Origin of the sequence: Exiguobacterium sp. s138 (assembly GCF_018618775.1) — a bacterium.
Classification (GTDB): domain Bacteria; phylum Bacillota; class Bacilli; order Exiguobacteriales; family Exiguobacteriaceae; genus Exiguobacterium_A; species Exiguobacterium_A artemiae.
The window spans coordinates 316187-373857 of sequence record NZ_JACSMW010000001.1 but is presented as its reverse complement, the minus strand read 5'-3'; the positions used below and the strand labels follow the sequence as shown (position 1 = coordinate 373857).

The following is a 57671-nucleotide window of genomic DNA, read 5'->3' as shown; positions in this document are numbered from 1 at the left end:
GTCGAGCATCAGTTTCCCGCGACGGATTTCCACACGGTTGACATCAAGCGGTTCGACAGACTGTTTTCCGAGCGACAACATCAAGTCCGTCAATAAAATCACTGGACACTGGTATTCTTCCGCGATGTTGAACGCTTCGGCTGCATCATAAAAAGCTTCTTCGACCGTCGACGGCGCGAGGACGACTTTCGGGATCTCACCATGTGTGCTGTAAATCATCGCCATCAAGTCGGACTGTTCCTGTTTCGTCGGCAGTCCGGTCGATGGTCCGCCGCGTTGCGTATCGATGATGACAAGCGGCGTTTCCGTCATCCCGGACAAGCCGATCGCCTCTGCCATGAGAGACAATCCCGGTCCGGCTGACGCGGTCAGGGACCGGACGCCGGCATAGTTGGCACCGATGGCCATTGTCACCGCGGCAAGTTCATCTTCCGTCTGAACGACGGTTCCGCCGAACTGCGGTAATTTTTTAATTAAGTACTCCATGATTTCCGACGACGGCGTAATCGGATAGGCGGCCATCAGACGGGCTCCGCCTGCCACTGCACCAAGCGCAATCGCATCGTTGCCGATCATGAACATCCGTTGCTGTCCGTCTGCCGGATCGAGGATAAAGCGTTCCGCTGTTCCGGCCATCGCCTCAAATGCCGCGGCGCCTTCACGGATTGCCGATAAGTTCTTTTCGACCATCTCCGATCCTTTTCGACCAAAAATTTGTTCCACGACCGCCTGGAACCGTTCCGGTGCAATCCCGAGAATGGCGCTCGATGCTCCGATGGCGACCATGTTCTTCATCAGCGATGTGCCAAGTCCGGACGCAATTTCCGTAAAGGGAATCGGATACAAAGCAGCACGTGTCTGATCCGGATTCGTCGGATTGAACTTCGCGTCGGCGATGATGATGGCGCCTTGACGCAACTCATGGAAGTTGACATCGATGGTTTCCTGATCAAAGGCGACCAGAATATCAAGATCATCGGCGACGGTCCGGACTTCGTGTGTCGCGACACGGATTTTGTTGTTCGTATGTCCTCCCTTGATGCGTGAAGAAAAATGACGGTATCCATATAAGTAATAACCAAGACGGTTCAAGGCAATGGCAAAGATCTCACCCGTCGACTCGATCCCTTCCCCCTGCTGACCGCCTACTTTCCATGACAATTGATTGTACATCGACGTTCGCTCCTTTTATCCCCTGAAATGATTGAAGCTGTCTGCTTCACTATCCTCCCCCATGATACCGATTTCCCGATACTTGTACAATGCTCCTCTGGCGAATCCATTGATTTTTTCCAGCTGTCCGACATAAAAAAAGACCATCTACTCCAACGAGTAAATGGTCTGCTTTAACGTAGGACCTATGTCCAATGATGCATCATCGTGGTTCAATGATTAATTTGATTGCCGTCCGTTCCTCGCCATCAATCATGATGTCGGTAAATGCCGGAATACAGATCAAATCCATGCCTGCCGGTGCGACAAACCCTCTTGCGATTGCCACCGCTTTAACGGATTGATTGAGAGCACCTGCTCCGATTGCCTGAATCTCGACAGAACCTTTCTCTCGAAGTACACCTGCGAGCGCTCCTGCGACCGCATTCGGATTCGATTTAGCTGATACTTTCAGGACGTCCATGCATGTACCTCCCAATCAAAAATCAAAGCTCAATCAAAGAAAATCGATTGATCCGTCAAATGGATGCGTTCAATCTTCGTTGCTTTTTTTGATACATCATCAATATGAATCAAGACTCCATTTAATTGTTCCCGTCCTTCAGCAACTTCAAACCGGGTTGGGAGCTGTGTTTTAAATTTTCGTAACACATCTTCTTTACGCATACCGAGGACACCGTCGAGCGGTCCTGTCATGCCGACGTCGGTAATGTAAGCCGTTCCGCCTTCAAGAATCCGTTCGTCCGCTGTCTGGACGTGGGTATGCGTTCCGACGACTGCTTGGACACGTCCTGCCAAGTGGTAACCCATCGCGATTTTTTCACTCGTCGCTTCTGCGTGGACGTCAACGAAAATCGCATCGACTTCCCCTTCGACTTCCGCAATCAGCTCATCGACTGTCCGGAACGGATCGCCGAGCGGCGGCAGGAAGACGGTCCCTTGCACGTTGATGACGGCAATTTTTTTGTTGCCGACTTTTAACACCATCATGCCGCGGCCGGGTGTTCCTTCCGGATAGTTCGCCGGGCGGACGATCCGGTCCGCATCGTCGATCCAATCAAAGATATCCCGGTTGTCAAACGTATGATTCCCCATCGTCACGCCGTGGAATCCGAGTTCAAGCAATTGATGGTAGATGGATTTCGTGATTCCCCGGCCATGTGCGGCATTCTCGCCGTTGACGAGCATGACCGTCGGATTGTATTTCGACTTAATGCGTGCCGTGAATTGCTGTAAGATATGACGGCCTGGTGCCCCGACGACATCTCCGATAAATAAGATCTTCATGAAACATTCCTCCAGTAATTAAAAAAAGTGGCGGTCGCCCGCCACTTTGCTTATTTTGCGTATTCGACTGCTCGTGTTTCCCGAATGACCGTAACTTTGATATGACCCGGATAATCGAGTTCTTCTTCGATTTTTTTCCGGATATCGCTTGCCATCTTATGGGCAAGGACATCGTCGACGACATCAGGACGAACGATGATCCGGACTTCGCGACCTGCTTGAATCGCAAATGACTTCTCAACACCGTCGAATGATTCCGAGATTTCTTCCAGACGTTCAAGACGCCGGATATAACTTTCGAGTGTTTCTTGACGTGCACCCGGACGAGCGGCTGATAAAGCATCCGCTGCCGCAACCAGGACGGAAATGACAGATGTCGCTTCCGTATCCCCGTGGTGGGAAGCAATCGCATTGATGACGGTTGGATGTTCTTTGTACTTCGTACCAAGTTCCACTCCGATTTCAACGTGACTTCCTTCCACTTCGTGGTCAATCGCTTTCCCGATATCGTGCAGGAGACCGGCGCGTTTCGCAAGTGTTACATCTTCACCGAGCTCCGCTGCCATCATACCGGCAAGATGAGCGACTTCGAGTGAGTGGAACAATACGTTTTGACCGTAACTTGTCCGATACTTCAAGCGGCCGAGAATTTTGACGAGATCCGGATGAATCCCGTGAATACCGACATCATATGTCGCTTCTTCACCGATTTCACGAATCCGTTCGTCGACTTCCCGACGTGATTTGTCGACCATCTCTTCAATTCGTGCCGGGTGAATCCGACCGTCTTGAACGAGTTTTTCAAGGGCCATCTTCGCCACTTCGCGGCGAATCGGATCAAATCCGGACAAGATAACCGCTTCCGGTGTGTCATCGATGATTAAATCGATCCCCGTTAACGTTTCGAGTGTCCGGATGTTCCGGCCTTCACGACCGATGATTCGGCCTTTCATCTCGTCATTCGGCAAGTTGACGACCGAAACCGTCGTCTCTGCGATATGTTCCGCGGCGAACCGTTGAATCGCAAGTGAAAGGATGTTGCGTGCTTTTTTGTCTGCTTCTTCTTTTGCTTTTTGTTCGATTTCTTTTTGAAGAATGGCTGCATCGTGCATGGCAGCTTGTTTCGTCTCATCCATGATGATAGCTCTGGCTTCGTCTTGCGAAAGATTCGCAACACGTACGAGCTCTTGGCGTCCCTGTTCATACAGGTCCTCTACTTTGCGTTCTAACTCTTCAGCTTGATGCTTCCGTTTCGCGATCTCTGCATCACGCGTATTGATTTGTTCTTCCTTGCGGTCGATGGAATCAACACGGCGATCGAGTGTCTCTTCTTTTTGGAGCAATCGTCCTTCTTGTTTCGTTAACTCTTGACGACGTTCACGAAGCTCTTTTTCGACTTCATTCCGAAGTTTAAAGGCTTCATCTTTCGCTTCGAGCAATGCTTCTTTTTTCGTTGCTTCCGCTGATACTTGTGCACGTTCCACGATTTTCGTCGCTTCTGTTTCCGCGCCTTGAATCTTCGCTTCTGCAATCGATTTCCGCAAGAAGTAGCCTACGATGAATGCGATCAGTATTGCGAGGAGAAGTATGACAATCCAAGTTGTTGTACCCATGGGTTCACCTCCCCTTTACAAGGTGTTTCTTAGTTCATTTCGGTTATTCATCGAAGCTGTCTAAAAAACGTACATCTATATTGTAAGGATAGCACTCGTTCATTGTCAACGAACGGGCGGGAAAGAATTCCTATGTTTTCCTCTTTTCAACAAAAAAAGAGCAGAATCTGAATCGATTCCACTCTCTTTCGACTTATTCTGCAAACAGATCTTCGTCTTGACCTTCTTCAAAGTCAACCGGATCTTTCCGGTCGACGAGACCGTGATGTTCACGAATCAATCGTTCGACCTCATCCGCAACATCCGGATGTTCGATCATGTATTGTTTCGCATTTTCACGTCCTTGACCAAGACGCTCTGAATTGTATGAATACCAAGCACCACTTTTTTGGACGATATCGAGATCTGTTCCAAGATCAATCAGCTCGCCGAATTTAGAGATTCCTTGTCCGTACATGATGTCGACTTCCGCTTGTTTGAATGGCGGAGCGATCTTGTTTTTAACGACTTTCAGTTTCGTCCGGTTTCCGACGATGTCTGTTCCGTTTTTCAGTGCTTCTGCACGACGGACTTCAAGACGGACCGATGAATAGAATTTCAAGGCACGTCCACCTGGAGTCGTTTCCGGGTTACCGAACATGACACCGATTTTTTCACGAATCTGGTTGATGAAGATGACGATTGTTTTGGATTTGTTTGTCGCACCGGACAATTTACGCAACGCCTGACTCATCAAACGAGCCTGGAGACCCATGTGCGAGTCACCCATTTCGCCTTCGATCTCGGCTTTCGGGACAAGTGCCGCTACTGAGTCGACGACGAGGATATCAACAGCACCAGAACGGACTAATGCCTCTGCGATTTCAAGCGCCTGCTCCCCTGTATCCGGTTGTGATAACAGTAATTCATCGATGTTGACACCGAGTTTGCTGGCATAAGCCGGATCAAGTGCGTGCTCGGCATCGATGAATGCCGCCTGTCCGCCTTGTTTTTGGACTTCAGCAATCGCATGAAGCGAAACTGTCGTTTTACCGGAAGATTCCGGCCCATAGACTTCGATTACCCGTCCACGTGGATATCCACCTGCACCGAGTGCTATATCTAATGTGATAGATCCAGAAGAGATTACGGATACTCTCTGATCTGCACTTTCACCTAGTTTCATGATTGAACCTTTACCAAATTGTTTCTCAATCTGACGTAATGCCATTTCAAGTGCTGCTTTACGATCACTCACGTAGCAGGCCTCCTTTTATTTATCTTACTGAGATTATTGTACTTCTTTTGAGACCGAATAACAAGCATTTTACGAACATTTATTCGCATAGTTGAAAGAAATCATTTTTTGTTCATTTCGTCCGCCAGGCTGATATTTTGAAGGAGCATGAAGTAAGCATCCTTGACGGAACGCAATCTAATCATACCACGGTCGAAGGCCGGATACGTCAGCTCAAGTACTTCCGTACCGCCTGAATGTGCTAACGCACAGTAGACCGTTCCGACCGCTTGACCACTGTTACTCGTGGGACCAGCTTCACCAGTCAGGGCGATGGCAAGATCCGTCTGATAGAGTTTGCGTGCTCCTTCCGCCATGGCAACGGCAACGTCCCCGCTGACGGCAGTCTGTTCGTCAAGCAATGTCTGCGGTACTCCGAGGACGTTCACTTTTGCTGCATCCGCGTAAACGACAGCGCTGCCTCGGAAGACGTCACTCGCGCCTTGAATGTCGGTCAGACCGCTTGCAAAGGCTCCTCCGGTCAACGACTCCGCTGCTGACAACGTCAAACCGGCTTCCCGGCACCGGTCGAGGACGACTTCGGGTAAACTCGTTTCGCCATAACCGTAAAAATGGCTGCCGACTTCGGCAAGGACTTGTTGTTCCAGCGCATCGAGCATGTCGAGGGCGACTTGTTCGTCAAGCGCCTTCGCCGTCAGACGAAGACGGACTTCCGCCAATTCGGCGTACGGGGCGACGGAAGGATTGCGGGCTGTCCGGATGAGATCCGCCAACCGGTCGTTTAATGCCGACTCTCCGATGCCGAAGAAACGTAATGTTCTGGATTTAATCGTTTCCTTGCCTAACAAGTGATCGAAGTGGTCGGCAATGATTCGCTTCATTTCCCGGGGGACACCCGGCAACAGGATGTATTGATGATCCGGCGTCTGAACGGACATACCCGGTGCAAGTCCGGCCTGATTCGTCAGCACATCGGCTTGATCGATGACAAGGGCCTGTTTTCTTTCATTCTCCGTCATTGTACGTCCCCGTGTTTTTAAAAATGCCTCAATCCGGTCGTAAGCCGGCTGATCCACATGAAGCGTCCGGCCGAGCAGTTCCGCTACGACCTCTTTCGTCAAGTCATCTTCCGTCGGTCCAAGTCCTCCGGTAATGACAATCAGTTCCGCCCGCTCCTGAGCCCGCGTAACAACTTCGACCATCCGTTCCCGGTTATCTCCGACGACCGTATGATAATGCACGTCAATACCACATGTCGCAAGCCACTCTGATAAATACTGGGCATTCGTGTTGGCAATTTCCCCTAACAACAATTCACTTCCGACAGCAATGATTTCTGCTTTCATTTTACATCCCCGCTTTCTTGACTATACGAAAAGACTGTTCGGGTTGACGAACAGTCTTGTTTGATCCAATTTACATGGATTTCGTAATTAACTTAATATTTTTTGAGAAATACTCGACTCCTGAATAAATTGTTAAGACCAACGCCAACCACATCGTGATTTCCGCAAAAGGAATGTTCAGTAAGGCAAATCCGATGTCATGCAGTAAAAAGGCGATGATTGATGTCAACTGGACCCAGGTCTTTGCTTTGCCGGAATTTCCGGCGGCCAGGACAATCCCCTCATCTGAAGCGACGAGACGGAGACCTGTCACGGCGAATTCACGGCATAAGATGATGACGACGACCCAAGCGGCGACGAATTCAAGTTCGACTAAATAGACGAGTGCTGCAGCGACAAGCATCTTGTCGGCGAGTGGATCCATGAATTTACCGAAGTTCGTGACCAGTTTGTTTTTCCGGGCAATATACCCGTCGAGCCAATCGGTGATGGCGGCGACGGAAAAGATCATCGCGGCGACGAAGTGGGAAACCGGCAGTTCTGCTCCTAAGACATCCCACTGTCCCCAGTCTGGATTGATGGCTAAGACGGCAACGAACACGGGAATTAGTAACACGCGTAAGACCGTCAATTGATTGGGCAAGTTCATTCTCGTATCCCTCCTTTTCGGGTTATGTATGCCAGCAGGGCTGACATGAAGAAGACACGCCTTATGGCGTGGCCACTTTCTTCAGATAAATATTTTGAACGAGGAGGGAGCGGTTAAGCTTAAGCTCCTGATTGTTGACGAGAATCCGGTCGATTCCTTTGATGGAACCGATCCGAATCCGAATCACGTCCGTTTTGGCATTTTTGACGACGATAGGATTTGGGTCTGACGCATTGATATGGTCAGGCGCGAGTGCTTGTCCTTCTAAAGACGTGTCCCGTACACCCACAAACGGTGACGGCGAAGCATCTTTTTTAATCCGGATCGATACACTCATTGTACCATCTGCCGGTACTTCATAGGTGATGTCTTGACCGACTGTCGTTTTGACAGCCAACGGTTTCTTCGTTTCTTTTTTAACAGGTTCTTCTTTTTTCGCCGGTTCTTCTTTCGGCTCTTCCGCTGCCGGTGCATCGGCTTCCTCACTTGGTGCGTCACCTTCGTCAATCGTGACCTCACTTTGTTTCGGCGTCGCCGTTTTTGTCCCGTCACCGTCCTGGAATGCCTGGAATCCGTAATACAAGGCAACCCCGATTGCAAAAATCAAGGCAATGATGATGATATTCGGAATCCAGCGTTTGGCGACACTTTTCTTCGGTGCCGTTGATTTGGAATACGTGGCCCGGCGAGACAGCTCAACAACAGGTTGTGCTTCCGGTTCCGGGAGGTCACGTTTGTAGGTCGCAAATACTTCGTCGACATCAAGACCAAGTGCTTCTGCATACGTCTTAATGAAGGCACGGGCGTAAAATGCGCCCGGTAATTGTTTGTAATCGCCTTCTTCAATGGCGAGAATATAACGTTTTTGAATTTTTGTCGTGCTTTGAATTTGTTCGAGCGAGATGCCTAACGTTTCCCGCTGCTCCTTTAAGTAGGTTCCGAGCTCAGTCATCGGTAACACACCTTCCATTTTCAATACTTATTCGAAATTGAACCAGTCGTTCCCGCCATGGGCACGAGGTGGTTCGGTGACAATGATTTCTTCTGTCGAGTTGCGTAATTCAATGATGTAATCAAAATCATCCCACGTGTATTCGCTCGATTTAACAAAAGCATCTGGGTGTTCGACGATTTTCGTAGCCGGAAGTCGCATGACTTCACGTAAAATCTGCCAATGCCGTTCGTCGAAATGGCGCTGTGAGACGAGCGCATCGATGATATAAACATAATCGCCTGTCCGTTCATCATCGAACAATGAAGTCCGGACGGTTTGTTTGATTAACGTCGATGAAAGAAATAACCATTTTTTATTGGCACTTACACTCGCCGCTACGATGGATTCGGTTTTCCCGACACGCGGCATGCCGCGAACACCAATCAACAGGTGTCCGTCTTGTTTACAGAGTTCAGCCATGAAATCGACGAGAATCCCTAAATCCTCGCGGACAAAACGAAACGTCTTGATCTCACCGCTGCTGTGGTCGATATAACGACCGTGTCGGATGGCGATCCGGTCACGAAGCTTCGGTTTACGAAGCTTAATCACATCGATAGTCGTCATCGTCTTTAAGATGGCGGCAAGCCGCGGGATTTGATCCGGTTGCTTCGTTTGAAGCAACATTCCCCGACGCTGGTGATCGACACCGTTAATCGTGACAATCGAAATATGTAGCATCCCCATGAGTGACGCGATGTCCCCTAATATCCCGGGACGGTTGACGTTCAGTTCGTACTCCAGATACCACTGTTCGAATTCACTCACGCGCCCAGCCTCCTCTTCAAATCGATTATCCATCCCTCATGTTAAATGATTTTTTGAAAAATGAAAAGCATTCCCCTAAGCAAATTTCACCGGACTACATCCAGCCGCCGTCAATTTTAAGAACGGCACCGTTCATATATGCTGCGTCCTGCCCCATTAAATAGGTGATGGCGGATGCGACTTCCTCGACTCGTCCGAAACGGCCGGCCGGAATTTCAGCCAATGCCAAGTCCCGGTCTTCCGCCGAAAAGACGGCATTCATCGGGGTCTCGATCCAGCCCGGAGTCACCGCATTCACGCGTCCGTTCATCGCACCAAGCTCTTTGCTGAACGACTTGACGAACCCGAGCTGTGCCGCCTTGCAGGTCGAATAGACGACTTCACCGGCCGCACCAAATTCACCTAACACACTGCTGACGACAACGATCGAAAGCGATGCTGAAAAAGCTTTTCGGCTCGTTAAGGTCTGGGCAATCCGGATCAGGGATTCGACATGCAACGTCATCATCGATTCCACCGAGGAACGGGATTGATCGACGAGCAGCCCGCTGAAGCTGGTCCCGGCGATATGAACAAATCCTTCCACGGACGGTAATCTCTCACAGAATGCCGTCAAGTTCTCCCGGTCAGACAGATTGCCTGTGACGATCTCCGTCGTCACAGGCAACTGTCGTATCATCTGTTCGAGCTCATGCTGTTTCCGGTGGGTGTGAAGGATCAAATCGTGTCCTTCAGCCGCCAATCGTAAGACCGTTGCCCAGCCGATTGCTCCGCTGGCTCCCGTAATTAAAATCCGCATCGGTCAAGCGTACGGTTTAACGATTGAAATCGCACGATTTTCAAGCGCAAACAATTCATCGAACCGGGCTTCGATTTCTTCTTTGGTGATCGAGGCAATCAATGTCGGTAACGTAAACAGATTCGTCCCGGCAAGAGCGTGGCGTGAGAATTGATTGGCGATGAATTCCGGCGAGTTCAGCGACCGCAGGAATTTTCCTTGCATCATGTTGCGTTTGCGGACGACTTCCGTTTCCTCGAACTCGGGCCGGACCGCTAATAATTTTTCGTAGGCCGCGATAAAGCGGTCCGGATCTTCCGTTTCCATTCCGAACGTCGCGAACGCAAATTCTTCCTCACTCGAGTAATCGAAGCTGAACGTATCGTCAATCAAGCCGTCTTCATACAGTTCGAGATACGTGGAGGACGTTTGGTCGAACAACAGATGCAACAGCAGTTCACTTGTCAGTTCGCGGCGCAGCTGTTCCTGTCCGCCGAGGGAACTGTCTTTATAACCGATCAGGACTTTTGGTGTCTTGACGTCGAGTTCGAGTTCAACCCGTTTTTTTGCGACTTCTTGCGGTTCCGTACCGTAATCACGTTCGATGGCCGGACGATCCGTATAATCTTTTTTCGCTTGGTTCGCTTTGATCAAGGCCAGCGTCTCGGCCGGATCGATATTCCCGACGACGAACAGGACCATATTCGATGGATGATAGAACGTCCGGTAACACGTATACAGGTCGTCCGCCGTAATTTGATCAATCGATTCCGGAGTACCGGCAATATCGATCCGGACCGGATGTTTCGCGTACATCGATTCAATCAAACCGAAGAATAAACGCCATCCCGGATTATCCTGATACATCTGGATTTCCTGTGTGATGATGCCTTTTTCTTTTTCGACACTCTCTTCCGTGAAATACGGATCCTGGACGAAGTCAATCAGCGTCTCAAGATTTTGTTCAATCAACGAAGTCGCCGAGAACAAATAAGCGGTCCGAGAGAACGATGTGAACGCATTTGCCGAGGCACCGAGGCGCCCGAACTCCTGGAAGACATCCCCTTGCTCCGACTCAAACATCTTGTGCTCAAGGAAATGGGCGATACCGTCCGGGACATTGACCCATTGGCCATCCTTTTTAAAACGGTTATCGATTGATCCGTAACGCGTCGTAAAAGTCGCATATGTTTTTTCATACCCTTTTTTCTGAAGCAAATACACCGCAAGCCCGTTATCGAGCTGTTCAAAAAATACGGTTTCGTCTGTATCGTGATACGTCAACTGTTCCATTATTCTTCACCTCGCAATAGATAAACTGCCTCGAGTTCAATAGTTGCTGCCAAGCGGACGACGTCCTCACGCGTTGCCGTCTCAATGATGTGAATCTCATCCTCAAGCGTCAATCCGCGCATCTTCGATCCATTTAACCAGCCGATCAATTGTCCCGGCTGATCAAGGATTTGCCGGCGGGCATTGATGAGCATCGCTTTCGTCTGCGTCAGTTCCTCATCCGTGAACTGTCCGGCTTTAAGATCCCTTAATTGTTCGCCGATAATCGTCTCGGCACGTTCCGCCTGCTTCGTTTCGACCCCGGCATAAACGTAAAGCGCACTGTTCAGGGCCGCATAACGTGATGCTGCATAGTAGGCGAGACTCTCTTTCTCACGGACATTCATGAACAGTTTCGAATGCGGGAATCCGCCGAACAGACCGTTGACGATTTGCAGCCGAATCGAATCGACGGACGTCGGATCGACACTGACCCGGTAACCTAAATGCAATTTCCCTTGTTTGATCGGTTGCGTCTCGGACGAACGTTTGACGCCCGCGACCTGTTTTTGGGCCGGAATATAGTGACTGGCTTTTTCATCATGGGAAGGTAAGAACGACAAGGCATCTTCCATCTCATCTTGCGTGACATGACCGACGACAAAGACATCGATCCGGTCCTGTTCGACCATCGAACGATATGTATCACGTAAGGAAACCGGTGTGATTTGTTCGAGTGCTTCGAGTGTACCGAGTGAGGATAACGATACCGCTTCTCCCGGTGCCATCAGTTCGAGCAACCGTTGCTGGGCAAAACGCATTTTGTCATCGTATAACGAACTGATCCGCAACGCATGCAACCGTTTTTCTTGTTTGACGAATTGTTCCCGGAATCCGCCCTCTGTCAAATCCGGATAAAAAATCATCTGTTCCAGTAAATCGAGCGCTTCCTCGAGCAACGTCTCATGACGTACTAAATCCCCGCGGACGACATCCAACTGGAACGAGATGACGTGTTCTTCCCCGAATTTCGAGGCATCGGCGTACAGACCTGCATCATATAAGGTTTCAAGCGGTTCACGCAACGCTTTCATCGACGGATAGGCCGCTGTCGACTTCTCCATGATATACGGTAACAGAGCACGGCTCGTCAGCGTTTTTTCTTCGAGTGGTGCTGAAAACGTCACGAGGACCGTCGTCGTCTTGAATTTATCGGTCGGAACGAGATGAAAAGTCGTTCCTTGTTTGTTCCACGTTTGAAATGACTGACTCATGCTTCTTCATCCTTTCGTTTAAACACATGGGCACTGCGTAAATATTCGATATCCGCTTTTTCATTGACCGCATTTTCGTAACGGGCCGCCGTAAAGAAGAAATCACTTAGACGGTTGATGAATGGTAACAAATGATGTGCCTGTTCGACATCAATCATCGCCCGTTCGACACGCCGGCAGACCGTCCGCGCCACGTGCAGGCAGGCTGCGGCTTCCGTGCCACCCGGTAAGATGAATTTATCGAGCGGCGGAGACAGTTCCGTCAGACTGTCAATCCAACTTTCCAAATCTTCCGTCGCCGTTAGGCTCAGACGGGATGCTTTCGGTTCAACATACATCAAGTCACTCCCGCAATCGAACAAAACGTGCTGAATGACCGTCAATTGTTCCTTAACCTCGATGGATGTCGCTTTTGTGCGGGCCAGTCCGACAAAACTGTTCAGTTCGTCAAGCTCCCCCATCAGCGTAATCCGGACATCATTTTTTTTGACGCGTCCCCCGACGAGCGACGTGTCTCCCTCATCACCTGATTTAGTATAGATTTTCAATCGACTCACTCCTATAGCGAAAGGAAGCGAATCATAAAGTTCGCTTCCTTTGTTTTTTTGGTAATTGAATTCGGAAAACGGATCCTTTGCCCAGCTCACTTTCGACCTGAACTTCCCCATCATGCGACCGAACGACGTTTGCGACAATCGCAAGACCGATTCCGGTTCCCGTCTTGCCGCGTGTCCGGGCCTTGTCCGCCTTGTAAAAACGGTCAAAGACGAACGGGACATCTTCTTCCGGAATACCGTCCCCTGAATCAATTACAGATAAAGATATAGTTTCCCTATCTTCCGTGATTTCAATCTTGATTTTCCCATCTTCTGTATACCGCAACGCATTTCCAAGCAGGTTCGTCATCACCTGATCCATTTGGTCTGGATCAGCTTCAAACTGAACGTCGGGACCGGTTACTTCAAACGAAACCCGCTTTTCAAGCCCCATCTGCTTAAACTTCTTGACCATCCGTTTAGCGAACGGAACGGCATCGATCGGTTCAATCCGCTTTTCCTGATACCCGGCTTCCATCCGTGCCAGATCCAGTAAATCGTTGACAAGACGGGATAGGCGTTGCGACTCGTCATAAATGATTGACGCAAACTCTTTTGTCGCCTCGTCACTTTCCGTCATGCCGTCGACGATCGCTTCCGAATAACCTTGCAGCATGACGAGCGGCGTCCGCAGTTCATGACTAACGTTTGCGACGAAGTCAGCCCGCATCTTCTCCAGTTGCTGGGCTTCCGTCATATCGCGCAGGACAGCAACGGCTCCGATTTGTTCTTCCTGCTCAAGTAGCGGACTGACGATGATGATGTAAAAGCGGCCTTCCCGTTCAAAGGAAACCGTCATTTCTTTTTCTTTACGCATGACCGTCTGGAATAATTCAATCAACTCGTCCGGAACTGGACCACCCGCAAGGAACGCTTCCGCCGGCGGATTGGTCGCCAGTAACTCCCCTGATTCCGAGAAGGTCAAGACACCGTCCGCCATACATCTTAGGATGGACGACAGCAAATGACGTTCCTTATCAAGATCCGTGACATACTGATTGAGTTGACTGCTCATTTCGTTAAATGCCAGCGCCAAATCACCAATTTCATCGCGCGAACGCTGGGTCAGGCTTTGATCAAACTTTCCTTCCCCCGCTTCGACGACCGCCTGGCGAATCGTCCGGAGCGGTGCCGTAATACGGGTCGACAGGAAGAATGCAAAAACGGTCGTTCCGATGATCGCGAGCAACACACACAGCTGAATGATTTGTCGTGCCCCTTCATTCGCCTGTTCGATGTTCGTCAATTGTTCAATCAAATACATCGTCCCGCTACCGCTTTCCGTAATGAACGGAGCACGGTAAGCAAGTGCCGCTTTCCCGTTAAACGTTTCATAGTTCCCAATCGCCGTTTCCCCTTCTTCGCCGTCAACGGCTTTCCAGTTTTGACGTTCGAGCTCCTTGATGATCCGCTTGGCTTTTGCTTCCGAGATATTCGTCTCGACCGTATTGTCCTTCGACGTCGCAATCAAGGTCGCGCCGTAAATATCGGTAATCTCGATCGCGGTCGCCGATCCTTCTTCCAGTCCGCTGTGGGCTTGAAAGACGGTTTCGACCTGCTGACCGAGTTTCGCAAGATGACCGCGTTCCTGTTCGATATGAAACGAATTGAAAAATTCGAGTAATAAAATCGTCAAGGCAATCAAGACGACGGAAACGAGCAATAAAATCGTCCCCCACAATTTAATGACGACGCTCTGTAACCATTTCATCGTCAGGCGGGATTATTCTCGAACTTGTATCCGACACCCCAAACCGTCGTGATCATTTGGGCAGCATTCGGAGACAGACGGTTCAGTTTTTCACGCAGTCGCTTGACATGCGTATCGACCGTCCGTAAATCGCCGAAAAATTCATAGTTCCAGACTTCTTTTAATAACTGTTCCCGCGAAAAGACTTTATCTGTCTGCTTGGCAAGGAAATACAGCAATTCATACTCTTTTGGTGTCAGATTGACTTCCTGCGATTCAACCGTGACGCGGTGGGCATCATTGTCGATCGTCAAGTGCGGGAAGACGATGACATCTTTTGTTTTCGCATCCGTGTGCAGGAATTTCGTAGCACTTGCCCGTCGCAGAATGGCTTTGACGCGGAGCACGACTTCCCGCGGACTGAACGGTTTGACGATATAATCGTCCGCGCCCATTTCAAAACCGTGGACCCGGTTCGTCTCTTCCCCTTTTGCCGTCAGCATGACGATCGGTGTCGCTTTCGTTTTACGTAGTTCTTCACAGACCTGCATGCCATCAAGCTTCGGCATCATCAAATCAAGTAGAATCACATCATATTCTGTTTCAAGTGCCATCTCGAGAGCCGTCTCTCCGTTGTCGGCTTCTTCAATCGTAAAGTTCTCACGTTCGAGATACATTTTTAATAAACGCCGAATCCGTTCTTCATCATCGACGACTAAAATACGCGCTTCTTCTGACATCAGTTGATTCCTCCCATGAACTAATCTGTCTGACTCTATCCTACTACTCTTCTAGTATACTATGAAACAAAAGAAATAGCGTCTCTGACCGCGGAAATCGGTCGCGTCTGCTGAAAAAAGGATGGACAACGGAATTCATCTTCCGTCGTCCATCCTTAAATGATTATTCTACTATTCGGTTTCGTTGCTTACGCGTAAGAGTGAAGTCCGGCAACGACCAAGTTGACGAAGACGAGGTTGAACATGATGACGGCAAATCCGCCGACACATAACCACGCTGATTTTTTACCGATCCAGCCGCGCTGAATCCGCATGTGGAGATAGAAAACGTAAAACAGCATCGTGATCAAAGCCCATACTTCTTTCGGGTCCCAACCCCAGTAACGGCTCCAGGCCATCTGTGCCCAGATCATCGCGAAGATCAATCCACCGAGAATGAAGACCGGCAACCCGATTGCAATCGCACGGTAGCTGATTTCATCCGCCGTCTCAAGATCAATTTTACGGGCAATCGGTTTGAGGCTTTCAGCCAACCGTTTCCGGAGAATGACGAAGCGGAGCAGAATGTACAGCACCAATCCACCGATCAACGACCATAAGACCGTATTGACTTTGTTGGCATTAAGGAAGTTCGGTAATTCAATGACAGCACCTGAGCCGGAAATGATTTTTCCGTTTTCAGGACCGGTCAGAACCGGCATCGTATACTCATGTTGCATCGTCGCTCCGTTTTTCGCGACGTATTCAATCGTCGAGTTCGTTCCGAGTCCGTTGAACAACAATCCGACCAGGATATAACCGACGACACAGACGAGTGAGAACATGACGACTTCAAGCCACGTCCGTGTTTTCGATTCTTTGTTGAAGTCGGTCGCATGGATCAGGTACAACAGTCCGGTCGCAAAGCTGACCGCAAGGATTCCTTCTCCGAGCGCTGCCGTCGTCACGTGGATTTTCAACCAGACACTTTGAAGTGCCGGAATCAACGGTTGGACTTCGTCCGGGAACATCGACGCATAGGCGATGACAAGCAAGGCAACCGGCATCGCCACAAGTCCGAGGACGTTGTTGCGGTAAATACCATAAACGATCAGGAAGCCAAGTACCATCATCATTCCAAAGAATGTCGTGTACTCATATAAATTCGACACCGGTACGTGCCCGGCACCAGCCCAGCGTGTGAAGAAGTAGCCGAGTTGCGCTGCAAATCCGACGATGGCGAGTGAAAAGGCAATTTTCCCTGAACGGCTTGGTCCCTTTTTACCGCTTGTTGCGACGGCAAAGAACCCGGTACTGATCAGATATAAGATAAAAGACGTCAGCAGTAAATTACCGCTTAAACTAAGCAGGTTCATTTCATTTCCCCCTCTTCCCGCAACTTCTGGCGGTCTTCCAGTTGCGGAAGTCCCACTTCAGTCAAGGCGAGATTGACTTCTTTTTGAAGTCCAAGTGCATTTTTATTCGTAAATCCGGCAATGTTAATCTGCCCGTTCCGTTCTTTTAACCAAAGTCTGCGGTGCGGCCAGTACATACCTAGTAACAGCCCGACCATGAAGATCATACCGCCGGCAAACAGGAATGGAAGCGTCAAATCTTTTTTGATCCGGACGCCGGAAATGTTCGACAGTTCTGTACCGGCGAAGCCCATCTTGTATTGGTTCTCATCGCCGCCGACATTCAGTTTAATCCCGATCAGACTGCGCTCACCTTTCGGATGTTCCGGTGATTTGATCGTAAAGACAAATGCCGGATTGACCGGACGCGACGAGTTCGTCGTCGGTTTTCCGTCTTTAACGACAAAGTCCGGCAGGAAGTCTTTTAGTTCGACATCATACCCGTTCTTTAATTTGTAAGTTTCCTGCGGGTTACGCAAGTCGACTTTAATCGTATCGACGACTTTGCCTGTTTTTTGATTCTCGATATTAAAGGACATCGTCTTGAACTCCGGATCCGCTGCATATTGTTCCTGGAAAACTTGATAGTTTCCGAACTCGAACGGCTGGTTGACGGCGGTCTCACCGGATTTAACTTTTTCAAGTTTCGGTTTGAAGTCTTCCGTCATTCCGGTTTTTTTATACAACGTCATCTGGGTATCATAGTTTTTCGGAACACTTCCGCCGGCGCGTTTCAACGCTTCTCTGAATTTCTCAGGCTCTTTTGCCGGATCGTAAAACTCAATGTTAAACGAGTTGTTTTCGAGATAATACTTGTTGTCCGTCGCTTCGACCGGCAGCGTTTCGCCTTCACGAATCCACATCAGCTCGTCTTCGTGCATCCCGGGAACAATCCGTAGCATCGCTCCACCAAAGAACAAGACAAGCCCGATATGATTGATGTATGGACCCCAGCGGCCGAAACGTTGTTTCTCCGCAAGCAGTGCGCCGTCTTGTCGGCGGATCTTATACCCTTTTTTCTTCAGCAACGGTTCAATGGCATCAATCTGTTTAACCGTCCCAGTCGCTTCAGCGCCAAATCGCTGACCGCCCATAAAACGGTCGGACTGGATGACCGGTTGTTTCTTCAGCGCGCGATACAGCGGGAAGAAACGGTCGATCGATACGATGATGATGGATAACAGTAATAATGTGATTAAGCCGATATACCACCAGGATTCAAATAAATTATGGAAACCGAGGGCATAATAAATTTCACCGGCCGTTCCATATTCCTTCCCGTAAAACTCTTCCGGCGGAACTGCTTGCGGAATGTACATTTCCTGCGGGAAGATGGTTCCGACGCCGCTTGCGATGATGATTAAGCCGATCAGCCATAAGCCGACTTTGACGGATGAAAAGAACGTCCATGTCCGGTCGATCCACGATTGATTTTTTCGTTTTGAACGAAGCTCGGCTTCCTCATAACGCATATCCAGTTGCTTATACTCCTGCTGCATCATAAATTCCCCCTCGATGCGTTACTCGTTTGCTTTTTTAATCATTTCTTCTAACTTCGCCTGGTCAATCTCACCTTCATACTTTTCAACGACCTTACCTTCTTTGTTGATGATGAATGTCACCGGCAGGTTGTAGATTCCGTATGCTTTCTCAACGGCACTGTTCGTGTCCATCAAGACCGGATAATCGGTTCCCCCGATTTCCTTGATGAAACTCGATACGCGGACCGGCGTCTCACCGACGTTGACGGCTGCAAAATTAACACCTTCTTTTTGCATCATCTTGTAGTTGTCGTTGATCAACGGCATTTCTTTTTTACACGGTTCACAGAATGTACCCCAAAAATTGAGTAAAAGTCCTTTGCCTTTGTACTCGTCCATCGTATGTTGTTTTTCTCCATACAAATCAACAAGTGCAAATTCCGGCGCATCATCTCCAGCCAGGACTCGACCGTCCTTATCGCGTGTCGCCTGATCGACAAACTGCATGATGACGACCGCACCGGCGAATAATACCATCGTCATGATCATTAACCGCCAAAATGAACGTTTTTTCTTCTTTTGCTTCGCGGCTGCTAGCCGCTCATCCGGGTTCTGATTCGTTTTTTTCATGTTGCACCGCCTCCAACCATATTGTACTTGAAATCGCTTAATTGTTGACAGAATGTGAAATACGTTAATCGTTTTGTCACAAACAAAGAAAACTCAACCCGCAGGCTGAGCTTCTCGCTTTACAAATTAACGTTTTTTTGTGTTCTTACGTCTTTTCGTAGGGGCAGCTACCGGATCCGCCAGCTCACGCAATTGATTGACTTCTTTTTTCGAAAGTTCACGCCAGTCGCCTGATGTTAATCCAGCAAGCGTCAGGAAACCAAACTGTTCCCGCTTCAACTTGATGACCTCTGCGCCGAGTGTTTCGACCATTTGTCGGACTTGGCGGTTATGGCCTTCATAGATGACCATTTCTAAAATTGCCGTATTCTTTTTCTTATCGATATCACGCATCTCGACGCGTGCTTTACCGGTTTTGAATCCGTCCGGTAAGACAACACCTTTTTCGAGACCTTTGACATGATAGTAATCCGGCACGCCTTTGATTTTGACGATATAACGTTTCGGTACTTTGTATTTCGGGTGAAGCAAGAGATTCGAAAACTCACCGTCGTTCGTCAGGAGCAGCAAACCGCTTGTGTTGTAATCGAGACGGCCGACCGGGAATACACGGTGACCCGGTGGGACGAGATCAACGACCGTTTTACGGCCTTTATCATCTTCCACCGTCGAAACGACACCTGTTGGTTTATACAGCATGTAGTAGACGTGTTCTTCCCGTTCGAGTTTGACGCCGTCGACTTCAACTTCCGCACGTCCGCCGACTTTCGTCCCAAGTTCCGTGATGACTTTCCCGTTGACTTTGACGCGTCCTTCTGTGATCAGTTCTTCTGCCTTGCGTCGCGATGCGACACCGGCTTGGGCAATAATTTTTTGTAGACGTTCCATTAATTTATTCTCTCCTCTAATGACGGTTCATTCCGGAAAAACAAATCCCCATCCGCTTCGAGTGTTTCTTCAAACTCGAGCGGCGGCAACTCTTCGATACTGTTCAGTCCGAAGTGATCCAAAAAATGATCCGTCGTTTTATACAATTTAGCACGCCCGACGCCTTTCGCGCGTCCGGCTTCATCAATTAATCCTTTTGCACTTAACGTGTGGATGACACGCTCCGTCTTGACACCGCGAATGACTTCGATGTCCGCCCGGGTAACCGGCTGTTTATAGGCGATGATGACGAGTGTTTCCATCGCTGCGCGTGACAGGCTGTCTTCTGCCAGCGATCCAGCATATGCCTGCACATACGGCGACATCTCTTTGCGGGTGACCATTTTGAACACACCACCGGATTCGACGATTTGCAACACCCGTTCCTCCGCTTCAAATGTCGTCTGGAGTGCATGTAACTGTTCCCGGGCCGCTGCCTCACTGATTTCAAGAACTTGACTCAGACCACGCGGATCGATTCCATCGTCTCCGACGACGAATAATAAACTTTCAATGATTCGCTCATACGCCAATCTGATTCTCCTCCTTCACTAAGGCGCGCAACAGGATATCGTCGCTCATTTGCTCACAGGCGACGACACGTTGTTTGACAAGTTCAAGTACAGCCAGGAAACTAACGACCAATTCTTCGACGGTCGGTTGTTCCGTGAAGAAACCAAAAAATGTCGTCCCTTCATTGGCAAAAACATATTCCGAAACATGAATCATCTGTTGTTCAAGCGTCCGTTCTTCCCGTTTAACGGTTTTCGAACGCCGTACTTTCCAGGCGACGCGTTGACGCATTTTCTCATAGGCACGCAACAAGTCGCTAAAAGACAAGTTCCCGCTGAAATCTTGATTGTCCGGATCGAGATACGTCATCAAGTCTTCCGGCTGTTTTGAAAACAGTTCCAGCCGTGCTTCTTCCTTTTCTTTTAAAACAAGCGCCGCTTCTTTGTATGCTTTATATTCAATCAGTTGCTGAATCAACCCTTCACGTGTCGGATCCTCTTCAAAATCCGGAACGTCTTCGAAATCCGCCTGTTCGACAGGTAACAGTTGTTTACTTTTTAATTGCAGGAGCGTCGCTGCCATGACCAGATATTCACTCGCCACATCAAGTTCGAGATGTTGCATGGCCCGGATATAGGACACATACTGATCCGTCACGATCGAAACGGAAATGTCATACAAATCAATCTCCAGCTTACCAATCAAATGCAACAACAAATCCAACGGGCCTTCAAACGCATCCATCTTTACACTGTATGATTCCATGATTCTCCCTGCCCATCAACGTTTTTTGCGCCTTAGTATACCACACATCACCTGATTTCGACTATGCTATATTAAAAGGAAAGGAGATCAATCCATGCATCCGATTGAACAATTTGCATTTGAATTCAATGTCCAACAAGACTATTTCGAATGCCACGAAGTACTCGAAGAACTGTGGCAGGCCGGTCAACGACAAGATGAATCCCTCGTCGCATTGATTCAGCTCGCCGTTGCCCGCTACCATCATCGCCGGGGAAATGTATCCGGGGCGATGCGGATCTATCCGAAAGCTTTCCGAAAACTCGAACGCCATGCCGGATCACTCGCCGGTCAAGGAATCGATATCCCACGCCTGCTCGCTTTACAACCATTGTTCATGCAACCCGACTATACGCATATTCCGTTGCCGCTCGCAGATGGTCTCGAACAACGGGTCAACAGTCTCCCGATTGAACCGGTGCAGGATTTATCGTTCTTGCGGCATAAACATCTGTTGCGCGACCGTCAGGATGTAATCACGGCACGACAGACGGCTCTTGCGGCACGCCAAAAAAAATGAAAAACCGGTCCGTAACTTACATGGACCGGTTTTTATTGATTTTTCCACTTTTCAACAAGTCGACTCGTTTCGTCCGTTGCACCCGTAATTTCCATCCGCAGCATTTTTTCGGCTGCATCCAGTAAGATATACGACATCCGTTCTCCGCGGAACGATGGCGACAAGGCGATATGTTTCAATTCAGCGTGGCCATCCACTAATTGAAATCCGATAATGCCGATAAAATCTTCATCCTGCTTATAGAGATACAACTGTTGATTTTCATCTTGTTCATAGGTTTGAACCGTTTCAAGCAAATACTTCGGATCCTTCACTTCACACGAAAAAGCGATTAACCCCATCGCGGTCCGTTCATTCAACTTTTTATATTTTACTAGCATCTGATTCTACACCTTCCTAGTTTCAACAACTCTCAGGAACATGATCAACTGAGACTTGTTTATTCTACACCTTCTCGTCTCGAATTGCTTCATTTTTCGTGAAATCAAGTAAAAAGACGGCTTGATCCATTTGAAATCCCACCGTCTTTCCCTTACTTCGCAAACGCGACCCCCCTGTCACGAAACAGGGAGGTGGGCTCTGACATTATGCGCTTTTACCGACTGTCTGATTACTTCGATCCTTCGAGGACGCGGATGAATTCCCGCATGTAATCTGGCAAATCGGGCGGACGGCGGCTCGAGATAATATGTCCGTCGACGACGACGGGTTCATCATGCCACGTTGCGCCGGCATTCGTCATATCGTCCTTGATTCCCGGTGTGCTTGTGACGTTGATGCCTTTTAAGACACCGGCTGAAATCAAGACCCATCCGGCATGACAGATTTGACCAATCGGCTGTTTCGTTTCGTTAAAATGACGGACCATCGTGAGGACCGAGTCAAACCGGCGCAGTAAATCCGGTGACCAGCCGCCCGGAACAAGAATCGCATCGTAATCGGCCGGATTGATTTCGTCAAACGTTTTATCCGACACAATCGGAACACCGTATTTTCCGATGTATTTTTCACCGGCTTTCTCGCCGACAATGTCGACCGTCGCCCCTTCTTCGCGTAACCGGTGGACCGGGTACCACAGTTCTAAATCCTCAAAGTCGTTACTGACGAGTTGAATAATCTTTTTTCCTGCTAACCGCATCATAAATCGCTCCTTCATTTTTCAGTTCTTGTTGTCAATTCCCGTATTGGGCGAAAAAAAAACTTCCCTTCTTTAATCAAAGAAGGGAAGAAATCACTTACGCTTCAACGCGAATTTCTTTAATGCCAGCGCCTTGTTTCATTTTTGTCGCATGTTCAAGACCTGATGTCACTTGTCCGAAGACTGTGTGAACGCCGTCGAGATGCGGTTGCGGCTCGTGAACGACGAAGAATTGGCTTGACCCTGTGTTACGACCTGCGTGCGCCATTGAAAGCGAACCGGCTTTATGCTTGTGCGGGTAAGATGTTGATGTTTCACACGGAATTGTTTTACCTGATCCGCCTGTACCATTTCCGATCGGGCATCCGCCTTGTGAGACGAAACCAGGAATGACACGGTGGAAGTTTAATCCATCGTAGAAGTTCGAGTTCGCAAGGTTCTCGAAGTTTTCTGTTGTGATCGGTGCATCGTCGTTAAACAATTCGAACTCAATTTTATTACCGTCTTCCAGTAAGATATATCCTGTTTTTTGCATGTGTATACCAACCTTTCGCGCTTTTCAGCTGTGGTGTTCGCCGCGGCATCCGCGGCTCCGTTACCTAGTGTATCAAATCTTCGTAAAAAACGCAGGTTTTTTACTCACTTCACTGCGGATTCGAGAATTTCAATCACGACACTTTCACCCGCACTGACCGCTGCCTGAATCCCGTTCGGTAACGGGAAGACCGGATCGGTATGCCCGAAGTCCGCATTAAGCACAATCGGGAAGTCATAACCGCGGGTCGCCCGCAACAGAATGTCCTTCAGCGGGAATTCCGGAGCAAACTCGACTTTACTGTGAAAACGTCCGACGACGATCCCAGAAATCTTGTCATACGCTCCGAGATGACGGAGTTGCGTAAAGTACCGGTCAATCGTCTCCGGCGTTTCACTTTCGTCGTCTTCAAGCATCAGAACCGCCCCGTCAAGCGACGGCATGTACGGTGTCCCGGCAAGCAGCAGCAGTGTCCCGAGATTGCCGGCAACGATTGGTCCCGTCCCTTCACCTGTACGGGCAACGACATAGCCGTCATTCGCGACGTGTGTTCGTCTCCGGTCATCATTGACGTCCCAACGCAGACCTTCATCCGTCCATTCATCCGACGCTTCGATTGGACCGATCGGATCCGTCTGCATCAACGTTCTTTCAAACCATTCTTTTGTATAGTCATCGAGACCATGCAGTTGGCCAAATTGCGGTAAAATCGCCGGTCCGACAAATGTCGTCAAACCGGTTTTCGTCTGGATGCCGGACAACAGAGCCGTAATATCGCTGTATCCCATAAAAATTTTCGGATTAGCTCGAATCAAATCGTAATCGAGTTCATCAAGCAGTTGATGCGAGTTGAAGCCGCCGATGGTCGCAAAAATCGCTTTGACATCCGGATTTTTGAATGCCATATGCAGGTCTTGAAGCCGTTCCCCGATCGTACCCGCCGTATGACTGTGAACCGCTGTCGCATTCGGCATTAAAAGGACCTTAAAACCCATCCGTTCCAGTGTTTCAATCCCCCGTTGCAGACGACGCGGTACATAAGCTGCGACCGCAGAAGCCGGCGAAACAATCGCAATCGTATCGCCGACTTTTAATTGAGCTGGTTTCATCTGTGTTCCCCCCTTACATTCTTCATTTCACTATAACAAAAAACAACCGACTGGGAAAGAAACCCAGACGGTTGTAAGAAAAAACCTTATTGAATGACAGCGTGGACAAGCGGACGTGCTTCCGGTTTTGTCTCGCTGATGTGATACGCGTGATCCATTTTCTCGATGGCTTGATCGAGTGTTTCTTTGTTCGAACGGAGTATCGCGATGACATCACCGACTTCGACTTTATCGCCGACTTTTTTGAACAGGGTAACACTTGCTGCGTGATCGATGACATCGGTCTTCGTTGCACGACCGGCACCGAGGATCATGGCTGCGACACCGACTTCATCCGCGATGATTTCCGAAACGTATCCTGCTTTCGATGCGACGAAATCTTTTTCGAATTTCGTTTCGAGTGCTTTTGTCATATCGTCGACGAGTGACGCATCGCCGCCTTGTGCCGCGATGAATTTCTTGAATACGTCAAGTGCTGCTCCGTTCGCGAGACGTGTCTCGAGATCCGCGTACGCTTCGTCAAACGTCGGGTAGAACTCCCCGAGGACTGCCATGTGTGACGCAATCGTCAAGGCGATGACTTTCAAGTCACGGACATCTTTTCCTTGCAGGACTTCAATCGCTTCCTTGACTTCGTTCGCATTTCCGATTTCATTTCCGAGCGGCTGATCCATGTCCGTAATGACGGCAATCGTCTTCCGGTTCACACTTTTACCGATCGACACCATTTCTGTCGCGAGTGCTTTCGCGTCTTCAAATGATTTCATGAACGCGCCTGAACCTGTTTTCACGTCGAGGACGATACTGTCAGCACCGGCTGCGATTTTTTTCGACATGATTGAGCTTGCAATCAACGGAATCGAGTTGACCGTTGCTGTCACATCACGTAATGCGTAGAGTTTTTTGTCGGCAGGTGTCAGGTTGCCTGTCTGACCGATGATGGCCATCTTGATGTCGTTGACTTGAGAAACGAATGCTTCTTCCGACAATTCCACATCAAATCCAGGGAACGCTTCGAGCTTGTCGATCGTTCCGCCTGTGTGACCAAGACCGCGTCCGCTCATTTTCGCGACAGGAATTCCGATTGACGCGACGAGTGGTGCAACGATAAGACTGATTTTATCGCCGACGCCGCCTGTTGAGTGTTTGTCGACTTTTTTACCGTGGATACGGGACAAGTCGATGACGTCACCCGACTCGACCATCGCCATCGTTAAATCCGCGATTTCACGGTCTGACATGCCTTGATAGAAAATCGCCATCGACATTGCTGACATCTGATAATCTGGAATATCGCCGTTCGTGAAGCCTTCAACCATTGCTTTAATATCAGCAGTCTGTAATTCGCCGCCGTCTCGTTTTGTTGCAATCAAATCTACCATACGCATAATAAGTTCCTCCTCATGGGGTCGTTCGTATTTTTCATCAGTTTTTGATGCTTACATTTTTTTAATCGAACCACGGACAAGTGACAGGAAGTGGGCGCGGACGCGTTCCGTCGTCTCGATGACTTCATCGTGATGAAGCGGTTGATCGAGAATTCCGGCTGCCATGTTCGAGACGCACGAAATTCCGAGCACGCGCATATCTGAGTGACGGGCCACGATGACTTCAGGGACTGTCGACATCCCGACGACGTCTCCGCCGAGTAAACGGGCAAGTTTCACTTCTGCCGGTGTTTCGTATGTCGGACCTGTATTGCCGAAGTAGACGCCTTGACGGACGTTGATGCCGAGTTCGTCAGCCGTTTCCTGTGCAAGACGCAGCAATTCCGCGTCATACGGTTTTGACATATCCGGGAAACGCGGACCCATCTCATCGACATTTTTGCCGATCAGCGGGTTTGTCCCGAAGAAGTTGATGTGATCCGTGATCAACATCAGATCCCCCGGCTCAAATGCTTCGTTACAAGCACCGGCTGCGTTTGTGACGATCAGTGTTTCGACACCGATTGCTTTCATGACTCGGACCGGGAATGTCACCATCTCCATCGAGTAGCCTTCATAGAAGTGGAAACGTCCTTGCATCGCAACAACCTGTTTGCCTTCCAGCGTACCGAAGACGAGTTGTCCGGCATGGCCTTCCACTGTCGAGACCGGGAAGTTCGGGATATCACTGTATGGAATCGCAATCGGATTTTCGATGTCGTCAGCGAGGACACCGAGTCCAGAACCGAGAATCAAACCGATTTCTGGTTTCGCCTGCATTTTGCTTTCTAAATACGTACGTGTTTCATTCCAGTTGACTGTCATCTGAATCGCTCCCTTAAAATTAAAGTTCTGACAAGAAACTCTTTCCGTGTGCCGGCATCTTCACGTTGAAGTTATCGGCAACCGTCGCTCCGAGATCGGCAAACGTTGAACGGATACCGAGATCTTTCGCAGCTCCGCTTTTCGAATAGACCAACAGCGGGACGTATTCACGCGTATGATCAGTTCCAGGATGGACCGGATCATTTCCGTGGTCTGCCGTGATGATCAACAGATCATCCTCTTGCAGGCGTTCAAAGACTTCCAGCAAGCGGGCATCGAATTCTTCCAGCGCCTGACCGTATCCTTGAGGATCACGACGGTGACCGAACAACGCATCGAAATCGACGAGGTTCAGGAAGCAGAGTCCTGTAAAGTCACGATCGAGTTGCTTCACGAGTTGATCCATACCGTCCATGTTTGATTTTGTCCGAATCGCGTCTGTCACACCCTCACCATCGAAGATATCCGCAATTTTACCGAGCGAGATGACATCGAGTCCGGCTGTTTCCAGTTCGTTCATGACAGTCCGGTCAAACGGTTTCAGCGCATAGTCGTGACGGTTCGACGTCCGGACCCATGCTCCTTGCTCGCCGAGGAACGGACGGGCGATGATCCGGCCGAGCATGTAAGGGTCGTCGCGGGTAATATCACGTGCATATTCACAAATCCGGTACAGTTCTTCGAGCGGCACGACTTCTTCGTGTGCAGCGATTTGCAGAACCGAGTCAGCAGATGTATAGACGATCAATGCGCCGGTATCGACGTGTTCCTGTCCGAGTTCATCGAGGATTTCTGTTCCGGATGCCGGTTTGTTCCCGATGATTTTCCGTCCCGAGAATGTTTCCAGGCGACCAATCAAATCTTCCGGGAATTTCTCAAACACGCGGAACGGCGTATCAATCCGCAAACCCATGATTTCCCAGTGGCCTGTCATCGTATCTTTACCGGCCGAGACTTCTTCCATCTTCCCGAAAGAAGCAATCGGTGCAGCATCTGCAGATACACCTTGAACCGGTTCGATATGCGACAAACCAAGCTGAGCGAGATGCGGCATATTCAGACCATTCCGCTGTTCTGCGATATGTCCCAGTGTATGCGCACCAAGATCACCGAATTGTTCTGCATCCGGTGCTTCTCCGATTCCTACAGAATCCATGACGACTAAAAATACACGTTTGAATGATTGAGCCATATTAAAATTCCTCCTATATGCTTATTGCTTATTACTAAAATAAATCCCGTTTGAATTTTCCCGTAAACGGACTAGACAAAACACCCTATTTGTCTGAAGTCAGACCTTTTGATGTTAAAACCATCACGCACGTGGATGATGGTTCTTATAGACATCATGTAGTCTGGCTTTATTGACATGGGTATACATTTGCGTCGTCGATAAATCGGCATGTCCCAACATTTCCTGAACGACACGTAAATCGGCTCCGTTCTCGAGAAGGTGGGTCGCAAACGAATGACGCAAGACGTGGGGCGTGATGTCTTTTTCAATTCCCGCTTCTTTCGCCCGGCGTTTGATCATCTTCCAGAAACCCTGACGCGATAACCGATCGCCGCGACTGTTGAGGAACACATAATCCGTTTGCCGTCCTCCGAGACTGTTCCGGGCCAGCTCAAGATAAACCGAGACGCTGTCGATCGCCGTCTGACTGATCGGAATAATCCGGGTTTTGTTACCCTTTCCAAGACAGGACAAGTAACCGAGTTCAAGTTGCAAATCACTCAGCGTCAGTTGTAACAATTCACTGACACGCATACCGGTTCCGTACAGCAATTCAAGCATCGCTGCATCACGCCGGACGAGCGGGTCATTTCCGACGACTGAGTCAAGCAGTCGGACGATATCGGTTTGACTCCAAACCACCGGCAGTTTTTTATCCGGCTTCGGTAAATCAAGATGACGCGACGGGTCGTGACGGACGATTTGACGTTCCACCAAAAACTGATGAAACGATCGAATCGAGCTCGTCGACCGCCGAACCGTCGACCGTGATTTTTGCGCCTGTAACAAGGATTCAATATGAAGGACGATCTGGTGGCGGGTGACTTCTTCCGCTGACGAAATCCCCTGCTGTTCAAGCGTCGTCAAATACTGGTTTAAATCATTTCGATAAGCAGCTGCCGTGTTCGCTGACATCTGCCGTTCAATTACTAAATAGTCGATAAATGTCTCCAGTTGTTGCCTCACTGAACTCATCCTCTATCATTAAGAAATCGCTTACTTTCCCATCATATCAAAGGTGTAAACCGTTGTGAAGAGGTCTGACCTATATTTTTCAAAAAGAAAAACCGCCCTCTTTTAGATGAGGACAGTCAGACGGTTTGTGTTTGTGATTGCTCCAGTGCTTCACGTGCATGCCGCTCCTGGCATACCCGGCATACACCATGGAACGTCAAACGGTGATCCTTGATTTTAAATTGGAAACGCGTGACGATTTCTTTTTCGACTTCTTCTAACATATCATCCAAAATTTCCTCGACGGATCCGCATTCGATACAGACGAGATGATGATGCGAGTGACTCGCACCTTCCTGCCGTAAATCAAATCGGGATACGCCGTCTCCGAAGTTGACTTTATCAACGACTTCAAGCTCCGTTAATAATTCAAGTGTCCGGTAGACCGTTGCAAGTCCGATGTCTGAGTTTTTTTCTTTGACCAATAAAAAGACATTTTCCGCACTTAAATGGTCCGACTCATGTTCCAGTAAGATCCGTACGGTCGCTTCACGTTGGGGAGTCAGCTTATATCCTTTACCGCTCAGCTGTTTTTTAATGCGTTCAACACGACTTTCCATCATAGCGCCCCCTTTGGTCGAAACTGATGGTTTTATCATAGCCGATAATCTGTGGTTTTTCAAATTAAAATGATTATCAACTGAAAATCATTAGCTTTAGAATGATTTTAATGTACGAATGTGCCAATGCTGAATCGCCATGATCGTTTTCGCATCGACAATCGTCCCATTCGCTACAAGTTCAAGCGCCCGTTCAAGTGTCAACGTCTGGTTTTCCAGAAACTCATCTGCATCCAGCTGACGCTCTCCCGCAGTCAAACCGCCTGCTTCATAAATATGTACGCGTTCGCTGCAAAAACCAGGAGCTCCGTAAAAATCAAACACGTGGTTCAGCTCAGTTGCCGTGTATCCCGTTTCTTCTTTCAGTTCACGCCCTGCGCACTCTTCCGGATTTTCCCCTTTTTCCAACTTTCCGGCCGGGATTTCAATTGACAATTGCTCGAACGCTTTCCGGTATTGCTCAACGACCAACAAATCTCCTTTTTCATCAAACGCGATGATGGCGACTGCACCGTTGTGATAGACCAGTTCGCGAATCGACGTATTACCGTTCGGCAGACTGACGACATGTTTCTCAACGTTAAATACTTTTCCTTCATAAATAACTTCGCGCTCTAGTGTTTTTTCTTCCATCCTGAACACCTCTTCTAATCGGATTTCTTCTCTTTCACAGTATGCCTGTTTTTTGATTCTTGATGCAAGTCTGTTTCTTTTCCATTGCAATGCCCATTCCGTACAAATCCACCCGGGAACATCGTGGATCAAATATGCTAAACTGATACACAGTAGCACCAGTCGAAAGAAATGAGGGATTGATATGACATTAGGTTTAGGTACGATGACGATTTTAAAACGCGGTCAAGAGGAAGCAGCCGAAATTCTCCGGACAGCGCTCGACGAAGGAATCGTTCACTTCGATACGGCGGATGTCTATGCCAACGGCGCAGTCGAGTCATTGATTGGACAGACATTTTCACCGGAAGACCGCAGCCGGATCTTTTTAGCTTCAAAAGGCGGCAACCGGATGAATGACACCGGGACAGGCTGGACGTGGGACCCGAGTTACGACTACCTGAAAAAAGCATGTTTTGAGAGTCTGAACCGTCTCGAAACACCGTATCTCGATCTCTATTATGTCCATGGCGGAACGATGGAAGACGATCTGGATGCCTCGATTCGTGCCATGAAAGACTTGCGGGAAGAAGGACGCATTAAAGAATATGGAATTTCGTCCCTCCGTCCGAACGTCATCAATTATTGGCTTGACCACAGTGACTTCAGTTATTTGATGACACCGTATTCGCTGCTCGACCGCCGGATCGAGGAGTTATTGCCGCGGCTGCAAGAACGTAACATCAAACTCGTCGCCCGCGGACCGCTCGCGAAAGGTCTTCTGACGACGGAAAGCATGTCACGTCTTCAATCGGTTGACCGGTTTGAACAATATGACAAGGAGCAGCTGGAACACGTCCTGTCGACGTTACAGGATTATCCGCTCCCTGCAATGGCTCTGCAGGCCGTTGATCAACAAGCCGATATCGTGTTGCCCGGCGCATCGAGCGTGTCGCAACTGCAGGCGAATCTGCAGGCGATGCGGGAACCGTTGACTGCTGAACAGATCGCACATGTTTTGTCGCTTCTGCCGGTTCATACGTACACAGAACACCGGTGAGGTTTGAATATTTTATCGGAAGGGAAACTTCTTCTTTGTAACGTTATTACAGAGGAGGAGTTTTTATCATGTCAAAAATTTTAATCGTATCTACAAGTGCTGACGATATGAACGGTCACAAAACCGGTTTATGGTTCGAGGAGTTTGCTGCTCCATACAACCTGTTTAAGGAAGCCGGTCATGATGTCACGGTCGTTTCGGTCAAAGGAGGCGACGTACCGATTGATAAAGCTTCAATGGTTAAAGAAATCCTGCCTAAATTCCAGGAAGCACGCCGTGCCCTGCACGATACGACGCCACTCGCAGACGTCGATCCTGCTTCATTTGACGCTGTTTACTTCCCGGGCGGCCACGGAGCAGTCGTCGACTTCCCGAACAACCCGCTCGTTGCCGGTGCCATCGAAGCGATGGTCCGAAAAGACGGCGTCGTCGCGTCAGTCTGCCACGGACCTGCTGCCTTTGCGCATGTCACGATTGACGGTAAACCGTTCGTATCAGGTCGTCAAATCAACGGCTTCACGGACGAAGAAGAAAAATCAACAGGACTCGAAGACAAAGTTCCGTTCTTGCTTGAAACTACATTACGCGGTGAAGGGGCAACCTTCCTGACTTCAGATGCCGGAAAAGAATTCGCTGTCATCGATGGTAATGTTGTCACAGGTCAAAACCCTGCTTCAAGTGAAGCCGTCGCTAAGCTTGTCATTGCTAAGCTCGCAATCGTCTAACTTAATCCTGCAAGCAACAAACCCCTTTTCGGTACAGATACCGAAAAGGGGTTTTTGTTGTTTTCACTTTACGGTAAAATCCGTTCATACGCTGCGATTTCACGACTCAGTTCTTCAAGCTTCTGTTTTTGTGTTTCGTACTGTGGCGAAAGCTTGAGATGCTCCTGCTCTAAACTCGTTTGTTCCGCCGGAGTGAAGGCACGGGGAACAATCCGTTCCCGACGGTACCACCGTTTCGGAATAATCGTCGGTTGCGGACCCGATTTCAAAAGCTGATCGACTTGATCGTAGGCTGAACGAACTTCTTCAAACTGATCTTTGACAGACGGATGTTCCTGACGCAATTGTTCGAGACGTGTCGCGACGAACGGTTGCGACTTCAACACCAGCTGTTGTTTAATCGATTGTTTCAGAATCTGTTTGACTTGTGACCGTTGCACATCTGATTCAGCTTCGTCTGCTACGATTTCAAGGTTCAACTCTCCCGCTTCATCTAAAATCTGTTCCATTTCCTCAAACGACAACCAGACCAACTGTTGCGTGACAAACCGGTCAATTACTCCGGATTCTTCATAGTAGTCACCGATTTCTCCGCCTAATTTTAATTCTGCGACAGCGTAATGGACTTGATGTTCAATCATCTCATCCGTGACTTCATCCAACCATTCTTCATAATCCGTAAATACACTCACGTTCGTAGTCCTCCTCTAATCCCGTTACAATTCATTTACTGTACCATATCGTCTGTCTCAAATGCTCTTTTGACGACGCAAAAAAACAATCCCCTGTTTTGACAAAGGATTGATGATATCACCGTATGGTTCAGACATTCGCCTGACTTTTCTTTATTTCTTCCATCGCCCAGTCACACCAGTCGAGATAATTCAGCATCATGCGTAAGCCGTATTCACTCGTCAAGGTTTCCCCGAGCGTTGCCCCGTTTTCTAAATGATCTTTCCGCCAGACCTTCATCATATCGACGGCAAACTGGTGATGCCGCTTCGATTCTTCCAAATACAAAATCGCTTCATCCGGCGGCAACAGATGCAGCAAGGACACCCGCATCAAGTTTTCATCTTTCATCTTCGGCTTGAACTCACTTGGCGCACGCAACCAGGCGACAAGTGCCGTTTGACCTTCTTCCGTAATCGAATAAACCTTTTTATCGGGTAAGTCTTCTTGGACGATGTACACACTGGTCACAAGCTGATCTTCTTCCATTTTCAACAATTCACGGTAAATTTGTGTATGATGCGCCGTCCAAAAATGGGTCATCTGCTTTTTGAACGTCGTACTTAAATCATATCCGGTCGCTTCTCCCTGAGTTAGCAGTCCGAGCAATGCAAATCGTAACGCCACTGGCTGCACCTTCTTTCATCAAATGTATATATTGTTAATTATCTCAAAGAAATGCCCATTATGCTACTTTTTGCCTAGCTTTACCGTAAAAAAACGAAAGGACCGTCGCATAAAAATGCATGACAGCCCTTTCGTTATGTCTGTTGGACACGATATGCTTGAATTCCTTCATTCACACGTCTAAAGTAGGCAGACGGATGCGGGACGAATTGATCGCGGCGGATGATTTCTTGATCCACGGTCTGAAACGTTTCTGCTGTCTCGTCTGCCAGCCGGGCAAACTCGGAAAATGGTAAGGCAATCAATCGACTGACTTCTTCTGTTTGCAACACGTAACGTTCGAGCGGCATCGATTCATCCGTCAGGAACAGATGGACACGTTCACGATCTTTTAAGTCCCCGAGTATCAACTCTTCCAAGAAGACGCCCAGTGGAAACAGTTGCTCAAACTGCCGGACGAGACCGATCTCTTCTTCGAGTTCGCGGATTCCGTCCCTCGGCGTCTCACCTGCGAGCAAATGTCCGGCAGCCGTGATATCAATCAGCCCCGGGAAATCTTTTTTCTGTATCGCCCGTTGTTGTAAGATCACGTGGCCTTCCTCATGATTGATGACAAAACAATGAAACGTCTCATGCCACAATCCCTCTTGGTGGATTTTCTTACGGGTTGCCGGATACAGCGGTTGACCGGTGGAATCAACGACCATCAACTGTTCTGATTCGCTCATCGCAACACCTTCGAAGCTTGATAAAACCGCTCGCCGACCGTATACAATTCAGCAATCAAAAAGAGGATCGCAATCCAGATGATGGCGCTTGGAAACAGTAACATCGCAGTCAGAAAAAGAAATCCTTCCGTCCGTTCGACAAGACCCGGTTGATACTGGAATGACTTAAATCCATAATTTTCGCTGACCGCTCCAATCGCAAGAAACATCGTCATACCAATTACGAATGAGGCGACGAGTAATAAAATGACGACTTGCGTCTCCGGAAAACGTAAGGCAATTCCGATCAGAACGGATAATTCCACAATCCGGTCGAGCACTAAATCGAGAATCGTCCCGATCGGTGTCGTTTTTTCCCGGCGTGCCATCGTTCCATCGACGACATCGAGTGCTCCGGACAGCCATAATAATAAAATTGCAATTCCCGTCATATCGTTATACACAAAGAAACCGGTCGAGGCACCGATGATGCCGGAAATGATGGTGACCTGGTTGGCGGAAAGCCCCATCTTCTTTAATAAGGTCGCCATCTGCTCAAAAAGGGGCTGGACGACTCTTCTCGCGCGTGTATCTAACATGCTACCCCTCCTTCCTCACAAGATAAGCTGTCACGTTTTCGAGGAACGTCTCTATCGTTTGAACAACAAGACGCTCACCTGTCTCGCGTTCGACTTCATAAAAACGAACACCGTACTGCGTCAGCTCTTTCGTAATCGTAACATGTTCCTGTAATCCATTCGTCGGTCTTAAGACCAACTTCACTTCCGATAAAGGATACCAATCACCGTCCAGGTACACGCCGTCTCCGAAAAACGGACTTTTTTCCGCCAATTTAACCGGATGTCCCTGATCAATGATTTGTCCTTGTTCCATTACGTAGACATAATCCGCCATCGCCATCGCTTCCTCACGGTCGTGCGTCACAAGTAACGTCGTCACGCCTTCGGCGACCGTCAAGCGCCGGATTAGCGTCCGCAGTTCGCGGCGGCGTGGTAAATCGAGACTCGAGAACGGTTCGTCGAGCAACAGAAAATTCGGACCGCTGGCCAACGCCCGGGCAAGGCTGGCCCGTTGTTGTTCTCCACCGGACAGTTCATGGACAAAAGCATCTGCCCGTCCGGCTAATCCGACTTTCTCCAACCATTGTTTCAAATCCCCATGATGACCTTTTGCCATACCAAGACGGATATTTTGACCGACCGTCAAATGAGGAAACAGTAACGGACGTTGAAACAACATTGTCACACCCCGTTGATTCGGAGCGGCATGTGTCATATCGATCTCTCCGAAACGGATGGTTCCGTCCGATACTTTCTCAAGACCTGCAATCAATCGCAGCAGTGTTGTTTTCCCGCTTCCGCTCGGACCGACCAAAGCGACACATTGCCCCGACGTAATGCGTAAATCAATGCCCTGCAAGACTTGTTTCTGACCAAATCGTTTATTGACGTGCTGAATCGTAACGTCCATCTAACAGCCTCCGAACTAATCGCACCCATGCTTCGAGCAGCATGAGTTGCACAAAATAAATCAAAAACGGTAAAACAAGCAGCCAAATCGTCGCTTCTTTCGCTGCAATCAAAGAATTTCCGGAATACAGCGGAAACGCTTCAATCGCAATCATTTGAACGACACCGCCTCCGATCAGGGTGACGAGTGCATATTGGCTCAAGGCAATGACCGTTACGAGCAGAGTGACGGATTGGATGGCAGAACGCATCATCGGGCCTGTCAAAAAAACAAATCGTTTTATACGGCTCGGTTCAATCAACACCATCTGTTCCATCATCTGTTCCCCCAGTGCCTGAAACGCATTCGTATAGATCCGAATCGTATACGGTAACGTTGGCAGCAGTAAAACCAGCAACACTCCGACAAATTGATCGGCAAGTCCTAACCGAATCCAGGTCAGATAAAGACCAAACGACAATAACAAAACCGGTAAAAAGAGCGGTAAACTGATCAATAGTTCCATCGAGCGGATGAGTCGTCCCGCGCGAAACGCAATTGCCTTTCCAGTAATATAGCCGATCGAATGATTGAGCAGCGTCAAGGCAACAATCATCGAAATCGTCGTTGCCAAGGTTTCAAACAACCGCGGATTCCAAGTCCAGGTGGACGGAATCAATCCGAACAACGGAACGAGGATCAGGAATCCTGTCACTCCTGTTATGATCCGTCTCCTCATTCGATCCGCCCCTTACTGATCCGTTCCGTTAACGGACGAATCATTCGTGTGAACAGCAATAACAGCAAAAACAGAAGGCCGGTCAAGAGGACACTGATGGCAAAGGCTTCCGGTTGACGCGACAAATCGCCCTGCGTATACAAATCAAACGTATAGACACCAATCAGCTTCGGATACGTCACACCGAGCAATGCCGGGACTTCGTAAGCAAACAAGGTGAAGGCAAAAACGATAAAGGCTGCTTCCAGAACAGGAAACAGTAAAAATACCCCTTTTCCGTGCCAAAACCGTTTTATCCGTGACAAACCGAGCATCAATCCCAGTTCTTCATAGCGATGGTCGAGACGCCGATAGACCGGCAGTAAATAGAAAAAGACAAACGGTATTTCCTTGTAGAGATACGTCAAGATGATACTAAATTGATTCACCTCGTGCGGACCAATGACCGGGAAATCACTCAGGTAAAGAATGGCTAGATAGGCTGCACCAAGATGGGGCAAAAATAACGGGACGGCCAGAATTTGCGCAGCCCATCCCGTCTGTTTCGCAAAAAATCCGGCCAATCCTGCCCCGATCAATACAGCCAGTACGGTACTGCTGACTGCGACATAGAGACTGATGCCGACACTTTCCAAAAATACCGGATCTGCGGACAATTGCTTGTAATCTCCCCAAGTCGTCATCGAAAGACTGATGAACAGACCGTATCCGACCATGCCGACAATCAGCAGCGTTGCAGGCCAGGCATTACCGCGCCACACGTTCCGGCCAGTCTTTCCGAATCATATCAAAGATGGCCGGATCCAGTTCAGCACGGACTTTCCCCTCAAATGCCGCCGGTTTCGGCGTCGATTCCGCTGCCGGAACCTCTTCAAACGCCTGCTGTTCCTTCTGGCTTACCGTCGTCAAATCGAGGCTCGTCCCGTCTCCCCAGTAAGTGCCGTCGAATTTCTTAAGTTGGGCGTCCGGTGACAATAACGTGTTAATCGTAACGAGTGCTCCATTCGGATTCGGTGCGTTAAACGGAATCGACAGGAAGTGGGTCGATGCGATGGAACCGTCTTTTAAGATCAGCGGACGTGTTTCTTTCGGGAATGTCCCTGACTTCACTTCCTGTTCCGCCCGTCGTTCGTTAAAGCCCATCGTGAAGGCGACACTTCCTTTGGCATACAGTTGGTCCAGCTGAGCGAGTGTCTTCGGATACGTTTTGCCTTCTTTCCATAAATAAGGCTTCAATTCGTTTAAATACGCCCATGTTTTCTTAAAGTCCGCTTTCGGGTCCTTTAACGTCTCTTTTGACTCGAGCCCATACATGACGTGGCGGACAAACGCATTCCCCGTAAAGTCCGTCACTTCCGGATACGTGAATTTGCCGGGATTTTCTTTGACCCAGCTTTTTAGTTCCTGCAAGTCTTGGGGCGGATTTTTGACACTGGCTTGATCGTAGTGGAACGTGTATTGAACTTTTCCCCACGCGGCTTCGAGATGATCCGTCGGTGTTCCGCTGTCCGATCCTTGCGCCTGCGGATCGACGTATTTCATGTTCGGTAACACTTTTGTGATTTCACCGTATAACAAGCCGTCCTTTTTGGCGTTCCGGAAGTTGTCGCCGTTAATCCAGACGACATCGATGACACCCGTTTCTTTCCCGGCTTTCTTTTCCGCCCGCAGTTTTTGAATCAAGTCAGCCGTTTCAATCGGAACCCGCTTCAATGTAATCTTGTGCTCTTTTTTTAATTTTGGCGCCACGTATTCATCGATATAAGCGTTGATCCCCTCATCGCCGCCCCACATATACATCCGGACGGTCGTCGCATTAGCGTCTTTCGCAATCGACGTATAGGACGATCCTAATACTTTTTCTTGGACCGGTGCTGCCGGAGAGGCACATCCGGCAAGGAGCAGTCCTGTTGCTGCGATGGCAGTCATCTGTTTTATCATGTGTGAAAATCCCCTTTATTTTTTATCGAAGCCTGACTTCCCGAGCCATTCAATGACCCGCGGAAACAATCCGTAGGCCTTTGCCGAACCTTCCATCCAAAACGGCGCATTCACCTCGCGTTTTTCCCGGACCATGGCCCGTGTCACCGTTCGTGCTAATTTTTCTTTTGACAGGACGATGTTCGCAACGTTCTTTTCGTATTTCCGGCTGAGATCCGCCCGGACAAAAAATTCCGTCGCAATCGGTCCCGGATTGACCGTCATGACATGAAGACCCTGCGGCTTCAGTTCGAGACGCAATGCATTTGAAAACTGATATAACGCTGCTTTCGTCATGCAATAAATGCTCGACTTCGGTGTAGGTAACTTTCCGGCCTGACTTGCCACGTTGACAATCATGCCGTGCGGACGAAACAGCGGAAGACAGGCTTTCGTCAACCGGATCGGAGCCAAAACGTTGACCCGGTTCATCGATTCAATGGTTTCAATCGTCGTGTCCTTCAAAAAACTGAACTCCCCAAACCCGGCATTGTTGATCAGTACATCAATCATGCCATACCGGTCGGCGATTTGATCAGCCAGACGCTCCGGTGAATGTTCTAAATCGTAAACGATGTATTCCGCCTGAAGAGTTTTCGCCATCTGTTGGAGCCGATCTTCCCGCCGGGCGACTAAAATCAAATTTGCCCCGTGCCGGTTCAGCTCGTAAGCGAGTGCTTCCCCAAGACCGCTCGAGGCACCGGTCAAGACGACCGTCTTATTGATGAGATTCATGCGCACTGCCCTTTCTCGTATACTGTAAAATTCCGTCTTGTTTTTCGACAACGATCTGTCCGCTGGCTACAAGGTAGTCGAGACGAGCTTTCATCTCACTCATGACAAGCGGGAACGATTTCTTCAACCGGTTCCCGTACGTCACTTGCGCAAGCTCAAACAGCGTTTTTGAACCTGTGATATGCTTCAACAACTGTTCACCGCGCGCTTTCCGTTGTAACAGACGTTCTTCGATTAAAGACGGGACATCGCGAATCGGTTCGCCGTGCCCGGTATAGGCAATCTGAATCTGTTCGCCCTGCAGTTTACGGAGGGAGCGCATGTACGCGAGGACCGGTCGTTTCATATCCGATTCATCTCCCGGCTGCGGCTGCTCCAGCAACGGATTCGGTTCGACGCGCGCCAACAGATGATCGGCTGCAAACAGAACACCCGATTGACTGAGAATGCCGATTTGATCGCTCGCATGCCCCGGCAGTTCAATGATCCGGTACGTGCCTGACGCCGTAATCGCATCCCCTTCCTGCAGGACATGATCAAGTTGTCCTTTACCGAGCCATTTTAATGCCGATAAGTAACTCGGTAAAAGTGCCCGTATGTCGTCCGGTACTCCGAACGACAAGGCCAGCCGTTGCAGGAAGTCATCCCCTCTGCTCAAAAAGGCTTGGTCTTGTTCTAAGTAGGGACGCAGTCGCGCATGTCCATAAATCGGAATCCCCTGTTCAGAAAAACGGTAGGCAAGCCCCGCGTGATCCGCATGGTGGTGAGTCACGATCACTTTATCAAGCATCGAAACCGTCAATCCGATTTTTTGAAGACCGTCCTGCATCGCTTGCCAAGCTTGTTCCGTATCCGGACCACAATCAATTAAAATATTTTCCGAATCGGTCCGTAACACATAACAATTGATATCTCCGACCGGGAATGGTGTCGGAATCGGTAAAGTAAAGATTTCATCCTCTTGTCGCATCGGTAAACCCCTCTTCTCTCTGGATGGTTTCCTTCATTATAGAGAGAAAGAAGCGGCAGCGGCAAACTTTGTCGCCCTCAAACCGTTAAACCTTTAAAAAGAATACGCAGGATACTGTCCGTTGGATGCAAAAAAGCGACCTTTCCGCAGATTGAAAGGTCGCTTTGATCAAACTATCTTATTTTAAGTTAAGAACTGTTAATTTATCACGTGTCATTGAAGCGAGGCTTCGTCCGACACCTTGAACGCCAAGACCCGATGATTTAACGCCGATGAACGGGAAGTGATCGGGACCACGTTCCGTCCGACCATTAATTTGGACAGAACCTGTTTCAAGCGCATCCGCGACACTGAATGCTGCATCGATGTTTTCCGTGAAGACACTTGCTTGAAGACCGTATTCCGATTCGTTCGCATACGCGATCATTTCTTCAACCGAGTTGACACGAATGACAGGTAAGACCGGTCCGAACGGTTCTTCCCATGCAATTTGCATATCGCGTGTCACATGGTCAAATAATGTCGGCTCAATCAAGTTAGCGGTCCGGTTGCCGCCTGTGACGAGTGTTGCGCCTTTTTCTTTCGCATCTGTAATCAAACCTTCAACGAAGTCAGCTGATTTTGTATCAATCAACGGCACGACAACACTTTCGTCTTCCGGTGAACCGACTGTCAGTTTCGCGATCCGGGCTGACAATTCTTCCACCAACGCATCCGCCTGTGGTTCAAGAACGAATACCCGTTTGATGGCTGTACAGCGTTGACCGGAGTACGAGAACGCACCGCTGATGATGTGATCTGCCGCTAATGATAAATCGGCATCCTCAAGAACGAGCGCCGGATCTTTTCCGCCGAGTTCGAGGACGAGCGGAATCATCGCCGACTGACGTGACAAGTGTTGCCCTGTCGCTGTCCCGCCTGTGAACGTAATCATGTTAATTCCCGGATGCGCTGTCAAATAATCGCCGATGACCGAACCGCGTCCTGTCACGAGATTAACGAGACCTGACGGTAATCCTGCTGCGACAAGCGCTTCAACCATCAACGTCCCACTGATCGAACCTTGTGTTGCCGGTTTGAAGACGACGGCATTTCCTGTCATCAAGGCAGGGGCCAGTTTCGCAGCTGCCAGATTGACCGGGTAGTTAAACGGCGAAATCGCAAGTACGACGCCGAGCGGCGCTTTTTTGATTATAGCGATTTTTTTCGCACTTCCGCCCGGGAACGAGTCCCCTTGCATCATTTGACCGTCAAAACGAAGACCTTCTTCTGCTGTGTAACGGATGATTTCTGCCGTCCGTTTGACTTCTTTAATTCCGTCAGCAAGTCCTTTACCGACTTCACGCATGATGACTTCGCCAATCTCGTTCGCACGCTTTTCAAGTTCTGTTGCCCAAGCATGGAGCAATTCAGCGCGTTTATTGGCAGGGACTTTCGCCCATTCTGCCTGTGCTGCCTTAGCAGATGCGATTGCACGATCTACTTCTGTTTTTGTCATCGCTTGAACACGACCGACTGTATCTTCTTTATAAGGCGAAGAAATTTCAATGGTTTCATTGGATTCACTTTCCTGCCATTGCCCGTCTAATAAGTATGTGTATGTTGTTGCTGTAGTCATTCCACTCGACCTCCATTTATTTTTTCTCTCTCACTTCAGTGTGTGGCTGCATAGCCTATTGTAATCAATTGGTCAGACAAATGCCAAACTTTTTGCTTAACATAAAATGAAAGCGATTTCAACAACTTTTTTATTCTTTTTACGGTGGAAGAATTGCTTTTTTCTGCCGATAACTAGTCAGAAGTGTAGTGCAGGATGGAAAGGGGCTCGATTACGTGTACAATCAACACGATATTTTATTAGAAGCTGGAACAAATGAGTTGGAAATCGTTATTTTTCATTGCGGACCTTACACGTTCGGCATCAATGTCATGAAAGTCCGTGAAATCATCGTTCCGTTACCGATGACACCACTCCCCGGCACACCGGATGCCGTCAAAGGTCTGATTGAACTACGCGGTGAAGTCATGACGGTCATCGACTTACCGACGGTCATCGGTGTCGCCCATGAGGAAACGACAGATGACCGGTTGATCATCTGTGAGTTTAACGGTGAAAAAAGTGTCCTCCGCGTCGATTCTGTAACGGAAATCCGCCGTATTTCGTGGGAACAGATTGATACGCCGAATGAACTCGCCCGAGGCATCGAAGGATTAACGAATGGTGTCGTTAAGACGGGAGATAAGATGATCATCTTGCTCGATTACGAGAAAATTGCGCTCGAGCTGTCACGCAAGGATATCTTCGCCCGCGAAGAAGGCCGTCGTGTTTCGCCCCGCAACCGCTCCAATAAAACCATTTGGATTGCGGAAGATTCGGAAATGCTCCGGACGTTAATCATCGAAACGCTGGAAGAAGCCGGTTATGACGGCTTGAAGTGGTTTATCAACGGCAAGGATGCGTTCGATGCGTTTGAGGCAGGCAGCAACTGTGATCTCTTGATCACCGATATCGAGATGCCGAAAATGGATGGACTGCACTTGACGAAACGATTACGTGAAGATGACCGTTACACGGATTTACCGATCGTTGTCTTCTCGTCCTTGATTTCGGATGACCTCCGCCATAAAGGCGAGTCTGTTGGTGTCAACGCCCAGATTACAAAGCCGGAAATCGGTCGATTGATCGAAACCGTCGATACATACGTCCTGTAATCACTATTTTCCTAAACAAAAAAACCGTCTCCTGTCTGATCAGGAAACGGTTTTTTTAAATCTCTTTTATTTTAAACAAAATCACTGTTTTTTTTCGAGAAATACATTCAGCCAAGTTTTTCTGAACCCTGTCATGCAGTCTTCAATCCGGGTTAAAACACCGGCCGCATTCTCGACTGAGCCTGTCTCAGCCTCTTTTTCCAGCAATTCAAAGTCATCCGCTAAGTCATCCGCCGCAACGGAATAGGAGGCACCCTTAAGTAAATGAGCTAATTTTTCTGTCTGTTCGGCATCTTTTGCTTCGACCGCTTCCTTTAATTCCGGAAATTTCCGATCAAACTGGGCAATATACGTCTCACCGATTTTTTGCAAGAATACGTCATCGCCGCCGGCAATCAAACGCAGTTCCGCTAACTTCTTTTCATTAAAAAAAGGCATCTTTTCCCCTCCTCTTTTTCTATATTATCATTAATCGTCTTAAAAAAAAATCGGAGAATCATTTACACGGTCTATAGAGTATTCCTATAATAAAAAAGTGAAGAGCAGGAGGGATAGACAATGTTGACGATTTATCGAAGTGATGTGACGGGGGCAGTCAACGAAATTCAGGAGTTTACGAAAGGTTCCTGGATTCATCTTGTCAATCCGACAAAAGACGAAGCCGATCAAGTCATCGCTGCTACGAAAATTCCTGAGGATTTTATTTATGACCCGCTTGATGTCGAGGAAAAACCTCGTTTTGAGAAAGATGATGAAGGTTTGTTGATGATCGTCGACGTTCCTTATATCGAAGAAGAATCATCCGGACGCCGTTACAATACGATTCCACTTGGTATCATCGTGACCTCAAGACACTTCATCACTGTCTGTTCGCAACAGCTGGATGTCTTGACGTTGTTCTCAGGGGGAAAACTCCGGGCGTTCCGGACGAATTACCGTTCCCGGTTCGTCTTTCAGATCCTCTATAAAGTCAGTTCGTCGTATCTTCGATTCCTGCGGCAGATTGACCGTCGAATGGATGAGCTCGAAGAAGAACTGCAACGTTCCATGCGAAATCAAGAAATTTTCCAATTAATGAACTTACAAAAATCACTTGTGTACTTCATGACTTCCTTGAAGTCAAACGACGGCGTACTCGATCGAATCATCAAAACGCCGAGTCTTGAGAAACATGAAGACGACGAAGACTTACTCGAAGATGTGTTCGTTGAACACCGGCAGGCTATGGAAATGGCCCAAATCTATAAAGATATCATCAGTTCGACGATGGATACGTTTGGTTCTGTCATCTCGAACAACGTCAACTTCGTCATGAAGTTTCTCGCTTCCATCACGATTGTCATCTCGATTCCGACGATGATTTCCGGAATGTTCGGGATGAACGTGCATGTACCGTGGGAAGGCGAAGTCATCGGCTTTTGGATTGTCTTCGGCATGATGATTTTCTTCTCGGGGCTGGCAGCCTTTATTTTATGGCGCCGCCGTTTCTTTTAGTTGAACTCCTTCAAAGTCGTAAAAAAATTAAAAAACCACTTCCTTTTGAATGCTTTAGTTTGAAAAAGAGTTCGGAGACGATTGTCTCTTCAGCTCTCTCCGGCTAAGTTCATCAAAGGAACGTGGTTTTTTGTTTCATTTAATTAATTTCGACGGTCACGAGACATAAATCGTCCGCATCATCACTTTGATCCGGTTGAATCAATTGATGGATGGCAGGACCCTGCTCGTGAATCAATTCACGGATGGCACTGATGCCTTCATCAATGCCTTTACTGTATAACTCCATGAAGCCGTCGGTATACAAGTAGACACAACCTGGCGAAACGAGGTCAATCGTTTGGCTTGTATACTCCGAATCTTCGAACATTCCGACCGGCAGTCCCGTATTCTCAAGCGGAATGATTTGATTTCCCATCCGTAACAAGCCCGGTGGATGTCCGGCATTGGCATAACTGAGTTTCATTTCATCCAGTTCGATGTACAAGTACACGGCCGTAAAATAAATCTCCGTTTCATCGCCCGGGAACAGGCGGCTCATCTGTTTGTTTAACTCCTCAAGGACTTTCGCCGGATCGCCGATGCGGTGTACGAGCTCAAATAAAATCGAACTCATCCCCATCGTGATCAAAGCGGAGGATACACCATGTCCCATGACATCAAACAGAATGATCCCGTATTTTTGCGGCGAAATCCGGTACCAGGCATACATATCACCCGCCAGTTTTTTCGAAGGAATGTACGTCGCCATAATCCGGATGTCTTCGTCCTCGATATTGGCACTCAGGACACTCTGTTGCAACTTTTGTGCTAAATCAAAGTCTTCCTGCAATACCTTTTCATACCGTTTTCGGGCGTCGATCGCTTGTTTGAGTGACATGGCGTTCCGGACACGGGCCAACAGTTCCGTTTTCCGGATCGGCTTCGTCGTATAGTCGGAAGCACCGGCATCCAGTCCGTCCGCAATATCCTCTTCATTTGATCGGCCGGATACGATGACGATCGGCAACTCATCCAAACCAAAGCGTTTACGAATTAAGCGGGTCGCATCGATACCGCTGATTCCGGGCATTTCGACGTCAAGTAATACAACATCCAGTGTTTCGATGAACAATGGATCTTCCATCAGCTCCAGCGCTTCTTCCCCGCTCATCGCTTTGACGACATCGTACCCCTCGTTTTCAAGCAAACGTTCTAAAATCATCAAATTCGTAAACTCATCATCTACGACCAGTATACTCATGTTGTCACCTCACTCTATCCATATATTCATTGAAAATAGTTTATCATACAATTTACATTTTCGTTTAGACGAAAGATGCTTTTTCCGTCATACTAAAGAAGAATGAAAGGAGGAATGGATCATGTGGCTTTATGTCGTCTCCATTCTAATCATCGTCTTCGTCTTAGTCGCTTCAATCCTCGTGATTTCAAAGGGTTACGGCTACAAAGGCAACAAAGATGACATCGAAATCGATTACGATGAAATCAACCGTAAATTAACTGAAAAACACGATGATGAACATCGACCGTAAGACAATCAGACTGTCTCAGACCATCATATCATTGGATGGTCTTTTTGTTGTATTACAAATGCATGTTTTTAGTTGTGAGATAAGGGTATATTCCTATCATGGTCAAATCATATTCTAAGGGAGTGTCAATCATGCAACCAAACTTACCAAACGATCCACATGCCGTCCACGCTGAAAACCCGAACCGTCAGTTCGATCAGGAAACTTCATCTGGTCGTCAAGTCAGTTTACTTACAGGAATGCTGCTTGGCGCAGTCGTCGGTGGTCTCCTGACGTTACTCAGTTCTTCGAGCCGTCAAAATACGAAACAAAGCCTACGCGGCGCGAAAGATTCGGTCTCGACGCTTGCTTCATCGATTAAAGAAGATCCGTCTGGCAAAGCATCACAAGTCATCAACCAAGTGAAGAGCGCTTCAAGCATCATTCAAGAAGTCGCATCAGACGTTCAAAACGTCTACGATAAAGTCAACACAGAACTCGATACGGTCAAATCAGACGCTTCATCGGTCAAAGAGACTGTCAATGAAGCGAAAGGTGACCTAAACTCCATCAGCAGCAAAGTTGTTGAAGCAAAAGATGTGGCGCTCGGAAAAGAAGAAGCACCTCCTGAGCATCAACCGAACACTACTCATCAAAACGATTCTAATCAAGATGACTCTAAGCCAAATGATTCGCAACTCAACAAATAAATTCGACGACACCTTTCCGGGTAACGGAAAGGTGTTTTTCATTGAAAATATTTTACGACAATCGCGACACGTTCCCGCATACCATAACGCAGTACACCGGACAGTGGTGTCGCAGCGGGAATCGCGTCGGTCTTCAGATTCATTTGCGCTGCCTCTTTCCGGGCCCGGTACAAATGAAAGTCCGACGTCACGATCGAGACACGGTTTTCGGATGCCGGCAACAGCCGTTTTGAGAAAGTCAGATTTTCGGTCGTCGAAGTCGATTGATCTTCAAGCAATAAACGTTCTTCGCTGATTCCTGCTTGAATCATCCCCCGCCGCATCGCTTCCGCTTCTGAAATCGCTTCTCCGTCTCCTTGTCCGCCGCTTAAGATGAATGTCGTATCCGGGAACTGCTTTCCGTACCGGGCAGCCGCTTCAATCCGGTTACTTAAAATCAACGAAGGTGTCTCTCCTTTGACACCGGCTCCAAGCACGATAACATATGGATGTTTGCCGTTTGCGAGCGGCCGTTCTCCTTTCGCGACGAACCAGCCAATACTGAACCAAAAGACAGCGAGCAACAGAAGCAGCCCAAGACCAGTCTTATAAAAACGTCCTCCGATGCGTTTCATCGCTTTTTTCATTATGCTATCCCCTCAGTAGTAAAAGTCCTGCCGTTTAATTTTCACTTCTTTTTATACGCCGGACCTAAAAAAAGGTTTCACATCGTTTTCTCAGTCAAAAAAAGAGACACGTCCGAAAAAAATCGGTGTGTCCCTCTTTCAGATCTGTCTGACATTAATTTCCCCAAATCGATGTCACGTATTCCGGATGATCGATAAATGGATTTCGGTTTTTTTGCCACTTTTCAAAAATGATGTCATTGCGTCTGATTTCCGTCGCATCGACCGGATCCAGCTTATTCCAGGCTTTTAATGTCGACAATTTTCCGTGAAGTGGATTCGTGCCATTGCTGACATTTTCTGATGCTTCCAAATCAATTTCACCGCCGCCTTCATAGCGGACAGCCATATAGAAGATCATACGCGCGATATCGCCTTTGACACGTGTCGGCGGTTCCCATGAATCGCTGTCACGGTAACAGTCGCAACCGGCATACTTCGTGCCGCCGTTATCAAAATCAAGATTCCCCCGTGCACTGTTGACGACAACATCTTCCGCCCGCAGATGATGCAGATCCGTTCCCGGTCCGTTGCTTGTTCCGAAATCACCGTGCGACTTCGCCCAGACGTGCTCACGGTTCCATTGACCGACGTTCCCGCCGTTATTGCTCTTGGCAATCGATTTCCCCGTGTACAGTTCTATGACATTATTCGCATTGTTCGGATCTTGATCCGTTTCCTTCAGAGCAGTCCAGACCGTGTCGTACGATACTTGTGTATGATTATCGATGATATCGTGCAGTGAGGCTTTTAGTGCTGCTCCTGACTTACCAGACGCTGGTAGATAATATGCGTCGATCGTCGATTGTGACGTGACCATCTGTGGTCCGGCAACGATTTTGGTCGGTTCTGTCTTAGCGATAACCGGTGTAAACGAAATTGACCCGAGTGTAAGTGCAGCGACAAGCGCTCCGCTGATTTTCGACTTCCAATTCATACTGTGTTTCCCCCTTGGTTACATATGTACGAGCTCGTCTTACCTCCTCATTTTTACACCTCCTTTTACCTCTTGAGAAGCTGGACAAAAGACCTTAAAATCCGGCAAATAAAACTGAACCAAAATTCATCATCTCGTTCAAGAGTCCGATGGTCCTGTTTTTTTCTTAAGAACAGGTCAACCGATTGATTATTCTTCTCTTGAAAAAATATTCCAGGTTCAAAAGTCACGAAAACAAGATGTTCAGAAATAAACGTCGCGGATGATACGGTAAATTCCAAGACTTGATATACTGTAAATGCAAACGCTTTCATAAACTTACAGGAGGTCTTTTCATGAAACAAAAACGCTTGATTGTCGCGACTCTCGCGACTGCTACTTTTCTAGCGCCACTTGTGCAACCGATTGCAGTAGGTGCAACGGCGGATAACGGTACGATGATGCAGTATTTCGAATGGTATGTTCCGAATGACGGCAACCACTGGAATCGTCTCGGCAGTGATTCAACGAAACTCGATCAACTCGGAATCACGTCTGTCTGGATTCCGCCCGCTTATAAAGGAACCACACAAAATGATGTCGGTTACGGAGCTTATGATTTATACGATCTCGGCGAATTTAATCAAAAAGGAACCGTCCGGACGAAATACGGAACGAAAGCTCAACTCAAAACGGCCATCAATCAACTACATACAGCCGGCATCGATGTCTACGGGGATGTCGTTATGAACCATAAAGGCGGAGCGGATTTCACGGAAGCCGTCACAGCCGTCGAAGTAAACGGCAGCAACCGGAACCAGGAAATCTCGGGTGACTATCAAATCCAAGCCTGGACCGGATTTGATTTCGCCGCGCGGAACAATACCTATTCGAACTTTAAATGGAAATGGTATCACTTCGACGGAACGGACTGGGATCAATCCCGTTCAAAAAGTGCCATCTATAAATTCCGTGGGACCGGAAAAGCGTGGGATACCGATGTCTCGACCGAAAACGGAAACTATGATTACCTGATGTATGCCGATATTGATTTCGATCATCCGGAAGTCCAGCAGGAAATGAAGAACTGGGGCAAATGGTATGTCAACGAACTTGGTCTCGACGGATTCCGTCTCGATGCCGTCAAACATATCAAACACGGTTACCTTGCCGACTGGCTCGCAAACGTCCGTCAGACGACCGGAAAACCGTTATTCACGGTGGCTGAATATTGGCAGAACGACCTCGGGACGCTGCAAAACTATTTGAGCCGGACGAACTATCAGCAATCGGTCTTCGATGCTCCGCTCCACTATAAGTTCGAGCAGGCAAGTAAAGGCGGCGGCTATTATGACATGCGGACGATCTTTGACGGCACACTTGTCAAAACGAATCCCGTCCAGGCCGTCACACTCGTCGAAAACCATGATTCCCAACCCGGACAGTCGCTCGAGTCAACGGTACAGTCATGGTTCAAACCGCTTGCTTACGCCATGATTCTGACACGTGAACAAGGATATCCGTCGGTCTTCTACGGCGATTACTACGGGACAAAAGGCACGTCGAACCGTGAAATTCCGGCGCTTGCCTCTAAAATCGATCCGTTGTTAAAAGCGCGGAAAGACTTTGCCTTCGGAAAACAAAATGATTATCTCGATAATGCGGACGTGATCGGCTGGACGCGTGAAGGTGTGACCGACCGGGCGAAATCTGGTCTTGCAACGATTCTGTCGGACGGTCCGGGCGGCAGTAAATGGATGTATGTCGGTCTTCAAAACAAAGGTGAAGTCTGGACCGACATCACCGGTAACAACACCGCTTCCGTCACGATCAATCAGGACGGCTACGGTCAATTCTTCGTCAACGGCGGCTCGGTTTCCGTATACCGCCAGCAGTAAGTGCATACAAAAAGCCGATTTTCAAAGGACTTTTTCCGTCCTTTGAAAATCGGCTTTTCTTATTCGGCCAGTCCGACGCTGCTCCGGACATGTTCCCCCTGCTCAATCGCTTCGAGCAAAAAGTGGGCGACGTCCGCCCGGTTGATTTGCTTCGCCTGTTCCGGGACACCATTGTCCGTCTGACGATACAAACCGGTCAACGGACCGTTCATCAATCGAAGCGGTCGCGCGACCGTATACGCTACATCGGCCTGTTTCAACAGTTCAATCGCCTGCCGGTGATCCTTTAGCGGATTCTTGAGAATTTGTTGGGCAAGTAATCCTTGTGCACCCGGAAGCTCCTGATCGACTCCGGCAGAAGCGACATAACCGATCCGGTCGACGCCATTCACCTTCATCGCGTTTACGATTCGTAAGAGACTCCGCTCGAGAAAGCCGCTGTAAGACAGACTCTCGGTTCCGAGAGCTGTCAGCACCGCCTCTTGTCCCTGCATGGCTTGATTCACCGCTTCCTGATTAAGTACATCCCCTTCGATGACTTGCAGTTTTCCGTCCGTCAACTCGAGTTTATCCGGGTTACGAACGAATGCCGTCACCGTATGCCCGTGGGCGATTGCCTGTTTGACCAACTCCTGTCCGGTTTGTCCGGTCGCTCCGAAAATAATCAGCTTCATACAAACTGCCTCCCTTTATCTGTTCTTTTATTCAACTACCCTTCCCTTTCAGTCCGTAATCGTCCGGTCTTTTTTCCTGAATCAGAAAATAGTTTCTTCTTGTTTTCAATTTGTGCTAAAATTCAGTTAATATTATTGGATATTTTTTCCTTAAGATGATGTATTTTCTGGATTTCTGAGAAAAACAGCTGTTTGAATTTTATTTCATGATATGGAGGCGTACATAGTGAAACTACAACAATTAAAAGACCAGCTCAATACGATTTATCTGGGAAAGTCCAATGTCATCGATTTGTGTTTAACGGCCTTGATTGCCGAAGGCCATATTCTGCTCGAAGATGTGCCGGGGACCGGGAAGACGATGCTCGCGAAAGCTCTTGCCAACAGTTTCGACAGCGCCTTTTCCCGGATTCAGTTCACAGCGGACCTCCTGCCATCTGATGTCATCGGCTCCGACTTCTTTAACATGAAAACACAGGAATTTGAGAACAAACGCGGACCGCTGTTCGCGAACGTCGTGTTGATCGATGAAATCAACCGGGCTGTCCCGCGCACCCAGTCGGCTCTGCTCGAAGCGATGGAAGAACGTCAAGTCTCGATCGGCGGAACGACGTATCAGATGCCGGCTCCGTTTTTTGTCATCGCAACGCAAAACCCGATTGAGTCTGCCGGAACGTTCCCGCTACCGGACGCTCAGCTTGACCGGTTCATGGTGGCGATTGAAGTCGGTTATCCGAATCTTGAACACGAACGGCAACTGTTGAACGAAGTCTTGGCCAATGTCCGGAAACAGGCAATCGGCATCGCAACAGGCGGTGACCTGATTACCTGGCAGGAAGAAGCCCGGCGTGTCCACGCCTCTCAGGACGTCCTCGATTACCTGCTCGCCATCGTCCAAGCGACCCGTCATCACGCCCTTGTCGAAGTCGGAGTCAGTCCCCGCGGGGCGATTGCTTTGCTTCGGGCATCACAAAGCTTTGCGTTTCTGAGCGGCCGCGATTTCATCATTCCGGAGGACGTCAAATACTTGGCAAAACATGTGTTGTCCCACCGCTTGACACTGACACTCGAAGGCGGTATCAAAACGACAAAAGCCGATGTGTTACTTCATCTGCTTGACGATATCCCGGTTCCGGTCGAAATGGGGTGACAGGATGCACATCGAACGTTCCGTTCCTTTTTGGCTCGTGCGCCGGCTCTTTTCCGTCTATGTCATCTTGACGTTCGTTTTCTTATTTATCCCGGGACTCTCGTTGCTCGGTTTTCTGTTTGCTGCCGTTGGAACCATCCATTATGTCGTCGGTCAGACCGAAAAACAATTACAGCGGGACATTGCCTTAGAGTGGAAACATTACGAACCATTGATGTTTAATCAGGAATCGGCCTCATTACGCCTGCAACTTTTGGGTCTCGAAGCCCTGCAAAAGTTGGGGTTAAAAACCACGCTGCGGTTGCATACGGAAGATGGCCTGATTTTTCCCGACATGGACCCGCTCCATCCGCATACCTATCACGCCGTCATTGAATCGGACGAACAACTTGAGATTCCGATTCAAGCGATGCGGCGGGGACCGGCTCATTTTGATGAACTCACATTAACCATCCGGCTCCCTTGGCGGATGGGTGTCTATCTTTTTACCTTTGATGACTTTCCTCAATTTACGGTTCTTCCTTCGTTGACGGCACAGGCGACACCGCTCCTGTTAAACCGTCTGCGGATCGGGGACCGCGCGGATCGCTACTCACCGCTGAAAAACAAACTGGTTCAACTGGGCGCTAAACCGTATACGTCAGAACCATCCAAAGAAATTGATTGGTATGCGACAGCAAAGACCGGCCGGCTACAGGCAAAAGTCTTTGAGACGAGTAACCAGGATACGTTTACGCTCGCCTTGAATCTGTCCGGACCAAGCGGTTACGGATTGCATACGAATTTCGAGACATTTCTTGATCAGACAGCCTTTCTGGTCAGTGAACTGATCAAGGAAGGATGTAAGGTTGAATTGTTCATCAATCATCTGGATGTAAACAACCGGATGACTCATTTGAAATTGCAAGAAGGACAGCCTCAACTGAAACAAATCTTATTGACGCTGTCGACGCTGTCAACGCGGGATACCTATATTCCGACCGGACAATTCGAACGGTACATCACACGCCGGAAACACCGCAACAGTCAATTGATTCAAATTGGCAATGATCTCATTCAGGCTATCGGTTAAACTGCTAATGTAGGAGGAACAATATGTCGTCGTTTATCATTCGTAAAACCACTCAACTTGTATTTGCTTTTCTTGTTTTAGTCGGGATCAGTGCTCTGCCGGGTTTAATCGTTCAGATGCGACCGGATTTTCCGGGCTATTTCAAAATGGTCCAGCAACAGCTTGGTCTGTTGACGACTTCCGCCCCGTTGACCTATTACAATGTCACCGCTTCTGAAAAAAGACCGCTGATGCCTGATCTCCAGCCGTTCATCCAGGAAACGCTCGTCATTTTCACCAGTGCGCTGATCTGTTCATCGGTCGTGGCGTTGCTTTATGCCTTCTTATTTTACCGGACAGGATCAAAAACCCGGTCCATCCTGACACAATCCGCCCGGCTCCTTGAAATGATTCCCGATTTATTTTGGATCATCGTTTCCCAGTCCATCATCGTTTTTTTATTTAAGATGACCGGATTTAATCAAATTGAAATTGCCGGCGGATTCGCAGATTCGATTCGTTTCCTGCCGATTTTGACTTTATCATTGACGACTGTCTTTTTCTTCATCAAATGGTTGACCGGTCGGATTCAGGAAGAACAGCATGCGAGCTATCTGGAGTTGGCCCGTGCTAAAGGAATGCACTCGACCCAACTGTTTTGGCAACATTTGATGCCCAATCTGTTTTATCGGTTTTATCTGTTTTTCCGGACCAACACTATTACGATTCTGTCGAGCCTGGTCGTCATCGAGTATGCTTTTAACGTCCAGGGACTATTCCGTTTTATCTTGATTAATCAAGATTTTTCGGTATTACTCGTCTTGTTGCTCCTCATTTACGTACCCTTTTTCATTTTGGATACAGTGGCAGAACTTTGTATCCCCCGCTCGTGGAAAGGAGAGATTTCATGAGACGTGTTTTACTGCGTGACCCCGTCTTTTGGATGTGTCTGCTGTTCTTCGGGACCTTACTGATACTCAGTTTTGCCAATTCCGTCTTTCGTGATGGACAGGTCGATCAAATTCAGAATCTCTATTCAAAGGATGGCACATTTATCGCCACCTCGCCGCTTGAACCGTCTGCAGAACGGTGGCTCGGGACGGATCGTTCCGGAAACGATTTGTTTCAAGTGATGATTGAAGGTGCCAAGTGGACAATCGGTATTTGCGTCAGCATCGCCTTCGCCCGAATCGCTCTTGCGCTGCTGATTGGCATCCCGCTTGCTTTTCGGAAGAAACGGCTGTACACGGCATTACGACTGCTGTTAGACGGTTTCTTGATCCTCCCGATTTCGCTGATCGCGTTATTCATTCTGTTACCGGCGTTTCAGTTCGTCGATCCCGCCGAGATTCCGTCTACGTTCTCACGGGTCTTGCTTGAAATCAGTGTCTTGACGTTACTCGGTTTACCGGCACTCGTGCTGTATTTCATCGGTGAAACCCGGCAACTGCTCGCTCAAGAGTTCATGCTTGTCGCCCGGACACTCGGCGGGCGTCCGGGCTATCAATTCCGGACACACATCTGGCCGCACCTGTTGCCGACGTTGACGATTGTCTTCATGCAACAGTTTGTCCAGACATTGATGGTCCTGATCCATCTCTCGTTGTTTGGCATATTTTTCGGCGGAACACTTGTATTGTTCGAAGGTAATGCTGCCCCGACGATTTTTGAGTGGGCTTCCCAGTTCGGTTATTATTTCTTTCAGTTCACGGCCGTTTCCTGGATCAACCATCTGTTTTTAGTCCCGGCGATCACTTTGGCTTTGCTCGTGTTCTTTGCCAATCTACTGACGAGCCGCCTCGAGCGTGCTTACCGCTTGCGGCGACAACAAATGATTCCCACTGTCCCGCTTACTGCAGCAGACGCGGAAGCCGCAGCGAGCCGCTTATCCGATCCGTTTGATCCGGTCGACATCTCAATCAAATCTTAGGAGGATGTATGAAACGAATAGCTGTTGGTGCCGTCATTGCAGTGTATATGACGGTTTTTAGTTTTTCACTTTGGACTTATCAACACCCGGTCCTCACCAGTTCCGATCAGTCGAAGTTACTCCCGACCCGTGTCAAACAGATTCGTTCGGCAACATCGACGAACGATCTCAAGTCCTGGGTTGCACAAGCAAAACAGCGGCAGGAAACCGTGTCCGTCGCCGGTATGCAACACAGTCAGGGCGGACAGACCTATCTCCCGGATACGACAGTTCTCGATATGACGGATTACGACCGGATTTTGGCATATACACCGGACAAGCACCGGATTACAGTCCAAAGCGGAATCACCTGGGCCGAAATTCAGGAGCGGATTCAGCCGGACGGACTGGCGGTTCAGGTCATGCAATCCCAAAACATCTTTACGGTCGGTGGTGCCCTCAGCGTCAATGTCCATGGCCGGGATATCCGCTACGGTTCCCTGCTCGATACCGTCGATTCCTTCCGGCTGTTGAAGGCAGACGGTACCGTCGTCCATGTCAGCCGAAACGAAAATGCGGATTTATTCCGCCTCGTCCCCGGCGGATACGGACTGTTCGGCATCATTTTGGATGTCACCCTGAAACTGACCGACGACGAATGGTATACCGAGCAGACCGTCGCTTTGGACTATCATGATTATCCGGCTTATTTCCGTCAACATGTACTCGGTGATGCTGACGTCCGGATGCATATCGGACGTATTTCCGTCGCGCCGGACGGGTTTTTCAAAGAGATGTATGTGACGAATTATCATAAAGCCGAACGAACGGTTCCGATTGAAGAGGAACTGCTTAAGCAGGAAACAATCATTGCTCTGCCGAAAGCCTTACTCGGTCTCTCCCGGTACAGTGACTTCGGCAAAAATAAGTTGTGGTCCTTCCAAAAGTCGTATTTCCTGAAGCAGAGCGGGACGTATGAATCCCGGAATAATGTCATGCGGTCCGACAGTGCTTTCATGGAATATATCAGTCCCGGCCGGACGGAGTTACTCCAGGAATATTTTGTTCCGGTTGATTCGTTTGTTTCCTATATCGATCAGTTGCGGACGATTTTAACGACCGACGAATTAAATGTCTTAAACATTACGATCCGCTATGTCGAGCAGGATAGAACGGCCGCCTTGTCTTATGCCAAACAGGATATGTTTGCCCTCGTCTGGCTGATCAATACGGAAACGGATCCGGCATCCATCAACGAAACGAAGCGGATCGTCCAGAAATTGATCGATGCGACACTCGAACATCAGGGCAGTTACTACCTGCCGTACTATCCGTTTGCGACACGCGATCAGTTCACCGCAGCCTATCCGAATGCCGCTGCTTTTAAAGCCGCGAAACAACGGCAGGATCCCAAAGGACTTTTCATGAACCAATTCTATCTGGACTATTTGAAGTAAGGAGACAACGATGAATTATCCACTTTTTGTTCGTATTCAAAGTATGATCTTAATGAGCAGCAGTATCATTTTCCCCTTTTATTTGTTACTCGTCCGGCAAATCGGGGATTCCTATGCCCAGTTCGGTCTGGCCTACGGTCTCTTCACGCTGACGTCAGCGTTCGCCTATCTCGGTATCGGTCGTTTAAGCGACCGGTTCGGCGACCGGTCCCTGCTGATTTTCCATACGTTCGGTATGGCACTGATTTTATTGTATGTTCCGATCGTCACGTCCATCAGTCACGTCTACCTGATTCAAATCATTATGGGAATACTCGGGGCATTCCAAAAGAATACGGAAAAAACCATTCTCGCCCGGCAGGAGCTCGCTCTGACAACGGTCGGTCAGACAATCGGCCGCTATCACTTTAAGACGTCCCTCTGGTCGGCGCTCGGCATCATCGCCGCCGGTTATCTGATTGATTTTTTGACGATTGGTAGTCTCTTTTATATCATCTCTGCCGTTTATTTTTATGTAACGGTCCGTTTACTTTGGGATCGGCCGCGTTCCGAAAAAAAACAGGCGGATCCTTCATCGTCAAGCAGCGAAGTGGGTATAAAGAAGTAGAAGGGATGTGATGGCATGATTGATGTAACCCATTACTCACAGACATTCGGAAAACGAACGGTCTTGACCGATGTCCAGTTTTCAATCGGTCGGGGGGAAATCGTCGGATTGATCGGACCAAGCGGCTCCGGCAAAACGACTTTAATCAAGTCCTTGATCGGTCTGCAGCAACCGACGACCGGGACGATTACCGTTCTCGGAACACGACAACCCTCACTCGCACAAGCCGAGAAAATCGGTTATATGGCACAATCTGATGCGCTCTATGAAGACTTGACGGCAAGAGGGAATCTCAAATACTTTGGAAAATTGTACGGTTTGAAAAAAGCACGGCTCCGGGCCCGGATCGAAACCGTCCTTGAATTCGTCGATTTAAAAAAAGATGCTGATCGCCCGATTCATCAGTTTTCCGGCGGAATGAAGCGGCGGCTCAGTCTTGCCATCGCTTTGATTCATGAACCGAGTCTTTTACTGCTCGATGAGCCGACAGTCGGGATTGATCCTGCGCTCAAAAAAACATTTTGGCATGAATTTGAACAACTGCGTCAATCCGGTGTAACAGTACTCGTCACGACACACGTCATGGATGAAGCCGAGCGTTGCGATCGTCTGTTGTTGATTCAGCACGGCCGCCTGATCGAAGCCGGTACACCGGATGATCTGATTCAGCGCTTTGGTTCCATCGACGAAGCTTTCATTCAAAAGGAGCGAGTCTGATGCAAACTCTGACGGTAGCGGAACGTGTCATTTCACAAATTTTTCGGGATAAACGGACGATTGCGATGATGTTTCTCGCTCCGCTGTTTGTCCTGTTCTTACTGTCAACGATTCTCGGCTCGAGCTCGGATGATGTGACGATCGGTACGGTCGATCTTCCGACAGCCTTTCAAGATACGTTAAAAACAAAAACCGATACCCGTACCTTTACAGACAAAACGGCCGGTGTCACCGCTATGAAGGATCGCGAAATCGATGCCCTGATCACCTTTCAACAGAATCAGCCGCAGATTTTGATTGAAGGCGGCGATA

At 48.6% G+C, this 57671-nt stretch carries 63 protein-coding genes (2 of these 63 running past the window's edge); 16 read left to right on the top strand and 47 right to left on the bottom strand.

The genetic code is table 11. The annotated features are described in order from the left end of the window. The 21 genes from KNP91_RS01925 to KNP91_RS01825 form a co-directional block, all read right to left on the bottom strand. A protein-coding gene (locus tag KNP91_RS01925) for a 2-oxoacid:acceptor oxidoreductase subunit alpha (RefSeq protein ID WP_214848318.1) crosses the window boundary here: on the bottom strand, nt 1-1173 show its 5' portion. It extends 579 nt beyond the left edge of the window; only the first 1173 of its 1752 coding nucleotides appear in the window; its start codon is at nt 1171-1173; the stop codon falls past the left edge of the window. Between the two features lie 202 nt (nt 1174-1375). Next, on the bottom strand, nt 1376-1636 hold the full coding sequence (locus KNP91_RS01920; RefSeq protein WP_012369932.1) for a stage V sporulation protein S: 261 nt from the start codon (nt 1634-1636) through the stop codon (nt 1376-1378). A 29-nt stretch (nt 1637-1665) separates the two neighbouring features. Continuing rightward, a complete protein-coding gene (locus tag KNP91_RS01915) occupies nt 1666-2460 on the bottom strand; it encodes a TIGR00282 family metallophosphoesterase (protein WP_012369931.1) in 795 nt (264 codons plus the stop codon). Between the two features lie 50 nt (nt 2461-2510). Further along, the gene (rny, locus tag KNP91_RS01910; protein WP_012369930.1) at nt 2511-4073 is read right to left on the bottom strand and encodes a ribonuclease Y; all 1563 of its coding nucleotides are present in this window, start codon (nt 4071-4073) and stop codon (nt 2511-2513) included. 193 nt (nt 4074-4266) lie between these two features. Then, entirely contained in the window at nt 4267-5310 is a 1044-nt protein-coding gene (gene recA / locus KNP91_RS01905; protein WP_214848316.1) for a recombinase RecA, read from the bottom strand. Nucleotides 5311-5411: 101 nt separating this feature from the next. Next, the gene (locus KNP91_RS01900) at nt 5412-6656 is read right to left on the bottom strand and encodes a competence/damage-inducible protein A (RefSeq protein WP_214765308.1); all 1245 of its coding nucleotides are present in this window, start codon (nt 6654-6656) and stop codon (nt 5412-5414) included. Between the two features lie 70 nt (nt 6657-6726). Beyond that, a complete protein-coding gene (gene pgsA / locus KNP91_RS01895; RefSeq protein ID WP_214765310.1) occupies nt 6727-7305 on the bottom strand; it encodes a CDP-diacylglycerol--glycerol-3-phosphate 3-phosphatidyltransferase in 579 nt (192 codons plus the stop codon). 61 nt (nt 7306-7366) lie between these two features. Then, the gene (locus KNP91_RS01890) at nt 7367-8257 is read right to left on the bottom strand and encodes a helix-turn-helix domain-containing protein (protein ID WP_012369926.1); all 891 of its coding nucleotides are present in this window, start codon (nt 8255-8257) and stop codon (nt 7367-7369) included. A gap of 27 nt (nt 8258-8284) precedes the next feature. Then, nucleotides 8285-9100: a DUF3388 domain-containing protein gene (locus KNP91_RS01885; RefSeq protein ID WP_251135835.1), complete on the bottom strand. Its 816-nt coding sequence runs from the start codon at nt 9098-9100 to the stop codon at nt 8285-8287. 61 nt (nt 9101-9161) lie between these two features. Continuing rightward, nucleotides 9162-9866 carry an elongation factor P 5-aminopentanone reductase gene (gene ymfI, locus KNP91_RS01880; protein WP_214765311.1) on the bottom strand — a complete coding sequence of 235 codons (705 nt, stop codon included), beginning with the start codon at nt 9864-9866 and terminating at the stop codon, nt 9162-9164. A gap of 3 nt (nt 9867-9869) precedes the next feature. Continuing rightward, nucleotides 9870-11138 carry an EF-P 5-aminopentanol modification-associated protein YfmH gene (yfmH, locus tag KNP91_RS01875; protein WP_214765322.1) on the bottom strand — a complete coding sequence of 423 codons (1269 nt, stop codon included), beginning with the start codon at nt 11136-11138 and terminating at the stop codon, nt 9870-9872. Beyond that, nucleotides 11138-12391: an EF-P 5-aminopentanol modification-associated protein YfmF gene (gene yfmF, locus KNP91_RS01870; protein WP_012369922.1), complete on the bottom strand. Its 1254-nt coding sequence runs from the start codon at nt 12389-12391 to the stop codon at nt 11138-11140. Before yfmF ends, yfmH begins: the two co-directional genes overlap by 1 nt. Continuing rightward, nucleotides 12388-12939, bottom strand: a complete 552-nt coding sequence (locus KNP91_RS01865) for a cob(I)yrinic acid a,c-diamide adenosyltransferase (protein WP_012369921.1) — start codon at nt 12937-12939, stop codon at nt 12388-12390. The genes yfmF and KNP91_RS01865 overlap by 4 nt, the downstream gene beginning before the upstream one ends. A 31-nt stretch (nt 12940-12970) precedes the next feature. Further along, the gene (locus KNP91_RS01860; protein WP_214765324.1) at nt 12971-14698 is read right to left on the bottom strand and encodes a sensor histidine kinase; all 1728 of its coding nucleotides are present in this window, start codon (nt 14696-14698) and stop codon (nt 12971-12973) included. 2 nt (nt 14699-14700) lie between these two features. Then, on the bottom strand, nt 14701-15417 hold the full coding sequence (locus tag KNP91_RS01855; protein WP_012369919.1) for a response regulator transcription factor: 717 nt from the start codon (nt 15415-15417) through the stop codon (nt 14701-14703). Between the two features lie 188 nt (nt 15418-15605). Beyond that, a complete protein-coding gene (gene ccsB, locus KNP91_RS01850; RefSeq protein ID WP_012369918.1) occupies nt 15606-16772 on the bottom strand; it encodes a c-type cytochrome biogenesis protein CcsB in 1167 nt (388 codons plus the stop codon). Further along, nucleotides 16769-18310 (bottom strand): cytochrome c biogenesis protein ResB, encoded by a 1542-nt coding sequence (gene resB / locus KNP91_RS01845; RefSeq protein ID WP_234944581.1) that lies wholly within the window; start codon nt 18308-18310, stop codon nt 16769-16771. The genes ccsB and resB overlap by 4 nt, the downstream gene beginning before the upstream one ends. A 21-nt stretch (nt 18311-18331) precedes the next feature. Then, nucleotides 18332-18922 (bottom strand): redoxin domain-containing protein, encoded by a 591-nt coding sequence (locus KNP91_RS01840; protein WP_012369916.1) that lies wholly within the window; start codon nt 18920-18922, stop codon nt 18332-18334. A 126-nt stretch (nt 18923-19048) separates the two neighbouring features. Then, nucleotides 19049-19810 carry a pseudouridine synthase gene (locus tag KNP91_RS01835; protein WP_012369915.1) on the bottom strand — a complete coding sequence of 254 codons (762 nt, stop codon included), beginning with the start codon at nt 19808-19810 and terminating at the stop codon, nt 19049-19051. Further along, nucleotides 19810-20382 carry an SMC-Scp complex subunit ScpB gene (gene scpB, locus KNP91_RS01830; protein WP_012369914.1) on the bottom strand — a complete coding sequence of 191 codons (573 nt, stop codon included), beginning with the start codon at nt 20380-20382 and terminating at the stop codon, nt 19810-19812. The genes KNP91_RS01835 and scpB overlap by 1 nt, the downstream gene beginning before the upstream one ends. After that, nucleotides 20372-21127 (bottom strand): segregation/condensation protein A, encoded by a 756-nt coding sequence (locus tag KNP91_RS01825; RefSeq protein ID WP_214848313.1) that lies wholly within the window; start codon nt 21125-21127, stop codon nt 20372-20374. The genes scpB and KNP91_RS01825 overlap by 11 nt, the downstream gene beginning before the upstream one ends. 94 nt (nt 21128-21221) lie before the next feature. Between KNP91_RS01825 and KNP91_RS01820 the strand changes: the two genes are divergently transcribed. Beyond that, nucleotides 21222-21686: a DUF309 domain-containing protein gene (locus KNP91_RS01820; protein WP_214848311.1), complete on the top strand. Its 465-nt coding sequence runs from the start codon at nt 21222-21224 to the stop codon at nt 21684-21686. A 32-nt stretch (nt 21687-21718) separates the two neighbouring features. Here KNP91_RS01820 and KNP91_RS01815 read toward each other — a convergent pair whose 3' ends face one another. The 10 genes from KNP91_RS01815 to KNP91_RS01770 all read right to left on the bottom strand — a co-directional run bounded on the left by KNP91_RS01815 (nt 21719) and on the right by KNP91_RS01770 (nt 30161). Then, the gene (locus KNP91_RS01815; protein ID WP_012369911.1) at nt 21719-22066 is read right to left on the bottom strand and encodes a GNAT family N-acetyltransferase; all 348 of its coding nucleotides are present in this window, start codon (nt 22064-22066) and stop codon (nt 21719-21721) included. A gap of 230 nt (nt 22067-22296) precedes the next feature. Beyond that, a complete protein-coding gene (locus tag KNP91_RS01810) occupies nt 22297-22824 on the bottom strand; it encodes a type 1 glutamine amidotransferase domain-containing protein (RefSeq protein ID WP_041261530.1) in 528 nt (175 codons plus the stop codon). Nucleotides 22825-22921: 97 nt separating this feature from the next. Further along, nucleotides 22922-23359: a peptidylprolyl isomerase gene (locus tag KNP91_RS01805; RefSeq protein WP_012369909.1), complete on the bottom strand. Its 438-nt coding sequence runs from the start codon at nt 23357-23359 to the stop codon at nt 22922-22924. A gap of 104 nt (nt 23360-23463) precedes the next feature. Beyond that, on the bottom strand, nt 23464-24468 hold the full coding sequence (locus KNP91_RS01800; protein WP_214848309.1) for a S66 family peptidase: 1005 nt from the start codon (nt 24466-24468) through the stop codon (nt 23464-23466). Between the two features lie 86 nt (nt 24469-24554). Next, on the bottom strand, nt 24555-25856 hold the full coding sequence (locus tag KNP91_RS01795; protein ID WP_214848307.1) for a pyrimidine-nucleoside phosphorylase: 1302 nt from the start codon (nt 25854-25856) through the stop codon (nt 24555-24557). Nucleotides 25857-25907: 51 nt separating this feature from the next. After that, entirely contained in the window at nt 25908-26720 is an 813-nt protein-coding gene (locus tag KNP91_RS01790; protein ID WP_012369906.1) for a purine-nucleoside phosphorylase, read from the bottom strand. A 19-nt stretch (nt 26721-26739) separates the two neighbouring features. Continuing rightward, the gene (gene deoB, locus KNP91_RS01785) at nt 26740-27912 is read right to left on the bottom strand and encodes a phosphopentomutase (RefSeq protein ID WP_012369905.1); all 1173 of its coding nucleotides are present in this window, start codon (nt 27910-27912) and stop codon (nt 26740-26742) included. 123 nt (nt 27913-28035) lie between these two features. Further along, entirely contained in the window at nt 28036-28920 is an 885-nt protein-coding gene (gene xerD, locus KNP91_RS01780; RefSeq protein WP_214765332.1) for a site-specific tyrosine recombinase XerD, read from the bottom strand. Between the two features lie 125 nt (nt 28921-29045). Further along, on the bottom strand, nt 29046-29528 hold the full coding sequence (fur, locus tag KNP91_RS01775) for a ferric iron uptake transcriptional regulator (protein WP_026828821.1): 483 nt from the start codon (nt 29526-29528) through the stop codon (nt 29046-29048). Between the two features lie 96 nt (nt 29529-29624). Further along, on the bottom strand, nt 29625-30161 hold the full coding sequence (locus KNP91_RS01770; protein ID WP_012369902.1) for an NUDIX domain-containing protein: 537 nt from the start codon (nt 30159-30161) through the stop codon (nt 29625-29627). Nucleotides 30162-30345: 184 nt separating this feature from the next. Here KNP91_RS01770 and KNP91_RS01765 point away from each other — a divergent pair, with 184 nt between their 5' ends. Next, on the top strand, nt 30346-31200 hold the full coding sequence (locus tag KNP91_RS01765) for an aldo/keto reductase (protein WP_012369901.1): 855 nt from the start codon (nt 30346-30348) through the stop codon (nt 31198-31200). A 68-nt stretch (nt 31201-31268) separates the two neighbouring features. Then, complete coding sequence (locus KNP91_RS01760) at nt 31269-31925, top strand: type 1 glutamine amidotransferase domain-containing protein (protein WP_012369900.1); 657 nt, start codon at nt 31269-31271, stop codon at nt 31923-31925. Nucleotides 31926-31993: 68 nt separating this feature from the next. Here KNP91_RS01760 and KNP91_RS01755 read toward each other — a convergent pair whose 3' ends face one another. From KNP91_RS01755 to KNP91_RS01705, 11 genes are all read right to left on the bottom strand, one after another. Continuing rightward, nucleotides 31994-32617 (bottom strand): hypothetical protein, encoded by a 624-nt coding sequence (locus tag KNP91_RS01755; RefSeq protein WP_214848305.1) that lies wholly within the window; start codon nt 32615-32617, stop codon nt 31994-31996. Nucleotides 32618-32747: 130 nt separating this feature from the next. Further along, nucleotides 32748-33284 carry a PadR family transcriptional regulator gene (locus KNP91_RS01750; protein ID WP_114596260.1) on the bottom strand — a complete coding sequence of 179 codons (537 nt, stop codon included), beginning with the start codon at nt 33282-33284 and terminating at the stop codon, nt 32748-32750. Between the two features lie 134 nt (nt 33285-33418). Next, entirely contained in the window at nt 33419-34012 is a 594-nt protein-coding gene (locus KNP91_RS01745; RefSeq protein WP_214848303.1) for an NUDIX hydrolase, read from the bottom strand. Further along, the gene (locus tag KNP91_RS01740) at nt 34009-34590 is read right to left on the bottom strand and encodes a CDP-alcohol phosphatidyltransferase family protein (protein ID WP_012369896.1); all 582 of its coding nucleotides are present in this window, start codon (nt 34588-34590) and stop codon (nt 34009-34011) included. Before KNP91_RS01740 ends, KNP91_RS01745 begins: the two co-directional genes overlap by 4 nt. A gap of 1 nt (nt 34591) precedes the next feature. Next, a complete protein-coding gene (locus tag KNP91_RS01735; protein WP_214848301.1) occupies nt 34592-35482 on the bottom strand; it encodes an ABC transporter ATP-binding protein in 891 nt (296 codons plus the stop codon). Continuing rightward, nucleotides 35454-36200, bottom strand: a complete 747-nt coding sequence (locus tag KNP91_RS01730; protein WP_214848299.1) for an ABC transporter permease subunit — start codon at nt 36198-36200, stop codon at nt 35454-35456. The genes KNP91_RS01735 and KNP91_RS01730 overlap by 29 nt, the downstream gene beginning before the upstream one ends. Next, complete coding sequence (locus tag KNP91_RS01725; RefSeq protein ID WP_012369893.1) at nt 36197-36961, bottom strand: ABC transporter permease family protein; 765 nt, start codon at nt 36959-36961, stop codon at nt 36197-36199. Before KNP91_RS01725 ends, KNP91_RS01730 begins: the two co-directional genes overlap by 4 nt. Continuing rightward, nucleotides 36948-38141, bottom strand: a complete 1194-nt coding sequence (locus KNP91_RS01720) for an ABC transporter substrate-binding protein (RefSeq protein WP_214848297.1) — start codon at nt 38139-38141, stop codon at nt 36948-36950. Before KNP91_RS01720 ends, KNP91_RS01725 begins: the two co-directional genes overlap by 14 nt. 15 nt (nt 38142-38156) lie before the next feature. Beyond that, nucleotides 38157-38915: an SDR family NAD(P)-dependent oxidoreductase gene (locus KNP91_RS01715; RefSeq protein WP_214765348.1), complete on the bottom strand. Its 759-nt coding sequence runs from the start codon at nt 38913-38915 to the stop codon at nt 38157-38159. Next, a complete protein-coding gene (locus KNP91_RS01710; protein ID WP_214848295.1) occupies nt 38899-39885 on the bottom strand; it encodes an MBL fold metallo-hydrolase in 987 nt (328 codons plus the stop codon). The genes KNP91_RS01715 and KNP91_RS01710 overlap by 17 nt, the downstream gene beginning before the upstream one ends. 178 nt (nt 39886-40063) lie before the next feature. Beyond that, a complete protein-coding gene (locus tag KNP91_RS01705; RefSeq protein WP_214765350.1) occupies nt 40064-41503 on the bottom strand; it encodes an NADP-dependent glyceraldehyde-3-phosphate dehydrogenase in 1440 nt (479 codons plus the stop codon). Nucleotides 41504-41718: 215 nt separating this feature from the next. On the opposite strand from KNP91_RS01705, the gene KNP91_RS01700 reads away from it, so the two are divergent. After that, nucleotides 41719-42597: a chemotaxis protein CheV gene (locus KNP91_RS01700; RefSeq protein ID WP_214765352.1), complete on the top strand. Its 879-nt coding sequence runs from the start codon at nt 41719-41721 to the stop codon at nt 42595-42597. 81 nt (nt 42598-42678) lie between these two features. On the opposite strand, the gene KNP91_RS01695 is transcribed toward KNP91_RS01700, so the two are convergent. Continuing rightward, nucleotides 42679-43035: an Hpt domain-containing protein gene (locus KNP91_RS01695; RefSeq protein WP_012369887.1), complete on the bottom strand. Its 357-nt coding sequence runs from the start codon at nt 43033-43035 to the stop codon at nt 42679-42681. A 120-nt stretch (nt 43036-43155) separates the two neighbouring features. Between KNP91_RS01695 and KNP91_RS01690 the strand changes: the two genes are divergently transcribed. After that, nucleotides 43156-44091, top strand: coding sequence for a magnesium transporter CorA family protein (locus tag KNP91_RS01690; RefSeq protein WP_012369886.1), 936 nt, complete (start codon nt 43156-43158; stop codon nt 44089-44091). Nucleotides 44092-44230: 139 nt separating this feature from the next. Here the strand turns inward: KNP91_RS01690 and KNP91_RS01685 are convergent, their stop codons facing one another. Beyond that, nucleotides 44231-45334: a PP2C family protein-serine/threonine phosphatase gene (locus KNP91_RS01685; RefSeq protein WP_012369885.1), complete on the bottom strand. Its 1104-nt coding sequence runs from the start codon at nt 45332-45334 to the stop codon at nt 44231-44233. Nucleotides 45335-45455: 121 nt separating this feature from the next. Here KNP91_RS01685 and ytzI point away from each other — a divergent pair, with 121 nt between their 5' ends. Further along, nucleotides 45456-45626 carry a YtzI protein gene (gene ytzI / locus KNP91_RS01680; RefSeq protein ID WP_114596274.1) on the top strand — a complete coding sequence of 57 codons (171 nt, stop codon included), beginning with the start codon at nt 45456-45458 and terminating at the stop codon, nt 45624-45626. Nucleotides 45627-45757: 131 nt separating this feature from the next. Continuing rightward, nucleotides 45758-46315, top strand: coding sequence for a hypothetical protein (locus KNP91_RS01675; RefSeq protein ID WP_012369883.1), 558 nt, complete (start codon nt 45758-45760; stop codon nt 46313-46315). Between the two features lie 38 nt (nt 46316-46353). Here the strand turns inward: KNP91_RS01675 and KNP91_RS01670 are convergent, their stop codons facing one another. Continuing rightward, nucleotides 46354-46941, bottom strand: a complete 588-nt coding sequence (locus KNP91_RS01670) for a YdcF family protein (protein ID WP_012369882.1) — start codon at nt 46939-46941, stop codon at nt 46354-46356. A gap of 154 nt (nt 46942-47095) precedes the next feature. Beyond that, a complete protein-coding gene (locus KNP91_RS01665; RefSeq protein WP_214848292.1) occupies nt 47096-47917 on the bottom strand; it encodes an endonuclease I family protein in 822 nt (273 codons plus the stop codon). Between the two features lie 335 nt (nt 47918-48252). Between KNP91_RS01665 and amyS the strand changes: the two genes are divergently transcribed. After that, a complete protein-coding gene (gene amyS, locus KNP91_RS01660) occupies nt 48253-49794 on the top strand; it encodes an alpha-amylase (protein ID WP_012369880.1) in 1542 nt (513 codons plus the stop codon). A gap of 59 nt (nt 49795-49853) precedes the next feature. Here amyS and KNP91_RS01655 read toward each other — a convergent pair whose 3' ends face one another. Continuing rightward, nucleotides 49854-50468: an NAD(P)-dependent oxidoreductase gene (locus tag KNP91_RS01655; RefSeq protein WP_012369879.1), complete on the bottom strand. Its 615-nt coding sequence runs from the start codon at nt 50466-50468 to the stop codon at nt 49854-49856. A gap of 226 nt (nt 50469-50694) precedes the next feature. Between KNP91_RS01655 and KNP91_RS01650 the strand changes: the two genes are divergently transcribed. The 8 genes in view from KNP91_RS01650 to KNP91_RS01615 are tightly spaced (at most 23 nt apart) and all read left to right on the top strand, a layout consistent with a single transcriptional unit that may run on beyond the window. Beyond that, the gene (locus KNP91_RS01650; RefSeq protein WP_214848289.1) at nt 50695-51618 is read left to right on the top strand and encodes an AAA family ATPase; all 924 of its coding nucleotides are present in this window, start codon (nt 50695-50697) and stop codon (nt 51616-51618) included. 4 nt (nt 51619-51622) lie between these two features. Then, complete coding sequence (locus KNP91_RS01645; protein WP_214848287.1) at nt 51623-52690, top strand: DUF58 domain-containing protein; 1068 nt, start codon at nt 51623-51625, stop codon at nt 52688-52690. A 23-nt stretch (nt 52691-52713) separates the two neighbouring features. Then, on the top strand, nt 52714-53580 hold the full coding sequence (locus tag KNP91_RS01640; RefSeq protein ID WP_214848285.1) for an ABC transporter permease subunit: 867 nt from the start codon (nt 52714-52716) through the stop codon (nt 53578-53580). Continuing rightward, on the top strand, nt 53577-54599 hold the full coding sequence (locus tag KNP91_RS01635) for an ABC transporter permease (protein WP_214848283.1): 1023 nt from the start codon (nt 53577-53579) through the stop codon (nt 54597-54599). Before KNP91_RS01640 ends, KNP91_RS01635 begins: the two co-directional genes overlap by 4 nt. 8 nt (nt 54600-54607) lie before the next feature. After that, complete coding sequence (locus KNP91_RS01630; protein ID WP_214848281.1) at nt 54608-56035, top strand: FAD-binding oxidoreductase; 1428 nt, start codon at nt 54608-54610, stop codon at nt 56033-56035. Between the two features lie 10 nt (nt 56036-56045). Then, nucleotides 56046-56642 carry an MFS transporter gene (locus tag KNP91_RS01625; RefSeq protein ID WP_214766022.1) on the top strand — a complete coding sequence of 199 codons (597 nt, stop codon included), beginning with the start codon at nt 56046-56048 and terminating at the stop codon, nt 56640-56642. A 15-nt stretch (nt 56643-56657) separates the two neighbouring features. Beyond that, a complete protein-coding gene (locus KNP91_RS01620) occupies nt 56658-57359 on the top strand; it encodes an ABC transporter ATP-binding protein (protein ID WP_012369872.1) in 702 nt (233 codons plus the stop codon). Further along, a protein-coding gene (locus tag KNP91_RS01615) for an ABC transporter permease (protein WP_214848279.1) crosses the window boundary here: on the top strand, nt 57359-57671 show its beginning. 818 nt of this gene lie beyond the right edge of the window; 313 of the gene's 1131 nt are visible here — the first part of the coding sequence; its start codon is at nt 57359-57361; its stop codon lies beyond the right edge, outside the window. Before KNP91_RS01620 ends, KNP91_RS01615 begins: the two co-directional genes overlap by 1 nt.

Coding starts and splice junctions, on each gene's coding strand:
- KNP91_RS01920 (WP_012369932.1), bottom strand. CDS start 1,636: ATGGACGTCCTGAAAGTATCAGCTAAATCGAATCCGAATGCGGTCGCA.
- KNP91_RS01915 (WP_012369931.1), bottom strand. CDS start 2,460: ATGAAGATCTTATTTATCGGAGATGTCGTCGGGGCACCAGGCCGTCAT.
- rny (WP_012369930.1), bottom strand. CDS start 4,073: ATGGGTACAACAACTTGGATTGTCATACTTCTCCTCGCAATACTGATC.
- KNP91_RS01900 (WP_214765308.1), bottom strand. CDS start 6,656: ATGAAAGCAGAAATCATTGCTGTCGGAAGTGAATTGTTGTTAGGGGAA.
- pgsA (WP_214765310.1), bottom strand. CDS start 7,305: ATGAACTTGCCCAATCAATTGACGGTCTTACGCGTGTTACTAATTCCC.
- KNP91_RS01890 (WP_012369926.1), bottom strand. CDS start 8,257: ATGACTGAGCTCGGAACCTACTTAAAGGAGCAGCGGGAAACGTTAGGC.
- KNP91_RS01885 (WP_251135835.1), bottom strand. CDS start 9,100: ATGGATAATCGATTTGAAGAGGAGGCTGGGCGCGTGAGTGAATTCGAA.
- ymfI (WP_214765311.1), bottom strand. CDS start 9,866: ATGCGGATTTTAATTACGGGAGCCAGCGGAGCAATCGGCTGGGCAACG.
- yfmH (WP_214765322.1), bottom strand. CDS start 11,138: ATGGAACAGTTGACGTATCACGATACAGACGAAACCGTATTTTTTGAA.
- yfmF (WP_012369922.1), bottom strand. CDS start 12,391: ATGAGTCAGTCATTTCAAACGTGGAACAAACAAGGAACGACTTTTCAT.
- KNP91_RS01860 (WP_214765324.1), bottom strand. CDS start 14,698: ATGAAATGGTTACAGAGCGTCGTCATTAAATTGTGGGGGACGATTTTA.
- KNP91_RS01855 (WP_012369919.1), bottom strand. CDS start 15,417: ATGTCAGAAGAAGCGCGTATTTTAGTCGTCGATGATGAAGAACGGATT.
- ccsB (WP_012369918.1), bottom strand. CDS start 16,772: ATGAACCTGCTTAGTTTAAGCGGTAATTTACTGCTGACGTCTTTTATC.
- resB (WP_234944581.1), bottom strand. CDS start 18,310: ATGCAGCAGGAGTATAAGCAACTGGATATGCGTTATGAGGAAGCCGAG.
- KNP91_RS01840 (WP_012369916.1), bottom strand. CDS start 18,922: ATGAAAAAAACGAATCAGAACCCGGATGAGCGGCTAGCAGCCGCGAAG.
- KNP91_RS01835 (WP_012369915.1), bottom strand. CDS start 19,810: ATGGAACGTCTACAAAAAATTATTGCCCAAGCCGGTGTCGCATCGCGA.
- KNP91_RS01825 (WP_214848313.1), bottom strand. CDS start 21,127: ATGGAATCATACAGTGTAAAGATGGATGCGTTTGAAGGCCCGTTGGAT.
- KNP91_RS01820 (WP_214848311.1), top strand. CDS start 21,222: ATGCATCCGATTGAACAATTTGCATTTGAATTCAATGTCCAACAAGAC.
- KNP91_RS01815 (WP_012369911.1), bottom strand. CDS start 22,066: ATGCTAGTAAAATATAAAAAGTTGAATGAACGGACCGCGATGGGGTTA.
- KNP91_RS01810 (WP_041261530.1), bottom strand. CDS start 22,824: ATGCGGTTAGCAGGAAAAAAGATTATTCAACTCGTCAGTAACGACTTT.
- KNP91_RS01805 (WP_012369909.1), bottom strand. CDS start 23,359: ATGCAAAAAACAGGATATATCTTACTGGAAGACGGTAATAAAATTGAG.
- KNP91_RS01800 (WP_214848309.1), bottom strand. CDS start 24,468: ATGAAACCAGCTCAATTAAAAGTCGGCGATACGATTGCGATTGTTTCG.
- KNP91_RS01795 (WP_214848307.1), bottom strand. CDS start 25,856: ATGCGTATGGTAGATTTGATTGCAACAAAACGAGACGGCGGCGAATTA.
- KNP91_RS01790 (WP_012369906.1), bottom strand. CDS start 26,720: ATGACAGTCAACTGGAATGAAACACGTACGTATTTAGAAAGCAAAATG.
- deoB (WP_012369905.1), bottom strand. CDS start 27,912: ATGGCTCAATCATTCAAACGTGTATTTTTAGTCGTCATGGATTCTGTA.
- fur (WP_026828821.1), bottom strand. CDS start 29,528: ATGGAAAGTCGTGTTGAACGCATTAAAAAACAGCTGAGCGGTAAAGGA.
- KNP91_RS01770 (WP_012369902.1), bottom strand. CDS start 30,161: ATGGAAGAAAAAACACTAGAGCGCGAAGTTATTTATGAAGGAAAAGTA.
- KNP91_RS01765 (WP_012369901.1), top strand. CDS start 30,346: ATGACATTAGGTTTAGGTACGATGACGATTTTAAAACGCGGTCAAGAG.
- KNP91_RS01760 (WP_012369900.1), top strand. CDS start 31,269: ATGTCAAAAATTTTAATCGTATCTACAAGTGCTGACGATATGAACGGT.
- KNP91_RS01745 (WP_214848303.1), bottom strand. CDS start 34,012: ATGAGCGAATCAGAACAGTTGATGGTCGTTGATTCCACCGGTCAACCG.
- KNP91_RS01740 (WP_012369896.1), bottom strand. CDS start 34,590: ATGTTAGATACACGCGCGAGAAGAGTCGTCCAGCCCCTTTTTGAGCAG.
- KNP91_RS01735 (WP_214848301.1), bottom strand. CDS start 35,482: ATGGACGTTACGATTCAGCACGTCAATAAACGATTTGGTCAGAAACAA.
- KNP91_RS01730 (WP_214848299.1), bottom strand. CDS start 36,200: ATGAGGAGACGGATCATAACAGGAGTGACAGGATTCCTGATCCTCGTT.
- KNP91_RS01720 (WP_214848297.1), bottom strand. CDS start 38,141: ATGATAAAACAGATGACTGCCATCGCAGCAACAGGACTGCTCCTTGCC.
- KNP91_RS01715 (WP_214765348.1), bottom strand. CDS start 38,915: ATGAATCTCATCAATAAGACGGTCGTCTTGACCGGTGCCTCGAGCGGT.
- KNP91_RS01710 (WP_214848295.1), bottom strand. CDS start 39,885: ATGCGACAAGAGGATGAAATCTTTACTTTACCGATTCCGACACCATTC.
- KNP91_RS01705 (WP_214765350.1), bottom strand. CDS start 41,503: ATGACTACAGCAACAACATACACATACTTATTAGACGGGCAATGGCAG.
- KNP91_RS01695 (WP_012369887.1), bottom strand. CDS start 43,035: ATGCCTTTTTTTAATGAAAAGAAGTTAGCGGAACTGCGTTTGATTGCC.
- KNP91_RS01690 (WP_012369886.1), top strand. CDS start 43,156: ATGTTGACGATTTATCGAAGTGATGTGACGGGGGCAGTCAACGAAATT.
- KNP91_RS01685 (WP_012369885.1), bottom strand. CDS start 45,334: ATGAGTATACTGGTCGTAGATGATGAGTTTACGAATTTGATGATTTTA.
- ytzI (WP_114596274.1), top strand. CDS start 45,456: ATGTGGCTTTATGTCGTCTCCATTCTAATCATCGTCTTCGTCTTAGTC.
- KNP91_RS01675 (WP_012369883.1), top strand. CDS start 45,758: ATGCAACCAAACTTACCAAACGATCCACATGCCGTCCACGCTGAAAAC.
- KNP91_RS01670 (WP_012369882.1), bottom strand. CDS start 46,941: ATGAAAAAAGCGATGAAACGCATCGGAGGACGTTTTTATAAGACTGGT.
- KNP91_RS01665 (WP_214848292.1), bottom strand. CDS start 47,917: ATGAATTGGAAGTCGAAAATCAGCGGAGCGCTTGTCGCTGCACTTACA.
- amyS (WP_012369880.1), top strand. CDS start 48,253: ATGAAACAAAAACGCTTGATTGTCGCGACTCTCGCGACTGCTACTTTT.
- KNP91_RS01655 (WP_012369879.1), bottom strand. CDS start 50,468: ATGAAGCTGATTATTTTCGGAGCGACCGGACAAACCGGACAGGAGTTG.
- KNP91_RS01645 (WP_214848287.1), top strand. CDS start 51,623: ATGCACATCGAACGTTCCGTTCCTTTTTGGCTCGTGCGCCGGCTCTTT.
- KNP91_RS01640 (WP_214848285.1), top strand. CDS start 52,714: ATGTCGTCGTTTATCATTCGTAAAACCACTCAACTTGTATTTGCTTTT.
- KNP91_RS01635 (WP_214848283.1), top strand. CDS start 53,577: ATGAGACGTGTTTTACTGCGTGACCCCGTCTTTTGGATGTGTCTGCTG.
- KNP91_RS01630 (WP_214848281.1), top strand. CDS start 54,608: ATGAAACGAATAGCTGTTGGTGCCGTCATTGCAGTGTATATGACGGTT.
- KNP91_RS01625 (WP_214766022.1), top strand. CDS start 56,046: ATGAATTATCCACTTTTTGTTCGTATTCAAAGTATGATCTTAATGAGC.
- KNP91_RS01620 (WP_012369872.1), top strand. CDS start 56,658: ATGATTGATGTAACCCATTACTCACAGACATTCGGAAAACGAACGGTC.